Origin of the sequence: Streptomyces sp. NPDC002018 (assembly GCF_042890865.1) — a bacterium.
Classification (GTDB): Bacteria; Actinomycetota; Actinomycetes; order Streptomycetales; family Streptomycetaceae; genus Streptomyces.
This window is the reverse complement of record NZ_JBIASO010000015.1, coordinates 115,344-172,637: the sequence shown is the minus strand read 5'-3', so window position 1 is coordinate 172,637 and position 57,294 is coordinate 115,344. Positions and strand designations below refer to the sequence as shown.

Below are 57,294 nucleotides of genomic sequence, written 5' to 3'. Positions count from 1 at the left end.
CGGATCACCCCGTCGTCGATCAGCCGGTTGATCCGGGCGTACGCGTTGGCGCGCGAGACATGGACCCGCTCGGCCACGGACCGTATCGAGGCGCGGCCGTCCGTCTGGAGGATGCGCAGAATGTCCTGGTCGATGGCGTCGAGCGGACGCGGCGGAGGAGGGGGCTGCTTCGTAGCGCCGCCCCGGCCGCCGTCGGCCGGCCCGCGCCCGGCCGTGTCGGCGCCCTGGTCCGCTCCGTCGGCCATTTGTTCAGCTCCCATGTCCCCCCGCCTCTCCGCCATGGACGACCTGTGACCATCCCAGGCTGTGGAGAACCGTTTGTCCACAGGCTGAGGCCGCCTGTAGCCAAAATGCCTCAACGACCGAACAATCGGTAGGTGAGGCGTGCCACTCCAGGCGCCCCGTCGTCCGCCCGCTCGCACGAGGAGGTGCACGCGTGAAGAAGAGCAGTACGTCGGTCCAGGAACTGCCCGGTGCCGCGGCCCAGCGGCCCACCCCGCCCCCGGCGTGGCAGCCGCGTACCGATCCCGCACCGCTGCTCCCCGACGCCGAGCCGTACCGCGCGCTGGGCACGGACGCCGTGGCCGGCGCCGATCCCGGACTGCTGCTGCGGCTCTACGCGGAGCTGGTCCGCGGCCGCAGGTTCAACACGCAGGCCACGGCCCTCACCAAGCAGGGCAGGCTCGCGGTCTATCCGTCGAGCACCGGCCAGGAGGCCTGCGAGGTCGCCGCCGCGCTCGTCCTGCGCGAGCAGGACTGGCTCTTCCCCAGCTACCGCGACACCCTCGCGGCCGTGGCGCGCGGGCTCGACCCCGTCGAGGTGCTGACGCTGCTGCGGGGCGACTGGCACACCGGCTACGACCCGCGCGAGCACCGGGTGGCCCCGCTGTCCACCCCGCTCGCCACCCAGCTTCCGCATGCCGTCGGGCTCGCCCACGCCGCCCGGCTCAAGGGGGACGATCTGGTCGCGCTCGCCCTGGTGGGCGACGGCGGCACCAGCGAGGGCGACTTCCACGAGGCGCTGAACTTCGCCGCCGTATGGCGGGCCCCGGTCGTCTTCCTCGTCCAGAACAACGGCTTCGCGATCTCCGTGCCGCTCGCGAAGCAGAGCGCGGCGCCGTCCCTCGCCCACAAGGCCGTGGGATACGGAATGCCGGGCCGGCTGGTGGACGGGAACGACGCGCTGGCGGTGCACACGGTGCTCACCGAGGCCATGGCCCGTGCGAGACGGGGTGAGGGACCGACGCTCGTCGAGGCCGTCACCTACCGGGTCGAGGCCCATACGAACGCGGACGACGCGACCCGCTACCGCCACGACGACGAGGTCGAGACCTGGCGCGCGCACGACCCGGTCCGTCTGCTGGAGCGCGAGCTCACCGAGCGCGGGATCCTCGGCGAGGAGGGTGTCCGGCAGGCCGCCGAGGACGCGGAGGCGATGGCGGCGCGGCTGCGCGAGCGGATGAACGCCGATGCGGTGCTCGACCCCATGGATCTCTTCGCGCATGTCTACGCGGACCAGACCTCCCAGCTCCGTGAGCAGGCGGACCAGCTCCGCGCCGAACTGGCGGCGTCGGCCGGGGAAGGATCCGGTGAGGCGCGATGACCACGGTCGCGGTGAAGCCCGCCACCATGGCGCAGGCACTGCGGCGCGCGCTGCGCGACGCGATGGCCGAGGACCCGTCCGTCCATGTGCTCGGGGAGGACGTCGGCACGCTCGGCGGGGTCTTCCGGATCACCGACGGACTCGCCGCGGAGTTCGGGGACGACCGCTGTACGGACACTCCGCTGGCCGAGGCGGGCATCCTGGGGACGGCCGTCGGGATGGCGATGTACGGACTGCGGCCGGTCGTGGAGATGCAGTTCGACGCCTTCGCGTATCCGTCGTTCGAGCAACTGCTCAGCCATGTGGCGAAGATGCGCAACCGCACGCGCGGCGCCATGCCGCTGCCGATCACCGTGCGGGTGCCGTACGGCGGCGGGATCGGCGGGGTGGAGCACCACAGCGACTCCTCCGAGGCGTATTACATGGCGACCCCCGGTCTCCATGTCGTCACCCCCGCGACGGTCGACGACGCGTACGGGCTGCTGCGCGCCGCGATCGCCTCCGACGATCCGGTGGTCTTCCTGGAGCCGAAGCGGCTCTACTGGTCGAAGGCCGCGTGGTCGCCCGACGCGCCGGCCACGGTCGAGCCGGTGGGCCGTGCCGTCGTCAGGCGCCGGGGCAGCAGCGCCACCCTGATCACCTACGGCCCGTCCCTGCCGGTCTGTCTGGAGGCGGCCGAGGCGGCCCGCGCCGAGGGCTGGGACCTGGAGGTGGTCGATCTGCGCTCCCTGGTGCCGTTCGACGACGAGACGGTGGCCGAATCCGTGCGGCGTACGGGCCGGGCGGTGGTCGTCCACGAGTCCACCGGATTCGGCGGCCCCGGCGGGGAGATCGCCGCCCGGGTCACCGAGCGTTGTTTCCACCACCTCGAAGCGCCGGTGCTGCGGGTGGCGGGATTCGATATTCCGTATCCGCCGCCGATGCTGGAGAGGCACCATCTTCCGGGAGTGGACCGGGTGCTGGACGCGGTCGCGCGGCTCCAGTGGGAGACGGAGAGCTGATGGCCCAGGTGCTGGAATTCAAACTGCCTGACCTCGGTGAAGGGCTGACCGAGGCGGAGATCGTCCGCTGGCTGGTGTCGGTGGGGGACGTCGTCGCCGTCGACCAGCCGGTGGTGGAGGTCGAGACGGCCAAGGCGATGGTCGAGGTGCCCTGTCCCTACGGCGGTGTGGTGACGGCGCGCTACGGCGAGGAGGGCACGGAGCTGCCGGTCGGGGCTCCGCTGCTGACGGTGGCGGTAGGGGCGTCGGAGCCGGGCGAGGTGCCCCCGGCCGCCGGGGACCGGCCGGGCGCTCCGCCCGCCCCGGAACCGCCCGCGCGGCCGGCCGCGCCCGAGGCGCCGGGCCCGGCGGGCTCCGCGTCCGGCGAGGCGTCGGGCAATGTGCTGGTCGGGTACGGCACGGGTGCGCCGGTGGCGCGCAGGCGCCGGGTCCGGCCGGTGCGGAGCACGGCTCCCGCCGCTCCCCGTATCCCGTCCGCCCCCGCCGCGGGGCCGGTCAACGGCGCCTCGGGACCGGTCCCGGTCGTCTCCCCGCTGGTGCGGCGGCTGGCCCGCGAGCACGGTCTCGATCTGCGGGCGCTGTCGGGCTCGGGACGGGACGGACTGATCCTGCGGTCCGATGTCGAGCGGGCGATCCGGCACGGTGCCGTCGAGCCCGGCGCACAGCACCTGCCTCGGCCCGAGGCACAGGCCCAGCTCCTGGCCCAGCCCACCGCCCGTACGCGGTGGGGGGCGCAGCCGCAGACGGTGCCCGCCGGATCCGCCACGGGGGCCGTGTCCAGGACGTTGCCCGGCTCCGCCCAGGACGGAGCGGTCCGGGTGCCGCTGCGCGGCGTACGGGGCGCGGTCGCGGACAAGCTCAGCCGCAGCCGGCAGGAGATTCCGGACGCGACCTGCTGGGTCGACGCGGACGCCACGGAGCTGATGTCGGCCCGTACGGCGATGAACGCGGCGGGCGGTCCGAAGATCTCGCTGCTGGCGCTGCTGGCCCGGATCTGCACGGCGGGCCTCGCCCGTCATCCGGAGCTGAACTCGACCGTGGACCTGGCCGCCCGGGAGATCGTGCGGCTGCCCGCGGTCCATCTCGGCTTCGCCGCGCAGACCGACCGGGGGCTGGTCGTCCCCGTCGTACGGGACGCGCACACGCGCTCGGCCGAGTCGCTCAGCGCCGAGTTCGCGCGGCTGACGGAGGCCGGCAGGTCGGGCACGCTGACGCCGGGCGAGCTGACCGGGGGGACCTTCACCCTCAACAACTACGGGGTGTTCGGCGTCGACGGTTCCACGCCGATCATCAACCACCCCGAGGCCGCCATGCTCGGGATCGGCCGGATCGTGCCCAAACCCTGGGTCCACCAGGGCGAGTTGGCCGTACGCCAGGTGGTGCAGCTCTCGCTCACCTTCGACCACCGGGTCTGCGACGGCGGTACGGCGGGCGGCTTCCTGCGCTATGTCGCGGACTGCGTCGAACAGCCGGCGATGCTGCTGCGCACGCTGTAGCGGGACATTCCGGGCGGCCGGCGCTCCTGTGCGCCGAAATCCCGGAGAAGTTCGGCCGACGTGCAAACGTCGTGAGCTTCGAACGGGTGATCGCGGCTCATACTTCAGCCATGACCGCCTATGACGCCATCGTGCTCGCCGGAGGGGCCGCCAAGCGGCTCGGCGGGGCCGACAAGCCAGGGGTACGGGTCGGGGGCCGGGCGCTCCTGGACCGTGTGCTGGCCGCGTGTGACGAGGCCGCCCGCACCGTGGTGGTGGGCGGCAGACGGCCCACCGCGCGGCCGGTGCGCTGGGCGCGCGAGGAGCCGCCCGGCGGCGGCCCCCTGGCCGCGCTCGACGCGGGGGTGCGGTGCGTCGAGGCCGACACCGTGCTCGTACTCTCCGCGGACCTGCCGTTCCTGGGAAAGCCGACAGTGCGCCGGCTGGTCGAGGCGCTGGACGCCAGCGGCCGGGAGGCGGCCCTCCTCACCGATGCCGACGGCCGCGACCAGCCGCTGGTCGCCGTCTACCGCGCGGAGCCGCTCCGTCGCGAACTCGCCCTTCTCGCTACCGAGTACGGCAACCTCGGCGGGCTTCCGCTGCGTCTGTTGCCGGACGAACTCGAACTCGCCCGGGTCGATGACGATCCCCTCGCCTCCTTCGACTGCGACACCTGGGAAGACATCTCCACGGCCCGGGCCCGAATCAGGGAGCATGGAACCGTGCTGGACGAATGGATCACCGCAGTCAAGGACGAACTCGGCATCGAGCTGGAGGTGGACATCCGTCTCCTGCTCGATCTGGCCCGGGACGCCGCGCACGGCGTCGCCCGGCCCGCCGCCCCGCTGACGACCTTCCTGGTCGGCTACGCGGCGGCCAAGGCCGGTGGGGACGGTCCCGAGGCCGTCGCGGAGGCGGCCCGCAAGGCCGCGGCGCTCGCCCTGCGCTGGGCGGAGGAGGCGGAGGGCACCGACGGACCGGGGGCCGAGGGGGCCGACGCCGGATGACCGCCGGGGACCGCGAGGCCGACGGGATCGAGGAAGCCCTGGCCCTGGTCGGCGGAGAGCCGGCCGCGAGGCATGACCCGGCCGGGCCATCCGGCCCGGCGCGCGGCGCGGACCGGGGCGACGGTACGGACCGGGGCGACGGCTCGGGCCGTGACGAGCGTACGGGCCGGGAGCGCGCGGCCCAGGGGCTGGAGAGGCGGGACGCCGGACCGGAGGCCGACACGCCGGCGTCGGCGGCCTCGTCGGCCACCCCGGCCGGCCCCGGCGGCGCCACCCCGGCCGGCCGGGGCGCGTCGGCCCGGCACCGCGCCGAGCCCTGGGACGCGGCCCGCGCGATCGCCGTACGGGCGGGAGGCTCCGTGCGCCCGGAGCCGGCCGCCCGAGCCCGTTCCGTCCCGCTCGACCAGGCCCTGGGCCGGGCGCTGGCCGCACCTCTGGCCGCCCTCACCGATCTGCCGTCCTTCGACACCTCCGCCATGGACGGCTGGGCGGTCTCGGGGCCCGGCCCCTGGACCGTGCGGAGCGCCGGCGGCACCGCCGCGCGGAGTACGACGGACGGCCGGACGGACGGCCCCGCGCAGGACCACGGCATCCTCGCCGGGCAGGGAGAGACGGCGCCGCTTCCCGACGGGGCCGCGGTACGGATCGCCACCGGCGCCAGGATCCCGCCCGACGCGACCGCGGTGGTCCGCAGCGAACACGCCCGAATCGACGGTGGCGGCCATCTCCACGCCGAGCGCGAGGTGGTCCCCGGCCAGGACATCAGGCCACGCGGCCAGGAATGCCGCTCCGGCGACCGGCTGCTGCCCGCCGGTACCCTGGTCACCCCCGCCGTACTGGGCCTCGCGGCGGCGGCGGGCTATGACGAGCTGCTCACCGTGCCGCTGCCACGGGTCGAGATACTGGTCCTCGGCGACGAGCTGCTGATCGAGGGACCGCCCCACGACGGACTGATCCGTGACGCCCTGGGCCCGATGCTCGCGCCCTGGCTGCGCGGGCTCGGCGCCGAGGTTCTCGCCACCCGCCGGATCGGTGATGACGCGGAGGCGCTCTGCCGTGCGGTCACCGGCTCCGAGGCCGATCTGGTGATCACCACCGGCGGCACGGCCGCGGGGCCGGTCGACCATGTCCACCCGGTGCTCCGCAAGGTGGGAGCCGAACTGCTGGTGGACGGTGTCGCCGTACGGCCCGGACATCCCATGCTGCTGGCCCGGCTGGCGTCGGGACACCATCTCGTGGGGCTGCCCGGCAATCCCCTCGCCGCGGTCTCCGGGCTGCTGACGCTCGCCGAACCCCTGCTGCGCGCGCTGGCGGGCCGGCCACCCCGGATCCCGTACCGGGCGCCGCTGCGGGACGCGGTGCACGGCCATCCCTTCGACACCCGGCTGGTGCCCGTCGTCCACCGTGACGAGGGGCTCGTGCCTCTGCGGTTCAACGGACCGGCCATGCTGCGGGGAATCGCCGCCGCCGATGGGCTCGCGGTCGTACCGCCGGGCGGCGCACCGTCCGGTGAGGAGCTGGAAGTGATTGATCTGCCCTGGACGGGCGTGGCCGACGGAGGGTGTTTCACGTGAAACTTCCCGGCCATGACGCGATGGCCCGGAACGCGGACGAGTATCTGGTCACCGCCCGGGTGAGGCTTCCCCGTCACCGGGTCGCCCGGCCGCTGCGGCAGGTCACCCGACGGCTGCTGATGGCGCTGTTCGTGCTGGCCCTGACCGTCTTCATCGTCTATATCGACCGACAGGGCTACCACGACAATTCCGATGACTCGGTCGATTTCCTGGATGCCGTCTACTACGCCACCGTGACCCTCTCCACGACGGGTTACGGCGATATCGTCCCGTACAGCGACAGCGCGCGGCTGGTGAATGTGCTGCTGGTGACCCCGCTGCGCGTCGTCTTTCTCATCATCCTGGTCGGCACCACTCTTGAGGTCCTCACCGAGCGCACCCGGGAAGAGTGGCGGCTGAACCGCTGGAGGGCCAACTTGCGCGACCACACCATCATCGTCGGCTACGGCACCAAGGGGCGGTCGGCGATTCAGACCCTCTGCGCCACCGGCCTCAAGAAGGACCAGATCGTCATTGTCGACCCGTCGAACAAGGTGATCGAGGCGGCCAACGCGGAGGGGTTCGTCGGGATCCTCGGCGACGCGACCCGCAGCGATGTGCTGCTGCGTGCGGAACTCCAGCGCGCCCGCCAGATAGTCATCGCCACTCAGCGCGATGACACAGCGGTGCTGGTCGCGCTGACGGCACGCCAGCTCAACCGCGGGGCGAAGATCGTGGCCGCCGTGCGGGAGGAGGAGAACGCACCGCTGCTGCGCCAGTCCGGGGCCGACGCCGTCATCACCAGCGCCAGCGCCGCCGGCCGGCTGCTCGGGCTCTCCGTGCTCAGCCCCAGCGCCGGCACGGTGATGGAGGATCTGATCCAGCAGGGCAGCGGTCTCGATCTCATCGAACGCCCCGTCATAAAGGCCGAAGTGGGCCTGAGCGTACGGGAGACGGACGATCTGGTGGTGAGCGTGCTGCGGGGACACCGGCTGCTCGGTTACGACGATCCGACCGCGAGCCCGCTCCAGCTCACCGACCGGCTGATCACCATCGTCCGGGCCCACAGCCCCACGGGACAGGACAACTCCAACTCGTCGCAGCCCCGGCCGTCGGACCGGGGGCGGGAGTAGCCTCGCGCTCATGTATGCGATCACGATTCCGGAACCCGGCGGACCCGAGGCGCTCGTGTGGGCCGAGGTGCCCGATCCCGTACCCGGCGAGGGAGAGGTGCTCGTCGAGGTCGTGGCGAGCGCCGTCAACCGAGCCGATCTTCTCCAGCGGCAGGGCTTCTACGATCCCCCGCCCGGCTCCTCCCCCTACCCGGGTCTGGAGTGCTCGGGGCGGATCGTCGCGCTCGGCCCCGGGGTCGCGGGCTGGGCCGTCGGCGACGAGGTGTGTGCGCTGCTGGCGGGCGGGGGGTACGCGGAGAAGGTCGCCGTACCCGTCGGCCAGCTCCTTCCCGTACCGGAGGGCGTGGATCTGGCGACGGCCGCGGCGCTCCCCGAGGTCACCTGCACGGTCTGGTCGAACGTCTTCATGATCGCGCACCTCCGCCCCGGTGAGACCCTGCTGGTGCACGGCGGCGCGAGCGGTATCGGCACGATGGCCGTCCAGCTCGCCAAGGCGGTGGGCGCGCGGGTCGCGGTCACGGCGGGCGGTCCGGAGAAGCTGGCGCGCTGCGCCGAACTGGGCGCGGACATTCTCATCGACTACCGAGAGCAGGACTTCGTCAAGGAGATCCGCACGGCCACGGACGGCGCCGGGGCGGATGTCATCCTCGATATCGTCGGCGCCAAGTATCTGGAACGGAATGTGAAGACCCTGGCCGTGAACGGCCGGCTCGCGGTCATCGGTTTCCAGGGCGGGGTGAAGGCCGAACTCAACCTCGGCGCCCTGCTGAGCAAGCGCGGCGCGATCACGGCGACCTCACTGCGCGCCCGTCCCCCGTCCGAGAAGGCGGCGATCGTCGCGGCCGTACGGGAGCATGTCTGGCCGCTCATCGCCAACGGTGACATCCGCCCGGTGGTGGACCGGACGCTGGCGATGCCGGAGGCGGCGGAGGCCCACCGGGTGCTGGATTCCAGCACCCATGTCGGCAAGGTGCTGCTGCTCGCGCCGAAGGCCGGCTGAGCGGAAACCTCCAGGCCACCCGGGGCGGCCGCCGGGGGCGTGGGCGTGGCGGCTGTGCGCGCGCCCCGCCCACGACCGGTGGCGACGGATGACCGGACCCGCCGGTGGCCCGCCCGCTGCGGACGAGGCCGCATGGACGGCCCAGAAGCCGGGCCACAGGGACGGACCGGACCACAAGGACGGGCCGGACGACAGGGACGGACCGGGCCGTCTGGACGGCCCGGAGTCATCGGTCCACCGATCAGGAGCCGTCGGTCTACAGATAGGGACCGGAGCGGAGCGCGCCGTGTCCCTGGTCGCCCTCGTCGTCCTGGATCGATCCCGGCGGCAGCGCGCGGCGCATCTGTTCGAGCTGGGCCCTGGCGGCCATCTGCTGGGCGAACAGCGCCGTCTGGATGCCGTGGAAGAGGCCCTCCAGCCAGCCCACCAACTGGGCCTGCGCGATCCGCAGCTCCGCCTCGGAGGGAATCGCCTCGTCCGTGAAGGGGAGCGAGAGCCGCTCCAGCTCCTCGACCAGCTCGGGGGCGAGCCCGTCCTCCAGCTCCTTCACGGAGCCGGCGTGGATCTCCTTGAGCCGCACCCGGCTCGCCTCGTCCAGAGGAGCCGCCCGCACCTCCTCCAGGAGCTGCTTGATCATGCTGCCGATGCGCATGACCTTGGCCGGCTGTTCGACCATCTCCGTCACGGGAACCTCGCGACCCTCGTCGGCACTGCCACCGCCACCGCCGCCGCCGAGTGCCATCCCGTCCTGTCCCACCACGAGTACATGGGGGCTCTCCTGCGACCGTTCGTTCCTCGGCATCTCCATACGGCCCATTGTCTCGCACATGTGCGTCACCCCACGGTGTGCCCCCGTACGAAGATGATCCACCGTCGTACGGGGGCACGATCCCACCGCGTATGCCACACGAGGCAGGCGGTCGGGGCCGGCGGTTATGTGGCGGCCCGGCGCCCCAGCGTCCGGTGCGAGCGGGTGACCAGCGCCGCCAGGATCGCGGCCCCCAGCGGTACGGCGATCAGCAGCGCCGCCAGCGTCCCCCAGGGGATGACGACGGGCACATACGGCGTCGGGAGGACGCCCAGGCCCTCGTCGAGCGCCTGCTGGTACCACTTCTGCTCGCCTCGGCGCTCGGTCAGCCGTAGTCCGATCGCGGGGAGCACCCCGGCCGCCGAGCCCAGCAGCACCCCCATCGCCGCCACCACCGCGCACTGGAATCCGCTGAGCGTTCTGCGGACCCGCGCCGGGGCGCCGACCGCGGCGAGTGTCTTGAGATCCGCCTCGGCGTCCGCCTGGGCGAGACCGGTGGCGATCCCGGCGGCACCGATGGTCACCAGTCCGGCGAAGACCGTCAGCGACAGCAGCACGATGCTGTTCTCGCTGGTGAACCCGGCCTCGATATGGAGATTCACATTGCTGCCGGTCTTCGCCAGCTCACCGTCGAGCTTCTGCTTCTGGGCGTCGTTCGGCAGGGTGCTGGACGAGTAGTACGCGCCGAGCGGGACGGTGCTGATCCCCGCGGCCTTCGCCGTGGCCGGGGTCAGGACCATCGAGACGCCATAGGTGTTCGGGTTCCCGGGTACCTGGTGCGCGGGAAGGGACGTGAGGGTGCCGGGTGACGGCAGACCCTTCTGGTTGGCCGCTTCCGCCTTCTCGATGTCCGTGATCAGCAGGATGCCGATCTTTCCGGCCGTGTCGACGTTCCGCTTGTCGAACGAGACGACCCGGCCGTCCGCGAGCGCCTGCTCCGCCGCCGGATCCTTGATACCGAGGACCTTCAGCACCGCGGCCTCACCGATCAGCACACCGCCCTCGACATTGCTGTAGACCGTCTCCTGCTCGCAGCGCCAGTCCTTGACGAGCTTGCGCCGCTCGGCCTTGCTGAACTTCTCCGAGGGATCGTCCATCCCCGTGGTGGACCAGAGCGGACACTGATGGGCCTTGGGGACGACCACCTCGTACCGTCCGCAGCCGTCCTCGCCGCCGTACATCGAGCAGCCCGGCTTCCCGACGGAGATACGGTCCACATCGGCCCGCACATCGACGGGCAGGTTCTTCTGGACCGCCGTGCGCACGGCCGGGACATCCCGGCCGCCGTCCTCGTCGATCATCACGGAGATCGCGCCATGGGGGAGCTGCGGCTCGTACGAGGCCCGGTTCTGGGCGTCGCTGCTCGCCGAGTACGTGGAGACCGCCACCGTGCCCGCGACCGCGGCCAGCACCGCCGCCACGGCGGGGGCCGTGCGTCCCCTGTTCCGTACGGCGTCCCGCAGCGCCAGCCGGGGCGAGAGCGGAAGCCAGCGGCCGACGCGGCCGAACAGCCCGACCAGGGCCGGTGTCAGCGCGACCACCCCCAGCTCGGCGATGGCGCTGCCGCCCGCGACGATCGCGAACTGATCGGTCATCGTCGAGCCGTACAGCGCGATCGCCGCGCCGAGCGCGACCGCGATCAGCCCGAGGACCGGCAGGACCTTGCTGCTTCCGCGCACCCCGCGACGTCCGGTGAGCGAGGCCAGTACGGTCTGCCGGGAGGCGGTGACGGCCGGGACGATCGCCGCGAGCAGACCGGTGACCACGGCGAGCAGCGCGATACCGAGAAGCTCCAGTGGCCGGATGTCGAAACCGCCGAAGCGCTGGCCGAGGTAGTCCTCGAGGACGGGACGCAGGGCATAGGTGAGCCCCAGGCCCAGCACCGTACCGATGACGGCCGAGGCGACCCCGATCACCAGACCGCCGCCGAGCACGATGGCCCGGATATGGCGCCGGTCACCGCCGTTGGCACCGACCAGCCCGAGCTGACGGCGTGAGCGCCGGGCGCCGACCGCGAAGGCCGGGCCCGCCAGCAGACAGATCTCCAGCATGGCGAGGCCGACGACGGTACCGACAGCGGCGAGTTCGGTGGCGTTGGCCGCGGCGCTCTGCTCGTACCTCTCCTGGTCCTTCCGCTGGTACAGCGGTACGTCCGCGTCGGCGGGCGGGTTCAGGGACACGGCACGGGAGGTCACCAGAATGCCGCGGGCATTGGCGTCCTTCACCATGTTCCACGTGAAACCGCCGGGACCGCCGGGACCACCGGGAATTCGGACGAGTTGGGTGGTACTCGGGTGGGTACCCGGCAGCCCGTCGGCCTGGAGCGCCTTGTCGAGCGGGGCCAGAAACGCCCCGGGGAGCGCGTTGACCTGCTCGGCGTCCAGCGAGTCGGGCAGTTCGTAGGCGCCGACGATCCGGTACTCGGTGTCGAGTCCACGGGCGGCGAGCCTGGAGCCCACCCGCAGTCCGCTGACCTCCAGGAAGCGGGTGGTCGCGGCGACTTCGCCGGCCCGCTCGGGGAAGTCGCCCTCACGGAGACGCATGATGCCCCGGGCGATCGGGTCCGTCGCCTTCAGCTCGCGGATCTCGGTCTGGAGCAGCCCGTGTGCGGTACGGAGCTTTCCTGATCCCACCGTGTCCTCAAGGACCGTGGCGCCCGCCGGAACGGCCCGGGAGATATCGCCGGGGCCCTCGGGCCAGGGCTTGTTCTCGAAATCGTCCACCGGCGTATAGCTGGTGGCGTCCGGGGACTGGTGGAGCGGCGTACCGCCGAACTCGGGATCGCTGAGCCGTGCGTCGGCCTGGCCGAGCGTGCGGTCGAGCTGTTCCCGGGTGGACAACTCGGCGCTGCGCAGGGTCAGATCGAAGGCGCTCACCCCGAGGATGGGCAGCGCGATCATGGAGAGGACGAGAAAGCTGCGTCCCTTGGAGCGCCAGGCGTCGCGACGGGCGATCCGCAGCGCCGCGCGCCAGGAGTGGTACCAGGTCTTCACAGTTCGGCCGCCTGGCCCGTGAGCAGCGAGTCCGCCTGGCTGCGGATGGTCTGGTCGACGACCGCGCCGTCCCGCAGGAAGACCACCCGGTCCGCCCAGGCCGCGAAGCGCGGCTCATGGGTGACCAGCACACCGGCGGCGCCCGCGTCGCAGCGGGTGCGCAGCAGGGCGAGCACGGACTCGCCCGTCTCGGAGTCCAGCGCGCCGGTGGGCTCGTCCGCGAGGACGAGCCGCCGGTCGCCGACGAGCGCGCGGGCTATCGCCACCCGCTGCTGCTGGCCGCCGGACATCTCGTCGGGGAACCGGTCGGCGAGCTGCTCCAGCCCCATCTCCGCCAGGGCGGCGAGCGCTTCGACGCGGGCCTTGCGCGCGGAGGTGCCGTCGAGTTCACGGGGCAGCGAGATGTTCTCGGCGGCGGTGAGGGCGGGGATCAGGTTGTAGTCCTGGAAGACATAGCCGATGCTGCGGCGGCGCAGGGCGGCGAGCGCCTTGCGGTCGACGGTGGTGATGTCGGTGCCTTCGACGACGACCCGGCCCGAGCTGGGGCTGTCGAGGCCGCCCGCGATGGTGAGGAGCGTGGACTTGCCGGAACCCGACGGTCCCATGACGGCGACCAGTTCGCCGGGGAACACATCGAGATTGATACCGCGCAGGGCGTGGACCTCGGTGGCGCCACTGCCGTGGACACGGGTCAGTTCCTGGAGTTGGAGCACGGGCTGCTGGGACGGTTGCGCGTTTTCGGGCATGAAGGATCCCCCTTGGGGCGGTACGTGCACATACGCGGGTCAGGTATGTGTGTGGAGTGAGGAAGCGTGAGAGGCGGCGGGCCCGCCGGGCGGGGCGTCCGCGGGCCGGGGCTGGGGCCGGGGCCGGGGCCGGGGTCTACTGCCGGTCGGCGATCACCCGGCTGTCGGCGTCGGGCCGGTCGGCCGGAAGTCCGTCCGCGGGGCCGCTGGTGCCGCTGGTGCCGCCGGTGCCGCTGGGGATGCCAGGGCTGCCAGGGCTGTCAGGGCTGCCGGTATTGCCGGGGCCGCCGGCCGCGCCGGGTGCGTCGTCCGCGGGGCTGCCCGACGGCCTGTGGCCGGGTTCCGGCAGCAGCGAGAGCCGGATCAGCCGGGATTCACAGTGGTCGAGCCAGCGCGCCTCGGCCTCCGTCTGGAAGATGAGCTGCTCCAGGACGAGCAGCCAGGCCACTTCGTGCCGGTCGGTCGGAACGGCCTCCAGCGCCTGGGCCTTGAGCCGGGTGTAGTCCTGCATCGCCTGGATGGTGTGGCGGCGCTGTGCGTGGATCACCTCCCGGATGTCGACCCCGGGGGCGCCCACCGCCATGGCGAGTTTGATCGCCAGTTCGTCACGGGGCGGGCTGGTGCGGTCGACCGGTGTACGGAACCAGGACTTCAGCTCCGTACGGCCGGCGTCGGTGATCACATAGAGCGCGTGGCCCGCCCGGTCCTCGCCGTCCTGGACGACCATGCCGTCGCGCTCCAGCCGGCTGAGGGTCGTATAGACCTGGCCGACGTTGAGCGGCCAGGTGGCACCTGTACGGGACTCGAACTCCGTACGGAGCTGAGAGCCGTAGCGCGGGCCGCGTTCCAGGAGGGCCAGAAGCCCGTGGCGAATCGACATACTCAGTATGTATACCGAGTATGGCGTAGCCCGCAAGCGACCTGAGGCGGACCGGGTGAGTACGCCATAAGGAGGAGACGGGCACGGGACGGGGCGGGGGCGCGGCGTCGCGGGGCTCCGGAACGCGGCGTCGCGGGGCTCCGGAAGGGGCGTGGCGCGGTCGCGGAAGGAGGGGGGTGGCGGGGCTCCGGACGTGGGCGTTCAGCGGCGGCGGAGCCGTAGTCCGAGGAAGCCCAGACCCACGCCGACCAGCGTGATCCCCGCGCCCAGGGTCAGGACCGGAACCGGCCGCACGGTGGGGCCGGTGACCGCTCGCGCGGTGGACTCACGGGCGGCGGAGGGGGGCCGGCGCCGGGGCGCCTCGGAGTCCTGCGGATGCGCGAACTCCTCCAGCGACTCGTCCGCCGGTGTGTGTCCGTCCGTCCCCCGGTCGGTCTCCTCGTCCGTCCCGTCCGTCCCGTCCGTGCCTCTGGTCGCCTGCGCGTCCCCGTCCTCGCTCTCGTCGCTCTCCTCGCGCCCGTCGTTCTCGTGGCGCCCGTCGTGTCCGTCGCCACTCTCGCTCTCGCCCCTGCGGGAGGGCGTCGCGGCCTCGGAGGGCGGCGTACGGGGATGGTCGGCGGAGGGCGGGACGGGAGGCTCTGTTGACCCGCCGGGCCGCTCGGGCGGAGCGGTATCGGCGTCCGCGTCCGTCTCCGGATCGCCGTCCGCGTCCCGGGTCGCCTCCCAGCCCGTGTCCCACTCCGCCTCGGGATCCGCGTCCGGATCGCCGTCCGCGGCCGTGCTTCCGTCGTCCGGTGACAGGGCCCCGGCCTCCTGCGGCCTCCCGGGGCGCGGCCGTCCCTCCCCGGCCGGACGGCCGGCCAGTGAAACGGCCGACTCGGCGGACGCCGAAGGGCCCGCGACCGGTGGGGAGGACTCCTCGGCGTACGCGCCGGGCGTGGCCATCAGCAGCGACGCGACCGCGATCGCGCAGGGAGTGCGGAGCGTAGGAGTCACCGACTCAGCGTCACATGTAATGACAAATCCGGCATCTCGAAAGGCTCATACCGCCGCTACCAGCCGCCACGGTCACCATCGGCGGCTGTCGCCACGCTCGGCGCCCGCGGCTGCCGTCGCCACAGCCCGTTCCGCAGGGCTCCGTCAGCGCTCCCTCGGCGCTCCTGCGGCCCGCCCGTCCGGCTACTGCTCCGCGCGGCCCGTCGAGATCGTCAGTTCGAACTCCTGGCCCTCGGGCGGCACGGCGGCCCCCGGCCGCGGGTACTGGTCGATCACGGTGTCCGCGGCCCAGGACCCGTCGTTCCTGGCCTTCACCGGAGCCCATGACCAGCCGGCCTCGCGGAGGCAGTCCTTCACGGAGAGGATGTCCTTGTAGCGCAGGTCGGGGGCGGTCACCTTCGACGGGTCCAGCCCGTCCTCCGCGGCGTCCGTGCACTCCGAGGCGTCGATCGTGCGGTTGCGCTCCGGATCGCGGTAGCCCTCGGCGGTGCCACTGGTGCCCGGGTCCGCCGTACCGCCGTCGCCCCCGTTACCGCCGTTGAGGGTGATCGCCGTTATCAGACCGCCGACGGCCAGCAGCGCGACCACGACCGCTCCCGCGATGACGGGTATGTTCCGTCTGCCGCCGGGACGGCCACCGCTGTGCCCGCTCCCATGGCCGCCGTGCGCACCGTGGCCGCCCCGTCCGCCGGGGGCGGTCTGGGGCTGCGGCGACATCGTGTACGGCGGCGGGGTCGGCGCCATCGGCTGCTGGGAACCCTGGTACGACGGGGCCGGCTGCGGATAGCCGTAACCGGGGCCGGGCGGCGGCGGGGTGGGGGCCGGCGGACCGTAGGAACCCGGGCTGTACGGCGTCCGCACACCCTGCGGCGGCGGGGCCTGCCCCGACTGGTCCACCGGCGGGAAGACCGCCGAGCCCACGCCCGAACCGCTGTTGCCCCGAGCACCCGGCACGATCGCCGGAGCGCCCGTCTGTCCGGCGGTCAGGACGCGCGCGCACTCGTCCGCCATCGCGGCCGCGCTGGGGAAGCGCTCGTTCGGGTTCTTCTTGAGGGCCCGCGCGACCAGCGCGTCCATGGCGGGCGTGACCGAGCGGTTGATGGTCGACGGGGCGACCGGCTCCTCCTGCACATGCGCGTACGCGATCGCCAGCGGCGAATCCGCGTCGAACGGCAGCCGGCCGGTCAGAAGCTGGAAGAGCATGATGCCGACCGAGTACAGATCGGAGCGGGCGTCCACGGGGCGCCCCAGCGCCTGTTCGGGCGAGAGGTACTGCGGCGTGCCGACGACCATGCCGGTCTGGGTCATCGAGGTGACGCCCGACTGCATGGCGCGCGCGATGCCGAAGTCCATCACCTTGACGACGCCGCGCTTGGTCATCATGACGTTGCCCGGCTTGATGTCCCGGTGGACCAGGCCCATCTCATGGCTGGTCTCCAGCGCGGCCAGCACATCGCCCGTCACCTTGAGCGCCTTGTCGGCCGGCATCGCGCCGTGCTGGGCGATGTCCCGCTGGAGCACGGAGCCGAGCGGGTGCCCCTCGACGTACTCCATGACGATGTACGGCATCAGCGCGCCGGACCCCGTCGTGGAGCCGCTCTCCCGGATGGTGTCCTCGCCCGTGTCGAAGACCGAGACGATATTGGGGTGCGACAGCTTGGCGACGGCCTGGGCCTCGCGGCGGAAGCGCTCACGGAAGGACTGCTCGCGGCCCAGCTCCGAGTGGAGCGTCTTGATGGCGACCTGCCGGTCCAGCGCGGTGTCGTACGCCAGATATACGGACGCCATCCCGCCTTCGCCGAGCAGGTCGCGAAGCTGGTACCGGCCGCCCGCGACCGAACCGCCCGCATAGCGGCCCTGTGCGCCGTGCTGGCTCATGACTGTGCTTCCCCCTCGGCGCGCAGACGCGGTCCGCAGTTCTGGACGCGATGGTGCTCACGTGGTGATTCCGTTATTACGCGCCAAGTCTGCCCGAGGGCAGTGACACGTCAAGCCGGGTGCCCGTTCCGTGACCGTACGCACAGCAAGCGTCTCGGAAGCGTTACAGGAAAAGCATGGAACAAGCATGGAATTTGCGTGGGTATCGGGTGTCCGGGTTTCATGGCCCGTCCACCGTGGACCGGCGTGTCATACGGAGGCTGTAGCGTGATGTGGCATAGCCAATCCCGAAGACGAACACCCCACACCCACCCCTGAGAAACACAGGCATACCGCGGACCGCGCGCGCGGTCGTGAAGCGGACAGAAACGACGGCGAGGACTGATGGCACCCGAACCCGAAGCAGGCGGCGGAGTGTCGGACGCCGCGGACTCCTGGGGCGATGGCAGCCTGGTCGGAGGGCTGGTCGGCGACGGCCGCTACCGGATGACCCACCGTCTCGGCCGTGGCGGCATGGCCGAGGTGTTCGCGGCGGAGGACGTACGGCTCGGGCGCACCGTGGCCGTCAAGCTGCTCCGCGCCGATCTCGCGGAGGACCCGGTCTCCAAGGCCCGGTTCACCCGGGAGGCACAGTCGGTCGCCGGGCTGAACCACCACGCGGTGGTGGCGGTGTACGACTCCGGCGAGGACACGGTCAACGGGCAGACCGTGCCGTACATCGTGATGGAGCTGGTCGAGGGCCGCACCATCCGTGATCTGCTGGTCAACGCCGAGGCCCCGCCGCCCGAGCAGGCGCTGATCATCGTCTCCGGTGTGCTGGAGGCGCTCGCCTACTCGCATCAGCACGGCATCGTGCACCGCGACATCAAGCCCGCCAATGTGATCATCACCGACGCCGGCGCGGTGAAGGTGATGGACTTCGGCATCGCGCGCGCCCTGCACGGCGCGCAGTCGACGATGACCCAGACCGGCATGGTCATGGGCACGCCGCAGTACCTCTCCCCCGAGCAGGCACTCGGCAAGGCCGTCGACCACCGCAGCGACCTGTACGCCACGGGGTGTCTGCTCTACGAACTCCTCGCGCTGCGGCCCCCGTTCACCGGCGAGACTCCGCTCTCCGTGGTGTACCAGCATGTCCAGGACATCCCGGTGCCGCCCTCCGAGGTCTCGGACGTGGCGCCGCCGGAGCTGGACGGCCTGGTGATGCGCTCGCTCGCGAAGGAGCCCGACGACCGGTTCCAGAGCGCGGAGGAGATGCGCGGACTGGTCCAGTACGGCCTCCAGATGCTCCAGCAGCAGGGCAGCCACACCGGCACCTGGAACACGGGCACGTTCGACGCGCACCTCGGCGGCAACACCCCGGCGATGGGCCTGGCGGCCACGACGGCGATGGGGCACCCGCCGCACGGCGACACCTCGCAGAGCCCGATCCTGCCGCCGATGAATCCGCACGACGGCGGGTACGACGGCGGCCATCAGGGCGGGGGCGGCCGGGGCAAGATGTGGCTCTTCGTCGCGCTCGCGGTGGTCGCGGTCGTGGCGGGCGTGGCGTATGCGATCAACGGCATCAGCGACAAGTCCAACGGCGACACGTCCAACAAGCCGACGGTCAGCCCGACCCAGGAGACGCCGAGCGACGAGGGCCCGACGCCGTCGGACGAGCCGAGCGAGACCGAGGAGACGGACGACTCCTCGGGCGGCGGCGGTGGGTCCGACTGGCCGCCGAGCGAGGAGCCGACCGAGAGCGCGAGCCGGTCCGAGGAGCCGACGGAGACCCCGTCCAGCAGCGATACGGGTACGACGGACGGCGGCGGCGGTACGACCGACGGCGGGACCACCGGCGAACCGTCGACCGACCCGACCCCGACGCCGCCGGAGGGCGACGACGAGGGGCCGACCGGCGGGACGCCGGGCGGCGGCGGGCCCGGCGGTACCGACAGCGGTGCCGAGAGCGGCGGTTCGCTCGGCGTCACCACCGGCGGCTGATCACTTCTCCGCCGATCGCTCTTCAGGGGGCCCTGGTCCATGACCCGGGCCCCCTTCGCACGGGCCCTCCCCGAGGATTCCGCGAGGATCACGCCGGGGGGATCACTCGGTGAGGATCACCCCGAGGGGACCACCCGGCGGGGATCACTCCGAAGGAATCACTTTGACGGATCACCCGGCGGGGATCACTCCGCGAAGGCCTCGCTGACCGCCTCGTACTCCCGGGTCCACCACACCGCGAGGGCCGACACCGCCGCGAACAGCGGGTCGGCCCTCCGGTCGTCCAACTGGTAGCGCCAGCGCAGCACCCAGAAGTCGTTGAGCCGCTCCCACCACACCCGGTGGACGGCCGCGGCCAGTTCGGAGGCGGCGGCTCCGGCGGCGCGGCGGTAGGCGCGCGCGTACGCCCGCACCTTCGTCAGCTCCAGCTCACCCGTCGGCCGTACGAAGAAGATCGCCGCGGCCCGTACGGCCTCCTCGGCCCGGGGCTGCACGGCGAGCCGGTCCCAGTCGACGATCGCGGCCGGCTCCCCTCCCCGGTAGAGCAGATTCAGCGGATGGAAGTCGCCGTGCACCCAGCCCGTGGCCGGCTCCGCGCCCGGCGGCGGGCGCCGGTGGGCATGGCGTTCCAGCAGGTCACGGCGTTCCAGCAGCCGGTGTTCGGCGAGGGCGTCGAAGGTGTCCCGGGCGCTGCGGCCACGGGCCAGCGTCAGCAGCTCGTCGATCAGCGCGAAGGTGTCGGAGGGGTCCGGGCTGTCGTGGAGGCCGGTGTACGTGAGGCTGTCGTACGCGGGCGGCGCGGGATCCGGCTCCATCACCCGCTCCAGACAGGTGTGCACCCGGCCGAGGAGCCCGCCGAGGTGCCGTGACTGGACGGCCGTGAGCTGGGCTCCGTCGCGATGGCGCCCGTCGATCCAGGGGTGCAGCGCGTAACAGCGGCCCTTGATGACCGAGACGGTGTCGCCGTCCTCGTTCTCGACGGGCGGTGCGACGGGTACGCCGAGGGTCTGGAGCCGCTGGGTGGCGCGGTGCTGACGGGCGATGGCCTGGTGGTCGCCGTCGAGATGGTGCTTGAGGAAGTAGGAGCCGCGCGTGGTGAAGACCCGGTAGCCGTGGTTGAGCAACCCTTGGGCGACGGGTTCGCAGGACAGCGGCTCGCCCGCGTCCCGGTAGTGGCGGAGCAGCGTACGGACGGGGGGAGCGGTGGCGCCGGGGGGAGCGGCACGGCCCGCGCGGGCGGCGGGGATCACGGGGCTGGGCGGGAGGACAGGGCTTCTGGGCGGGAGGACAGGGCTTACCTGGCTGGCACGAGCGGCAACGGGCTGAGGGATGACAACGGTCGCAGCAGGCGCAGCGATTTCATATGAGCGCGGCACTTGTCAGATGTTAGATCACGCAGCGTGTTGGCTCTGTCGCTCTCGGGAGTAGTCGAGCGTATGTACAGTGACAAACTGCGGTACAAGCCGCATATACACCGGCTCGAACGGTTCTCCGTCCACCCGGTGCGGCCCTCGGCCGAACAGTTCCAGCTCAGGAGCGGTCGGCTGGATGATCTCGGCCGTACCGGTGAACTGCACGGACCACAGGTCGGTCTCCTCGCTGCCGAAGTTGTCCGCGCCGTACGCCACTACCCCGCCGCCGCAGGCCCGGTGGTAGCCGTGACCGGCGTGCATACGCAGCAGCACCGAGCCGTCCGCCACCACATGGCGTGCGGGTGCCACGAACGGCATGGCCCGCATGCTCGTCGCGACGCGTCCGTACGACACGCGGGTGAGCAATTCCATGGCACGGATTTCCTCGGTGGACATAGGTCCACTCTCCGTCACGGAACTACCTCGTCAACAGAGGACGCGGCCCCTCAACCGAGGGACGTTGGTCCCGATTGAGCGGGGGACCGACGCGGTAGGGGATGGGCCCGGGTGGCCCTCGCTATCGAGCGGACCCCGGGCGGACCTGGAGGAGACCCCGAGCGGACCCCGAGGGGACCCGTAGGGGACCAGGGGACCCGGAGGGGATCCCGGGAGGATCAGTCCTTCCCGGTCTGGAGGCCCTTGCCGGCCTGGAGGCGCGCCACATACGCCGCCGCCTGGGAACGCCGCTCCATCCCCAGCTTGGAGAGCAGGCTGGAGACATAGTTCTTTATCGTCTTCTCCGCGAGATGGAGCCGCTCACCGATCGCGCGGTTGGTCATCCCCTCGCCGATCAGATCCAGGATCCTGCGCTCCTGGTCGGTGAGCGAGGCCAGCTTGTCGTCGCCCTTGGGGCCCGTGCCGCTGCGCAGCCGCTCCAGCACCCGGGCCGTGGCCACCGGGTCGAGCAGCGAGCGCCCCGCCGCCACGTCCCGTACCGCGGCCAGCAGCTCATTGCCGCGGATCGCCTTGAGCACATAGCCCGAGGCGCCCGCCATGATCGCGTCGAAGAGCGCCTCGTCGTCGGCGAAGGAGGTCAGCATCAGACATTTGATGCTCTCGTCGCGTGAGCGGATCTCGCGGCAGACCTCCACACCGCTGCCGTCCGGCAGCCGCACGTCCAGCACGGCCACATCGGGGCGGGTCGCCGGGATCCTGGCGGTCGCGTCCGCGGCGGTACCGGCTTCCCCCACGACCTCGATGTCGTCCTCGACGGACAGAAGTTCGTGGACCCCCCGACGAACGACTTCATGGTCATCAACCAGGAATACTGTAATTTTTCCATCTTGATGCACAGAATTCAGTCTCACACACTCACCCCTTCCCTGCCGCAGATCAGCGGGATAACGTGCCGTTGTTCCGGCGGCCTGCAAGGCTGTGACCAGTGGTTGTTCCAGACTTTGTCGATTTACTTGGAAATCCAAGCAAAATTGCAGGTCAGATGGGGTTTCGCAGTAATGCGGCCCACTGGGTAACGTGCCTGTGACAGAGCGCTCGCCGGGGCACCTGTCACGCCTGTCCCGACCGCGTCGCACCCACCCCGTGCGCGCGGCGGGTCCAGGCGAGCCGCACTGGTTCCCGGCGGATCCCGGGGGCCGGACAGACGGAGGAGCACGCACGTGACCGTGGAGAGCACTGCCGCGCGCAAACCGCGACGCAGTAGCGGTACCAGCACCGGTACCAAGCGCGCCAGCGCGAAGAGGACACCGCAGCCACAGAGTTCCGAGCCCCCGCTCGTACAGCTGCTCACCCCCGAGGGCGAGCGCGTCGAGCACCCGGACTACCGGATCGACATCACCCCGGAGGAGCTGCGCGGGCTGTACCGGGACATGGTCCTGACCCGCCGCTTCGACGCCGAGGCCACGGCGCTCCAGCGCCAGGGCGAGCTGGGACTGTGGGCGTCGCTGCTGGGCCAGGAGGCCGCGCAGATCGGTTCGGGCCGCGCGCTGCGCGACGACGACTATGTCTTCCCGACCTACCGTGAGCACGGTGTCGCCTGGTGCCGGGGGGTCGACCCCACCAATCTGCTGGGCATGTTCCGCGGTGTGAACCACGGCGGCTGGGACCCCAACAGCAACAACTTCCATCTCTACACGATCGTGATCGGCTCGCAGACGCTGCACGCCACGGGCTACGCCATGGGCGTCGCCAAGGACGGCGCGGACTCCGCCGTGATCGCGTACTTCGGGGACGGCGCCTCCAGCCAGGGCGATGTCGCCGAGTCGTTCACCTTCTCCGCGGTCTACAACGCGCCGGTCGTGTTCTTCTGCCAGAACAACCAGTGGGCGATCTCCGAGCCGACCGAGAAGCAGACCCGGGTGCCGCTCTACCAGCGCGCGCAGGGCTACGGCTTCCCGGGCGTCCGGGTCGACGGCAATGACGTACTGGCCTGTCTGGCCGTGACCCGCTCCGCGCTGGAGCGGGCCCGCCGGGGCGAGGGCCCCACGCTGGTCGAGGCGTTCACGTACCGGATGGGCGCGCACACCACCTCCGACGACCCGACCAAGTACCGGGCGGACGAGGAGCGCGAGGCGTGGGAGGCGAAGGACCCGATCCTGCGGCTGCGCCGCTGCCTGGAGCGGGAGGGCCTGGCGGACGAGGCGTTCTTCACGGCCCTGGACGAGGAGAGCGAAACGCTCGGAAAGCGGGTACGGGAAGTGGTACGGGCGATGCCCGACCCGGACCCCATGGCGATCTTCGACCATGTCTACGCGGACGGGCACGCGCTCGTCGACGAGGAGCGCGCCCAGTTCGCCGCCTACCAGGCGTCGTTCGTGGACGCGGACCCCGCCGCCGATGCCGCCGTCGCCGCCGCGGGTGCCGCGGGCACGGGCGCGGGTGCCCACGAGGGGGATCGCTGATCATGACCGTACAGAAGCTCCCGATCGCCAAGGCGATCAACGAGTCGCTCCGCAAGGCCCTCGACACGGACCCCAAGGTCCTGATCATGGGCGAGGACGTCGGCAAGCTCGGCGGTGTCTTCCGGGTCACGGACGGGCTCCAGAAGGACTTCGGCGAGGGCCGGGTCATCGACACCCCGCTCGCCGAGTCGGGCATCGTCGGCACGGCCATCGGTCTGGCGCTGCGCGGTTACCGCCCGGTGGTGGAGATCCAGTTCGACGGCTTCGTCTTCCCGGCCTACGACCAGATCGTCACCCAGCTCGCGAAGATGCACGCCCGCGCGCTCGGCAAGATCAAGCTGCCCGTGGTGATCCGTATCCCGTACGGGGGCGGCATCGGCGCGGTCGAGCACCACAGCGAGTCCCCCGAGGCGCTGTTCGCGCATGTGGCGGGTCTGAAGATCGTCTCGCCGTCCACGGCGTCGGACGCGTACTGGATGATGCAGCAGGCCATCCAGAGCGACGATCCGGTGATCTTCTTCGAGCCGAAGCGGCGCTACTGGGACAAGAGCGAGGTCAACACCGAGGCCATCCCGGGCCCGCTGCACAAGGCGCGGGTGGCGCGGGAGGGCTCGGATCTCACCCTTGTCGCGTACGGGCCGATGGTGAAGGTCTGCCTCGAAGCCGCCGCGGCGGCCGAGGAGGAGGGCAAGTCGCTGGAAATCCTCGATCTCCGCTCGATGTCCCCCGTCGACTTCGACACGATCCAGACGTCGGTGGAGAAGACGCGCCGGCTGGTCGTGGTGCACGAGGCACCGGTCTTCTACGGCTCGGGCGCGGAGATCGCCGCCCGGGTCACGGAGCGGTGCTTCTACCATCTTGAGGCACCGGTGCTGCGGGTCGGCGGCTACCACTCGCCGTATCCGCCGGCCCGGCTGGAGGACGAGTACCTCCCGGGCCTTGACCGGGTGCTCGACGCCGTCGACCGCTCGCTCGCGTACTGAGGAGTGCCGTGACCATGACTGCTGATACTTCCACCGGCTCCTCCACTCGCTACCGCGAGTTCAGGATGCCCGATGTGGGCGAGGGCCTGACCGAGGCCGAGATCCTCAAGTGGTACGTACAGCCGGGCGACGCGGTGACCGACGGACAGGTGGTCTGCGAGGTCGAGACGGCGAAGGCGGCCGTCGAACTGCCCATCCCCTACGACGGGGTGGTGCACGAGCTGCGCTTCGAGGAGGGCACGACGGTCGATGTCGGCGTGTCCATCATCACGGTGGACGTGGCGCCGGGGAGCGGCGAACCCGCGCCGGCGGCGCCCGCCGCGGCGCCCTCTGCGGCACCCGCGCCCGCCGTGCCCGCCGGACCGGCCGCCGGGAAACCGGCCGCCGACGCGCCGACGGGCCGTCAGCCGGTGCTGGTGGGCTACGGAGTGGCCGAGGCGTCCACGAAGCGCCGCCCGCGCCGGGGTGCCTCCGTACCCGGGCAGGCGACGGCGGCGAGCACGGGCGGTGCGGCGGCCGGTGCGTTGTCCGCCGCCGCCGCGATCCAGGCCGAGCTGAACGGGCGGGCCGCGCCGGTCGCGGGCGCGCCCGCCGGCACCCGGCCGCTGGCCAAGCCGCCCGTGCGCAAGCTCGCCAGGGACCTCGGGGTGGATCTGGCGGCGGTCACCCCGTCGGGCCAGGGCGGGATCATCACCCGCGAGGACGTGTACGCGGCGATCGCGCCCGTGGCGGCCCCGGCCGCCGACGCCGTGGCGGCGCCCGCCGCGGCGCCGGAGCAGACGCGTGAGCAGGTGCGCGTGCCGCTTCCGGCGGCGTCGGCGGCGCAGGCCGGCCCCGGCCGGGAGACCCGTATCCCCATCAAGGGTGTACGGAAGGCCACGGCGGCGGCCATGGTGGGCAGCGCGTTCACCGCGCCGCATGTCACGGAGTTCGTCACCGTCGACGTGACCCGCACGATGAAGCTGGTCGAGGAGCTGAAGTCCGACAAGGACATGGCGGGCCTGCGGGTCAATCCGCTGCTCCTGATCGCCAAGGCGCTGCTGGTCGCCATCAAGCGCAACCCCGAGGTCAACGCCGCGTGGGACGAGGCCGCCCAGGAGATCGTGGTCAAGCACTATGTGAACCTGGGGATCGCGGCCGCCACCCCGCGCGGGCTGATCGTGCCGAACATCAAGGACGCGCACGACAAGACGCTGCCCCAACTGGCCGCCGCGCTGGGCGAACTGGTCTCCACGGCCCGTGAGGGCAGGACGACCCCGACGGCCATGCAGGGCGGCACGGTGACCATCACCAATGTCGGCGTCTTCGGCGTCGACACGGGCACGCCCATCCTCAACCCGGGCGAGTCCGCGATCCTCGCGGTCGGCGCGATCAAGCTCCAGCCCTGGGTCCACAAGGGGAAGGTCAAGCCCCGTCAGGTCACCACCCTGGCGCTCTCCTTCGACCACCGTCTGGTCGACGGCGAACTGGGCTCCAAGGTCCTCGCCGACACGGCGGCGGTCCTGGAACAGCCCAAGCGCCTGATCACCTGGTCCTGACCCCGGCCCCCCCTCCGCACCACCACCCCGGCCCCGGAACCCGCCCCACGGGTCCGGGGCCGGGGTGTCGTGGGGGCGCCGGGGCGTGGGGGCGGGCGGGGTGGTCAGGGTTTGCGGAGGGCGGCGGCCAGGGCGGGGGAGTGATAGGCCGTCGAGCGTCCGGACAGCCAGGATTCGAGGTCGGGCGGCTGGGGGCGGGCGCCGCCCAGGAGGTAGAGGACGACCAGGAGCAGCCCGCCGATCACGGTGATCGCGAGGGTGATCGCCACGGTGAGATGGAAGCCCTGGGCGAGACCGGTGGTCAGGGCGATGTGCAGCAGGACGGGCCCGACGAGGAACGCCGCCTCGGAACGGAGCAGTTCCACCAGGGCGAAGGTCGGGCCGATCTGGGCCGAGGGGACGGAGAAACCGGCCAGGAACAGTCCGGGGGTGACCCCCGCGCCCGCCCCGTACCCCAGGAAGAACGCGGCGACGGGGACGATCACCGACGCGTTCGCCGTGGACGCGGTCAGCAGGACGGCGGCGCCGACGGCGACGCTGACGGTGCCCGACAGCGCCAGATACTGGGTCCAGCGGGTCGCCAGCAGCCGGCGGAACAGCACGGCCGCGATGAACACGCCGACGATCTGGGGGGTGACGAGCACGCCGATGCGCAGCGGCGAATAGCGCGCCTCGCTGGTCAGATAGGTCTCGGTCAGCTCCAGCAGGGTGGTGAAGCACGCCCCCACGAGCATCGCGTTGACGGTTCCGACCACCGGCAGCGTGTTGCTGATGGGCCGTACGGGCATCAGCGGACGGGCCTTCTTGTACTGACCCCCCACCAGAAACACGCCGGAGAGCAGTCCGAGGACGACCGGCAGATAGAACGCGGGATCGCTGAACGAGCCGCGGGTCAGCCAGGAGACACCGAAGAACGGCAGCACGGTCGTGCCGAACGCCAGCGGAATGGCCAGCCAGTCGAAGCGCGCCCGGCGGTCCGGCGGGTCGTTGCTCTCGAACGCCAGGGCACCGACGGTCAGCCCGATCGCCGCCAGCGCGGCGATGCCCGCGAACAGGAGCCGCCAGCCCCCGAGGCTGCCGACCAGCCCGCCCACCAGCGGCCCGAAGGCCACCATCCCGAACAGCCCGAGGCTGACGACCGCGGCGGTCGTCGGCAGCCGTCCGAGGGGGTGTCCCGTGACCAGCGGGGGCAGCGCCGAGACCAGCAGCATCCCCGTGCACAGCCCCTGGAGGATCACCCCGGTCATGAACAGCCCGATCCCGGGCGCGCTGAGCGCGAGCACGGAACTCACCACGAAACCGGCTTCGCAGAGGAGGTAGAGATGACGGCGTGCCACCCGCTGGACGAGATCTGCGGCGGCCACCGCGCCGAACGCGTACGCCGCGTTGGACATACCGCTGGTGAGCTGGAGTTCGAACCGTGTCGCCCCCAGCTCCCGCATGAGCCGCGGCTCCAGCAGGAGCGTGGCCGTGGTGAGGATCAGATAGGGGCTGAGCGCGAGCAGCGAGAGGGCGACGGCGGCGGGATAGCGCCCGGCCAGCGGGACCCGGCCGAACAGAGGCGGCGAGGGCGGACCGGACCGCGAAGAACCGGACCGTGAAGAACCGGACCGCGAAGAACCGGATTTCGAAGGACCGGATTTCGAAGGACCGGACCGTGAGCGGCGGGACCGCGAGTGGCTGAACCGGCGTGGGCTGAACCGCAAGGACGCCTCCGGGGCCGAGGGGGTGAGGGCCGCGAATCCGGTCGGACCCGGGCACCGGCCGCTGTGCCGTCCCGTCGTCCTCGTGGTGCGCCGTGCCGTCCTCGTGGTGCGACGCCCGAGGCCGGCCGGGTCGCCGCCTCAGCGTACGGCCGTGTGCTCGGCCGCCCGGACTGACACGCCCGCGCCGCCCGGTCAGGCGACGGACGTGGACAGGGAGACGCCGGTGAGCCGTTCGGACTCGGCCCACAGCCGGGCGTTGGCCGCGGCGTCGAGCGCCCTGCGGGTCGTCCGCGCGGTGGCCGTGGGGCCGACCAGACCGAACCGCCCGCCCGGACCGTAGTAGCCGCCCGCGACGGCGTCGGGGCTGGTCGCGGCGTACAGCAGCGGCTCCGTCCCCTGTTCGGGCGCCTGCGACGGCAGGACGTCGAGGGAGGTCAGCAGCGACCACCGGCGCTTGCCCCCGCCGAGGCTCGCGCCCGCCGTCTGGAGGTTGGTCCGGGTGTAGCCGGGGTGCGCGCCGGTGCTCAGCAGCGGCCAGCCGTGCTCGGCAGCGATCACGGCGAGCCGCTGGGTCAGCATCAGATCGGCCAGCTTCGACTGGGCGTAGGAGAGGTTCGGGCTGTAGCGGCGGCGCTCCCACTGGAGGTCGTCGAAGTGGATCCGGCCGTAGTTGGCCGTACCGCTGCTCATGGTGGCCACGCGCGGCGCCGGGGCGGCGAGCAGCAGCGGCAGGAGCCGGACGGTCAGGGCGAAGGGACCGAGATAGTTGCTGCCCATCTGGAGTTCGAATCCGTCGGCCGTGGTCATCCGGGTGGGCGGTGCCATCACCCCGGCGTTGTTGACCAGCAGGTCGAGCGATGTGCCGTCGGCGAGGAGCCCGTCGGCGAACTCCCGCACCGAGGCCAGCTCGGCCAGATCGATCCGGCGTACGTCGAGCTGGGCGCGCGGGTGCTCGGCCAGGATCTCGGCGCGTGCCCGCTCGCCCTTGGCGACGGTACGCACGGCCATCACGACCCGCGCCCCGGCGGCCGCGAGACGGCGCGTGGCTTCTTTGCCGGTGCCGCTGTTGGCCCCGGTGACGACGGCCAGCTTTCCGGTCAGGTCGGGGACGGTGTACATGGGGGCTCCTCAGGTCGGCGTTCCTGGGCCCTGTCCGGCCGGACAGGGACTAGCAGACCGGCGGTCTGTTGTTGGCGAAGCTATCAGACCGATGGTCCGATAACAACAGACCGGGGGTCTGTAGAGTGAGGGCATGACCATGCCCTTCCAGCGCGCCCGCAGTGACGAGCAGCGCGCGGTGCGCAGACAGGCGATCCTGGACACCGCGGCCGCGATGCTGACCGAGATGCCCGTGGCACAGGTGAGCCTCAACGAACTGAGCCGACGCGTCGGTCTGGCCAAGTCCAATGTGCTGCGCTATTTCGAGTCCCGCGAGGCCGTGCTGCTCGAACTGCTCGACGCCGCGTGGCGGGAGTGGCTGGAGCGGCTCGGCGAGGTGCTTCCCGCCTCGGTCGACGCCGACGCCCCACGGGACGAGCGCGGCGACCGGATCGCCGCAGTGCTCGCGGCCTCACTGGCTGACCGTCCCGTCCTCTGCGACCTGCTCGGCGCGCAGGCCGCGGTGCTCGAACGCAATGTCTCCCCGAGGATCGCCGCGGAGCACAAGCGCGCGGCCATCGCGAACATCGGCGTCCTGGTCGGCCTGCTGCGCGCCCGGCTGCCCGAGCTGGGCGAGCCCGACGCGGTGCGGTTCGGGGGCGCCGTCATGCTGACGACCGCCGCGGTATGGATTCACGCGCAGCCCTCGGCCGCGATGGTGGCCGCGTACGAGGCGGATCCTTCGCTGGCGGTCCTGCGGCTCGACTTCACCGCGACGCTGCGCGAGATGTTCGAGGTGCTGCTCACGGGCCTGCTGGTACGGGCCGCACGCTGACGCGCCGGCGCGGGGCGGCGGCCCGGCGTATGTACGTCGTACGGCCGTGAGTACGTCGTACGGACGAGCCGGGCGCGCTGCCCAGCCCCTCAGGAGGCCAGGTCGCGGGCCCGGCGGGCGGCCTCTTCGACGGAGCCGCGGTGGAGCGGGCCGTGGCCGGGGAGCAGCGTGTCGCCGGAGGTCTTCTCCAGGATGTCGAGCGTGGCGAGCGCACGGCGGCGGTCCGTGTCGAACATGGCGGGGAGCAGTTGTGCTCCCTTGACGCGTGAGGTCGGATGGCCGCTGACGAGGGCGTCTCCGGAGATCACGATCCCGGTCCCCGGCAGGGCGTAGGCGCAGTGTCCCGCGGTGTGGCCGGGGGTGTGGACGGGCACCGGTCGCCCCGGGAGGTCGAGCGGACCGTCCGTGACCGGGAACGGCCGGGGGTCCGTGACGCGCGAGTCCGCGGTGCCGCCGGAGCGGATGGCGTGCACGGCCCACGGCAGGACACCGGGGCGCCAGCCGTTGCGCAGTACGGTGCCGACGCCGACCTGGTGCAGGAACTCGCGGCGGGCGTGGGGGACTTCGGCCTCGTGCAGATAGACGGGCGTGCCGTAGGAGCGGTTGAGGTGTTCGGCCGACCCGATGTGGTCGTTGTGCGCGTGCGTGACGAGAATCGCGGTGATCGCCTCGGGAGCGTGACCGAGCTCCGCCAGCGACTCCAGCAGGAGCGCGCGGTCGCCCGGGTACCCGCAGTCGACGAGCGTGACCGCGTCCCCTTCGCTGAGCACGATCCAGTTCGTGTTGCTGCCGTGGACCAGATGGACGCCGTCCGTCACCTGAACGAGCGTGTTCTCTCGCATGGCACGCCCCATCTCCCGAGCATCCAGGACCGGCCCGTACGGGACCGGCTGCCGCGGCCGTCTCCGTGGGACCCCGGCGGGGAGCAATCTAACCGAGCGACGCGGCGCCCCGGCTCGCCGGGGGGGTGTGACCCCCGCTCCGTGGGGCTCCGTCCGCGGGGGCGGGCCGACGGCGGTCCCGGTGCCGGCCGCGTGCCCATGCTTCGCGCGGGAACTGGACTCTCCCCCTACCGGAGGGCCCACGATCGACCGGGACCGACCGGGACCGACCGGGTTCGACCGGGAACCGATGAGGCCGGACCGGGATCGACCGGGACCGGCAGAGCCGGCTCTTTCGGCGGGACTCCCCGTCTCTTGGATCAAGGACAGAGGCAGAGGCTATGAAAACGTGGTTCATCACCGGAGGCACCCCCGGCGGGTTCGGCATGGCCTACGCCGATGCCGCGCTGGAGGACGGCGATCGCGTCGTGCTCACCGCGCGCAGGCCCGAAGAGCTGCGGGAGTGGGCCGCGCCGCACGGCGACAGGGTGCTGATTCTTCCCCTGGACGTCACCGACGCCGGCCAGATCCAGGAGGCCGTGTCCGCCGCCGAGGCCCGGTTCGGCGGCATCGACGTCCTGGTCAACAACGCCGGACGCGGCTGGTACGGATCGGTCGAGGGCATGGACGACGACGCCGTCAGGAGGCTCTTCGAGCTGAACTTCTTCGCCGTCCTGGCGGTCACCCGTGCTGTGCTGCCGGGTATGCGTGCCCGGCGCGACGGCTGGATCATCAACATGTCCTCGGTCGCCGGGCTGGTCGGAGTGACCGGGTTCGGCTACTACAGCGCGGCCAAGTACGCGATCGAGGGAATGACGGAGGTCCTGCGCCAGGAGGTGGCGCCGCTGGGCATCAGGGTGCTGGCGGTGGAGCCGGGGGCGTTCCGTACCCGCGCCTACGCCGGCTTCGCCGACGAGCCCGTCCGGGAGACGATCGAGGACTACCGTCCGATGCTGGAGGCCGTTCGCGCGGCGATGGTCGCGCGGGACGGCGAACAGCCGGGTGACCCCGTCCGTGGCGTACGGGCCGTGCTCACGGCCATGGACCAGGATCCGCCGCCCCACCGGCTCGTGCTCGGAAGCGCCGGGTACGACGCGGTCACCGGCCATCTGGAGACCGTCCTCGCGGGCCTTCGCGCACAGGAGGACCTCGTCCGTGGCACCGACTTCCCGCCGGCCGCGAGGACCGCGGCGCGATGACCGGCGGTGACCACGCCGCGAGGGGTGACCACGCCGCGAGGAGGCCGGCCGACGCAGGGGCCGCCATGCAAGGGCCGCCATGCAAGGGCCGCCACGCGAGGGCCGCCACGAGGCCGCGAGAAGGGCGGCCGCCGCGTGTGCGCGGCAGCCGCCCTCGGCCCTTGCCCCGGCCCTCGGCCGTAGGAGATCAGTCGCGCTGCGCGTCCGCCGGGAGCGTGCGCAGCTTCATCGTCTTCGCCGTCGACGAGCCGAAGCCGTAGTCGAGCAGCTTCGCCGCGTCCTTGTAGCGGTCCGCGCCGTTCAGCACGACCCCGACGAGGGTCTTGCTGCCGCGGGTGGCGGCGAAGACCAGGCAGGGCCCCGCGGCGGTGCCGGTACCGGTCTTGATGCCGATGGCGCCCTTGTAGGAGCCGAGCAGCTTGTTCGTGTTGTACCAGGTGTAGGTGCGCTTGCCGCCCTTGCTGGTCGGCGCCGTGCTCTTGTACGAGGTGGCCTTGACGACCGCGCGGAAGTTCGCGTTCTTCATCGCGTACTGGGCGATCTTCGCCAGGTCGCGCGGGGTGGTGTAGTTCTTCCCGCTGGGCGAGATGCCGTCGAAGGAGTCGAACTTGGTGTTCTTCAGCTTGAGTTCGGTGGCCTTCGCGTTCATCTTCGCGATGAAGGACTTGGTGCGGGCGGCGGCGGTCGAGCCGCTGCCGAAGGTGTCGGCGAGCGCGTACGCGGCGTCGCAGCCGGAGGGCAGCATCGTGCCGTACAGGAGCTGACGGACCGTCAGCTTGTCGCCCGTACGCAGATCCGCCGTGCTGGCGCCCTGCTTGGCGACGTAGTCGCGGTAGCCCTGCTTGACGGTCACCTTGCGGTTGAGGTCCACACCCTTGGTGCTGAGCACCACCGCGGCCGTCATGATCTTCGTCGTACTCGCCATCTGGCGCCGGGTGTCGGCGGCCTTGCCGTAGACCGTGGCGCCGGTCGCGTTGTTGAGCACGAACCCGCCCTTGCCGCCGATGGCCGGGGCGGCGGCCGCCTGCGCGGGCGTGGCCAGGAAGGAGACGGACAGCAGCGCGCCGGCGGTGAGGCTGACCACAGCGGCTCTGCGCGCGCCCGGGAGACTGGACATCAAAGAAACGCTCCGATTCCGCGAATGCGTTGAAATGCGGCAAAACGGGACTTGGTTGGAGGAGAGTCCCGTGATGAGACTCACGACCGTCCCGAATGGATGCACGTGGTGGTGATGATTTCGCCAGGAGGCGCCGTGCGGCGGGCCTGTTCCTTGTGCGATGCGTGGGGTGATGACGACCTCAGGTGTAGGACGCGAGCAGCCCGTCCAGTGTCCAGATGGTCGCGGTCACCCCGGAGGTCCGCGCCAGATAGCGGTCACGTTCGACCAGGATGTTCAGATCGCCGCAGCCGAGCCTGTTACAGGCGTGCTCGACCAGAGTGGTGCCGGTGCTGCCGCCGTCCACCAGCGCACGCAGATGGGCCGCGTTCCATTCGACCTCGTTGAGGGCCCAGGGGGCGGTCCCCTCGATCACGGTGACCAGCACCCCGGCGAGACGTTCCGCGCACAGCCGTCGGAAGTGGCCGTCCGAGAGCTGGGCGACGTGGTTTCCCGTTTCGATGATCGCGGTGACCGGCAGCAGCAGATCGGCTTCCTGGAGCTCCCGCTTGCGCTTCAGCTCCGTGATCACCTTTGCGCGGTCCTGGGACTTCCCCGGGATCTCCAGCAGGTTGCACAGGATCGATGTGTCGACGAACTCCACCCCACGAGCCACTGCCTCACCCGATTCCGAGCAGACGGTCGAACTCCGAGTAGTCCCGCCTTTTCGGACGTCCCTCCATCAGACGGTTGTTGGCGACCACATCGCCCAGGGGTCCGGCGCTCATGGCCGTGGCGTAGCCGTCCAGCTCGGTGAGACGGATCAGTCTGCTCGCACCGGTCCCGCGGTCGCGCGAGCAGACGATCACACCCTCGTGGTCGTCGCCGCTCAGCGCGGAGAGCAGGGCCGGGCTGTGCGTGGTGACCAGGACTTGGGTGCTGTTCTCGGCGGCTGCCTCGCGGACGAGCTTGAGGACCTGCGACGCCTGTGAGGGATGAAGGCCGTTCTCCAGCTCCTCGATGACCAGCATCAGCGAGTGCTCCGGCAGGCGGACGTTCGCGCGGCCCAGGTCAAGGCCTTTGTCTCCCGTGAGCAGTGCTGTGGCAACGGCGAGGAAGCGGAGCATCCCGTCGCTCATCTCGCGGGCGGGTGTCAGTCCCAGCCGACCCTCGTCGAGGGCGAGCATCACGTCGCCGAGCTCCGATTTGGTGACCGCGAGCCGGTCGATGTCGTGGTCGGCCAGGCCGCGCAGCAGCTCGACAAGATGATCGAAGAGCCGTGGGTCGTTCCGCTGGATGCCGCCGATGGCGGCCGAGAGATTCTCCGCCGTGCGCCGGAGGTGTATGTCGCGTGCCGGTACGTACTGGCGCATCAGATGCGGGACAGGATCAAGGTGGAACGAGCCGGTGAGGGCGGTGAGTACGGCGTCCGCCGCGAACAGGGTGTCGATCTCGCCCTCGGTGTCCCCCACGATCCGCAGGGGCGCCTGTGAGGTGAGCAGTCGGGTGTTGCGGAAGAGCGCCCGTGGATTGCGCCCCGGGCGGCCGTTGTACCAGGAGACGTTGATCTCTCCGAGGCCGGGACTGGGCTCGCCGCTCACCAGCAGGGGCTTTTGGCCCCTGCTGCCCGTCGGGCCGGTCAGACGTTCCTCGACGATTCCTACGTCAGGTTCCACCTGAATGGTCACATCGAGTTTCACGGGACCGTATTCGGTGCTGACCGTGCAACCGAGCGAGAACCGCTCCGAGCCGTGCGGCACGCACCCGGTCAGCCCGCCCCGTACCGGGCCCGAGGCGCTGCGGCGGCTCTCGACCGCCTCACTGATGTCGTCTCCGCGAGCGAGCCGGGAGAGGACTTCCAGACCGTCCAAGGCGTTGGACTTGCCACTGCTGTTGCGCCCGATCAGCGCCGTCAGCGGGGCCAGGGGGAGAACCGCGTGGTCGAAGCTCTTGAACGCGGTGAGACGTACCTCTTCGATTGCGTGGCCGGTCACGCTCCACAACGTAGCGCAGGGCGGAGGGCGGGTCGTCGTTCCCGCTTCCTTCCTGTCCGTATCCCGGACGCGGATACCCGTGCATTCTTGTTGTATCTAAGCTGTGCGCATGCCTTCCGCCGCTGCCGCTCCCGTGAAGCAACCGCCTGCCGCAGACCGCGTCTACAGCCATATCAAGGAAGCCGTGCTCGACCGCCGTTACGAAGGCGGCACCCTGCTCACGGAAGGGGAGCTGGCCGAGGCCGTCGGGGTGTCCCGGACGCCCGTGCGGGAAGCGCTCCTCAAGCTGGAGGTCGAGGGGCTGATCAAGCTCTATCCCAAGAAGGGCGCCCTCGTGCTCGCGGTCTCCGCGCAGGAGATCGCCGATGTCGTCGAGACCCGGCTGCTGGTCGAGGAGTTCGCCGTACGGAAGGCCGTGCCGGCCTCGCCGCGGCTGATCGAGCGGCTGGAGGAACTGCTCGACGAGCAGCGCCGGCGCGCCGTGGAGGGGGATCTCGCCGCCGTCGCCGCGACCGACCGCTGCTTCCACGCCGAGATCGTGCGCCACGCGGGGAACCAGATCCTGTCCCGGCTCTACGACCAGCTCAGGGACCGGCAGTTGCGGATGGGCGTCGCCGTCATGGAGGCGCACCCCGACCGTATCGCCAAGAACATCACCGAACACGCGGACATGCTCGACGCCATCAGGACCGGGGACGCCGACGGCGCCGCCGCCTGTCTGCGCCGTCACATCAACCGGGTCAAGGTGCTGGTCAGGGGTGAGGCACGGTGAGCGCTCCCGCCGGCTCCCCCGGCGTCACGCTCCCGGGCGACCCGCCCGGCGGCCGCCGCGCCGCCTGGGTCTGGGGCATCGGTGTCGCCGTCTACTTCGTCGCCGTCATCTTCCGTACCAGCCTGGGCGTGGCCGGCCTCGACGCCGCCGACCGCTTCCATGTCAACGCCTCCGCGCTGTCGACGTTCTCCATACTCCAGCTCCTGGTGTACGCGGGCATGCAGATACCCGTCGGCCTGATGGTCGACCGGCTCGGCACCAAGAAGGTGCTGACCATCGGCGTGGTGCTGTTCACCGTCGGACAGCTCGGCTTCGCGCTCGCCCCCTCCTACGGCACGGCCCTCGCCGCCCGCGCGCTGCTCGGCTGCGGTGACGCGATGACGTTCATCAGCGTGCTGCGCCTCGGCACCCGCTGGTTCCCGGCCCGTCGCGGGCCGATGATCGGACAGGTCGCCGCGCTCTTCGGGATGGCGGGCAATCTCGTCTCCACCCTGCTCATCTCCCGCACCCTGCACGGCCTCGGCTGGACCACCACGTTCGCGGGCAGCGCGCTCGCCGGTGTGCTCGTCCTCGTCCTGCTACTGCTCTTCCTCAAGGACCACCCGGACGGCCATGAGCCGCCGCCCGCCGAACACGCCGGCACCGCCTACGTACGGAAGCAGATCGCCGAGTCCTGGCGCGAGCCCGGCACCCGGCTGGGGCTGTGGGTGCACTTCACCACGCAGTTCCCGGCCATGATGTTCCTGCTGCTGTGGGGCATGCCGTTCCTGGTCGAGGCACAGGGCCTGTCCCGGGCCGCCGCGGGCGAACTGCTCACCCTCGTCGTCCTCTCCAACATGGCCGTGGGCCTGGTGTACGGGCAGGTCATCGCCCGCCACCACCGGGCCAGGGCCCCGCTGGCCCTGGGGACGGTCGGGGCGACGGCGCTGCTCTGGGCCCTGACGATCGCGTATCCGGGCGACCACGCCCCGACCGCCCTGCTGATCACGCTCTGCGCGGTCCTCGGAGCCTGCGGGCCCGCGTCGATGATCGGCTTCGACTTCGCCCGGCCCGCGAACCCGCCGGAGCGTCAGGGCACGGCCTCCGGAATCGTCAACATGGGCGGTTTCGTTGCCTCGATGACGACGCTCTTCGCGGTCGGCGTCCTGCTGGACGCGACCGGCGGGAACTACCGGATCGCGTTCTCGTCCGTCTTCGTCCTCGAAACGCTCGGCGTCGTACAGATCCTGCGGCTGCGGGCGCGTACGGCCCGGCGGGAGCGGGAGCGACTGGTGGCGAGCCGGGTGGAGGCCGTGCACGTACCGGCGTGAGCGCCGGCCGGTGGTGGTGACACCGTCACCGTGTCACCGTGTCACCGCGAACTCGCGCAGGATCGCCGACGCCAGCTCGTCATCGCCGTCGATCTTGATCCGGTCCGCGACCGCCGCGGGCCGGACCCGGCCGCACGCCAGCCGGAAGTACGTCTCCCAGTCCATCGCCAGCGTCACCAGCGGGCCGAGCGAGGGCGAGCCGTCGATCGAGCCCCGGCCGTCCGCGTTCACCCGGACCGTACGCAGGAACTCCACCGGACCGCTCACATCGATGACGACCGCCGAGTTCGGGGGCGCGCCCGCGTCCTTGGCGACGACCTTCGGCAGCGCGGCCAGCAGCGCGTCACGGGCGACCAGGGCGCCGGGCGAGTCGAGATTGCCGGGCTTGTTGAGCGTCGTGCGCAGGTCCTGCTCGTGCACCCAGACGTCGAACGCCCGCCCCCGCATGGCCGTTTCGAGCGTCTGTTCCTTGCCGAGGGGCGCCCGGACCATGGTGTCGGGGGACCGGGTCTCGTTCCTGAGCTGCCGGTTGCGGCGGATGATCGTGTACTCCAGCTCGGAGGTCATCTCCGGCGCGGTGTGGTGCCGCCGCACATCGACCTGCATCTCCATGTAGCGGGCGAACTCGCTCTGCACATGGAAGAGATCGCGCGGCAGCGAGTGGATCGGCCGTGGGTCCCCGAGCATCTCGCACTCCATGCCGATGACATGCGAGACGATGTCTCGTACGGACCAGCCGGGACACGGCGTGCGCCAACTCCATTCGCCCTCGACGAGCGGCTGCACCAGCTCGACTATGGCCTCGATGGAGTGGGTCCAGGCATCGGCGTAGTTTTGAAGGCTGGGATGGACGGTCACGGGACCCCTCGGCGGTTCTGCGGTACGCGGGCTGGCTTGCTGGGCTGGCTGCGGGCTGCGGTGGGAGGTTCGGCAGCTAAGTTACGCTGCCCGATGGCACCCCGGCAGTGCTTTCGTGTGACGATCGTAGGCCCGTGTTGACGGCTCGAATGCCAGGACGGTGGTACTGTGCGCGCCTCACTCATCCAGATCGCGGTAGATCCGTACGAATCGGCCGACTCGCGCAGACAGCGCGCCGCCGCGCTGGTGCGGGGTCAGCGGGGCTCCGACCTCGTGGTCCTTCCCGAACTCTGGCCCGTCGGGGCCTTCGCGTACGAGTCCTTCGCGCAGGAGGCGGAGGCGGTGGACGGACCCACCTTCGAGGTGATGTCGAAGGCGGCGAGTGACGCGGGGGTCTGGCTGCACGCCGGATCCGTCGTGGAGCGCGACTCCGACGGCACGCTCTACAACACCTCGCTGGTGCTCTCCCCCGCCGGTGAACTGGTCGGTACGTACCGCAAGATCCACCGCTTCGGCTTCGACAAGGGCGAGGCGACGATGATGGGCGCGGGCGAGGAACTGGTCACGGTCCCGCTGTCGCTCTCCGGCGGCGCGGACGGCGACGGGGGCGGCGGCGCCGACGAGGGCGGCGGCGCCGACGGGGGCGGGACCACCACGATCGGCCTGGCCACCTGCTACGACCTGCGCTTTCCCGAACTGTTCCGGGGACTGGTCGACGCGGGCGCGAGCCTGCTCGTCATCCCGGCCGGCTGGCCGGCGCGACGGCGCGCGCACTGGACGCTGCTGGCCCAGGCACGCGCGGTGGAGAACCAGTCGTACGTCCTGGCCTGCGCCACCGCCGGCACCCACGCCGGGGTGGAACAGTCGGGGCACAGCATCGTCGTGGACCCCTGGGGCGAGGTGCTGGCGGAGGCGGGCGCGGACGAGGAGGTCCTGACGGTCGACCTCGATCCGGCGCGGGTCGCGACCACACGGGAACAGTTCCCCGCGCTGAAGGACCGCCGCCTGGGCCTGACGACGCCGCCCCGCCGCTGAAGAACCCGCCCCGCACCGGGGCGTCGGCTCCCCCGCTCCCGTACCCCGGCCGTGCCCGGGTGCGGGAGCCGGGAGGCACCCGCGCCGAGGCGTCCGCCGGGCGGGCGGCGCGTGCTCCGGCGTACGGCCCGTACAAGCCGGGCGGTACAGCCGGGCCGTACGAGCCGGGCCGGCCGCCCGGTGGCCGACAGCGCCCCCGCCGGGGCGCGGACCACCGCCTCGGACCCGCGCCGCGCCCCGCCCGGTCGGGCCCCGCCCGTCGGACCGCGCCGCGCCCGGTCAGCCGTCGCGTTCCTTGTCCGCCATGTGGATCACGCACACCGCCACCGCGATCAGCAGCGCGTGGTCCGAGTCCTCCCGTACGACGTCCACGCCGTAGGTCTCCCGGATCCGCAGCCAGCGGCGCGAGATGTGGGCCAGCAGTTCGCCGTCGTACTCCACCGCGAACTCACGGTCCAGGATCCGGCCGCTCACATCCAGTTCGCTGCCGTCGGCCAGCGCGACCCGGTAGTGGTTGCGCAGCAGCGAGAGCCGCTTCTTGCGGACGGTCGCCAGCGTCTCGTCGTCCCGCTCGACGGTCATCGTGTCCCGCAGGCTCACCAGCTTCTGGCGCAGCGTGATCAGCACCCGCCCGGACGGATCCTTCAGCTCCAGCGTGTCGCGCAGCCGCAGCGCCTTGCCGTCGACGAGAAAGGCCTTCCGGCCGCTCTCGTCCTCGATCCAGTAGTCGTCGCCGATCGCGAAGATCTTGTCGCGCACGAGATATCTCATGGGGAACGCGTACCCCGCACTCCGCCGGGGATGGCCGCCGGGCCCGAGGTGCACGCGTACGGGCGCCCCGCGCGGGCACGTACGGGCGGCCCCCTCCGCGCAGGCACGTACAGGCCCCCGCACAGGTACGTACAGGTCCCCGCGCAGGTACGGCGGCCCTGCCGGAGGGGCCGATCCGCGCGGTGGCACCCTTGTCCTCATGAACGACGCGACTCCTGCTCCGACCCCGGCCCCCTCCCGCCGCGCCCGCGTACGGGCCCCCGAGCTGATCGGCAAGGGCGGCTGGCTCAATACGGGTGACACCTCGTACACCCTCGCCGACCTGCGGGGACGCATCGTCATTCTCGATTTCTGGACCTTCTGCTGCATCAACTGTCTGCATGTTCTCGACGAGCTGCGGGAGCTGGAGGAGAAGCACCGCGACACCGTCGTGATCATCGGCGTGCACTCGCCGAAGTTCGTGCACGAGGCCGAGCACCAGGCCGTGGTCGACGCCGTCGAGCGGTACGAGGTGCACCACCCCGTGCTGGACGATCCGGAGCTGGCCACCTGGAAGCAGTACGCCGTACGGGCCTGGCCCACGCTCGTGGTGATCGACCCCGAGGGGTATGTCGTCGCCCAGCACGCGGGCGAGGGGCACGCGCACGCCATCGAGAGGCTCGTGGCGGAGCTGGAGGCCGAGCACGCCGCGAAGGGGACGCTGCGGCGCGGGGACGGCCCGTACGTCCCTCCGGAGCCCGTCGCGACCGATCTGCGGTTCCCCGGGAAGGCGCTGGTGCTGCCCGGCGGGAACTTCCTCGTCTCCGACTCCACCCGCCATCAGCTCGTCGAGCTGGAGCCGGACGGCGAGACGGTCGTACGGCGGATCGGCAACGGCGAGCGCGGCTTCGGACCGGACGCGTTCAGCGAACCGCAGGGGCTCGCCCTGCTGCCCGACGGCCGGGTGGTCGTCGCGGACACCGTGAACCACGCGCTGCGCGTCTACGACCCGGCCGGCGGCACGGTCGAGACCGTCGCCGGGACGGGCAGGCAGTGGTGGCAGGGCTCACCGACCGCCGGGCCCGCCCTGGAGGTGGATCTCTCCTCGCCGTGGGACGTCGCGTGGTGGGCCGGACGGGTGTGGATCGCCATGGCGGGGGTGCACCAGCTCTGGACGTACGACCCGGCCACCGGGACCGTCGAGGTCGCGGCCGGCACCACCAACGAGGGACTGGTGGACGGACCGGCCGCCGAGGCGTGGTTCGCGCAGCCGTCGGGGCTGGCGGCGACCGAGGAGCGGCTGTGGGTCGCGGACTCGGAGACCAGCGCGCTGCGCTACGTCGAGCGTGACGGCGGTGCCGACGGCGGGTTCGCCGTCCGTACGGCCGTGGGCACCGGGCTCTTCGACTTCGGGCACCGCGACGGCGGTGCGGGACAGGCGCTGCTCCAGCACCCGCTGGGCGTCACCGCGCTGCCCGACGGCTCCGTCGCCGTCTCGGACACCTACAACCACGCCCTGCGCCGCTACGACCCGTCGACCGGCGAGGTGACCACGCTGGCGACGGATCTGCGGGAGCCCAGTGACGCGGTGCTCGTCGGGGAGGACATCGTCGTCGTCGAGTCCGCCCGGCACCGGCTGACCCGGCTGCGGCTGCCCGACGAGGCGGTGCGGGTGGAGGCCGCGGCGCACCGCACCCGGCGCGCCGCCACCGAGGTGGCCCCGGGCACGCTCCGGCTGGAGGTGGTCTTCACGGCGCCGAGCGGCCAGAAGCTCGACACGCGCTACGGTCCCTCGACCCGGCTGCTGGTCTCCGCCACCCCGCCGGAACTGCTGGCGGACGGCGGCGGTACCGGTACGGATCTCGGCCGTGAGCTGGTACTGGCCGAGGGGGTCACGGAGGGCGTGCTGCATGTCTCCGCGATGGCGGCCTCCTGTGACGACGATCCGGCCAACGAGTACCCGGCCTGCCATGTCCACCAGCAGGACTGGGGTGTTCCCGTCCGTGTCACGGACTCGGGGACGTCCCGGCTGGCGCTCGTCCTCGCCGGGCTCGACGCGTAGGCCGCGCCGACGCCCCGGGCCGGCCCCGGGGGCCCCGGGCCAGCCCCGGGGGCCACGCCCCGGGGCCCGTGACGTAGGGCCGTGCCCTGGGGCCCGTGACGTGGGACCCGTGACGTGGGGAAGGGCGGCTTCCGGGCCGCCACGGCCACGGCCACGGTCTCGGTCGGTGCCGGGCCGTCGGGCCCTGCCGGGCCGCGCAGGCCCCGGCCCCGGTCGGTCAGAAACCGGTGCGGCGGTCGTCCCGCTCCACGACGGTCGGGGCGACCGGCGAGACGATGGCCCGCCGGCGACGGGCGATGCTGGTGAAGGTCGCGATGCCGATCATGCCGACCGCCATCATGATCAGACCGACCAGGTCGAGATTGACGCTGTCGACTTCCCAGTCGGTCGCGAAGGTGAGGATCGCCCCCACCGCGAGCAGAACGATGCATCCGCCTATGCCCATGGATCCCGCCTCCTGTGTGAGTGGTGGCCGTTCCGGGCCATGAGGCGGGTACCCCGGTCCTCGACAGCCATGCGGGAGTTGGGCGTTCACGCCACATCATGGTCACTTCGCGTCAATGAGGCGTGCTTCGGGGGGATTTGGGGGAAGGGCGGGGGGATACGGGTCGGCCGGGTGCGGGTCAGCCCTCCAGGAACGCCACCAGCGCGTTCGCCAGCAGATACGGGTCGTCGGCGCCGCACAGCTCACGCGCGCTGTGCATGGACAGGATCGCCACACCGATGTCGACGGTCCGGATTCCGTGCCGGGCCGCGGTGATCGGGCCGATCGTCGTACCGCAGGGCATCGCGTTGTTGGAGACGAACGACTGCCAGGGCACGCCCGCCTTCTCACAGGCCGCGGCGAACACGCTCCGGCCGCTGCCGTCCGTCGCGTACCGCATATTGACGTTGACCTTGAGGATCGGGCCGCCGTTCACGCACGGCTGGTGCGTCGGGTCGTGGCGCTCCGCGTAGTTGGGGTGCACGGCGTGGCCGGTGTCCGACGACAGACAGATGGTGCCGGCGAAGGCCCGCGCCCTGTCCTCGTACGTGCCGCCGCGGGAGAGCACCGAGCGCTCCAGGACCGTGCCGAGCAGTGGTCCGTCGGCGCCGGTGTCCGACTGCGAGCCGTTCTCCTCGTGGTCGAAGGCGGCGAGGACGGGGATGTACGGGAGCGGCGTCCCGGAGCCGTCGGCCGGCGCGGCGCCGTCCGGGCCGTCGGGCGGGTGCGCGCCCTCGGCACCGCCCGTGCCTCCGGAGCCGGTGGCGACGGCCACCAGCGCCGCCGTGGCCGCGTGCACCGACAGCAGATTGTCCATCCGGGGCCCGGCCACCAGCTCGCGGTCGCGCCCGAGATAGGCGGGCGGCTCGATGGCGTGCGGCATCAGGTCCCAGCCCGTGACGTCCTCGGCGGGCACCCCCGCCTCCTCGGCCACGAAGCGGATCAGATCGCCCTCCTCGGGCTCCCCCAGGCCCCAGATCGGCTGCATGTGGCGCTGCCGGTCCAGCTTGAGCCCGTCGGTGTTCACAGACCGGTCGAGGTGCACGGCGAGCTGGGGCACGCGCAGCAGCGCGCGGTCGACATTGACCAGCCGGTGCGAGCCGTCCCGCAGGGTGATCCGGCCCGCCAGTCCCAGGTCGCGGTCGAGCCAGGTGTTGAGCAGGGTCCCGCCGTAGATCTCGACGGCGATCTGCCGCCAGCCCAGGGCGCCGGTGTCCGGCAGCGGCTTCACCCGCAGGTTGGGGGAGTCCGTGTGGGCGCCGACGATCCGGAACGGGGTGTGCGGGGAGGCGCCTTCCGGTACGAACCAGGCGACGATCGCCCCGCCCCGGAGCACGAACCGCCCGCCCGCGGACCCGTCCCAGGCATCCGTCTCCAGCACCTGCCGGAAGCCGGCCTTCTCCAGGCGCTCCGCGGCATTGGCCACCGCGTGGTACGGCGACGGGCTGGCCGCGAGGAAGGACATGAGGTCGTCGGTGTGGCCGCGGTCGAAGCGGGCGGAAGTGCTCATGGGGTTCACCATAACGACGGCCCAGGACACCGGACCCGTCACCGGTTCCAACGGCATGTGCCAGGGCGGGACAAGCTCCGCACATGGGGAGAACAGGCACGGACGAAGACCCCGCGAAGGGTCGAAGGACGATCGAAGGACGATCGAAGGACGGTTGAGAAACGGTCGAAGGAGACGGCGGAAGGAGGAGAGATGGTGAAGGAGACGCGGGGGAAGGGGACGCGGAGAAGGCGGCGCGGTGAAGGAGACCCGGTCAAGGAGACGTGGCCAAGGAGACGTGGCCAAGGACCCCGGAGGGGCCGGCCGACGGACGAGCCGACGGACGAGTCGGCAGACGAAGGGGGGCACCTCCCGGAAGAGATGCCCCCTCACTGCCACCGCCACCGCCACCGGCGCCGGAACCGGTCGCGGGCGCCGGAGGTGTCAGAACGCCGCTTCGTCCAGCTCCATCAGCGAGTTGTCGACGGTCTCGGCCAGCGCGCGCTGCGTCGAGACGTCCGGCAGTATGTTCGCCGCGAAGAACTTCGCCGCCGCGATCTTGCCCTGGTAGAACGCCACGTCCTTCGTGGCGGCCGTCTCCAGCTTCTCGGCGGCCACGGCCGCGCCGCGCAGCAGCAGATAGCCGACGACCACATCGCCCGAAGCCATCAGCAGCCGCGTGGTGTTGAGGCCGACCTTGTAGATGTTCCTGACGTCCTCGCCGGTGGAGGTGAGGTCGGTCAGCATCCGGCCGACGATCGCCTCCAGATTGGCCGCGGCCTTCGCGAGCGTCTCGCGGGCCGGGGCCAGCTCCGTACCGCCGGTGCCGACGGCGAGGAACTTCTTGATCTCCTCGGCCAGCGAGTTCAGCGCCTGGCCCTGGTCGCGGACGATCTTCCGGAAGAAGAAGTCCTGGCCCTGGATCGCCGTGGTGCCCTCGTAGAGGGTGTCGATCTTGGCGTCCCGGATGTACTGCTCGACGGGGTACTCCTGGAGGTACCCCGAGCCGCCGAAGGTCTGGAGGGACTGCGCGAGCTGTTCGTACGAGCGCTCCGAGCCGTACCCCTTGACGATCGGCAGCAGCAGGTCGTTGAGCCCGTGCAGCGCCTTGGCGTTCTCGCCCTCGGCCTCCTTGACGGCGATCTCGTCCTGGACGGAGGCGGTGTACATGACCAGGGCGCGCATGCCCTCGGCGTACGCCTTCTGCGTCATCAGCGAGCGGCGCACATCGGGGTGGTGCGTGATGGTGACCTTGGGCGCGGCCTTGTCCATGAACTGGGCCAGATCGGGGCCCTGGACGCGCTCCTTGGCGTACTCCAGCGCGTTGAGATAGCCGGTGGAGAGGGTGGCTATGGCCTTCGTGCCGACCATCATCCGGGCGAACTCGATGATGCGGAACATCTGGCGGATGCCCTCGTGCTTGTCACCGATCAGCCAGCCCTTGGCGGGGTGGCGGTCGCCGAAGGTCATCTCGCAGGTGTTGGAGGCCTTGAGGCCCATCTTGTGCTCGACGTTCGTGGCGTAGACACCGTTGCGCGCGCCCAGTTCGCCGGTCTCCCAGTCGAACTCGTACTTCGGCACGAGGAAGAGCGACAGGCCCTTGGTGCCGGGGCCCGCGCCCTCGGGGCGGGCGAGCACGTAGTGGAGGATGTTCTCCGACATGTCGTGCTCACCGGAGGTGATGAAGCGCTTCACGCCCTCGATGTGCCAGGTCCCGTCCTCCTGCTGGACGGCCTTCGTGCGGCCCGCGCCGACGTCCGATCCCGCGTCCGGCTCGGTGAGGACCATGGTGGAGCCCCACTGCTTCTCCACGGCGATGGCGGCGGCCTTCTTCTGCGCCTCGTTGCCCTCCTCGAAGAGGATGCCGGCGAAGGCCGGGCCCGAGGCGTACATCCACACGGCCGGGTTGGCGCCGAGGAGCAGCTCCGCGTAGGCCCAGATCAGGGAGCGCGGGGAGGGGGTGCCGCCGATCTCCTCGGGCAGGCCCAGCCGCCAGTACTCCGAGTCCATGTAGGCCTGGTAGCTCTTCCTGAAGGCCGCGGGCACCGGTGCGGTGCTGGTCTCCGGGTCGAAGACCGGGGGGTTGCGGTCGGCTTCGGCGAACGACTCCGCGAGATCGTTCTCCGCGAGGCGCACGACCTCTTCGAGGATGCTCCTGGCGGTCTCCACGTCCATGTCCGCGAACGGTCCCGTGCCGTACAGCTTGTCGCGCCCGAGCACCTCGAAGAGGTTGAACTCGATGTCGCGGAGATTCGACTTGTAGTGCCCCATGGCGACGACTCCGTAGGTGAGGGTCGGTAAGGAACGAGGAGGCGGATGCCTGCGGATTCCTCATACACGCGTACCGGTAAGTAGCTCCGATGATGCTACCCATCGGTAATAAGATGCAACCCCGATCCGGATTCTGTGACGAGGCCGACGGGGCTTCCCGGGGCGCCATTCCTCAGTACTCTTGCGCTCATGTACGGCTACGACCAGACTCCGGGCGCTCAGCAGCAGTACGCGCACCCGCCGCAGCAGCCGCCACCGCAGCAGCACCAGCCGATGGGCGGCGCCGGGGCGGGCATCGGCGGGTACGGCGAGCAGCCGCTGTATCCGGAACCGTCGCCTCCGTCGCTCGGTGACGCGGTGCGCGCGTTCACCACGGGGTCGTTGTCGGCCGAGGACTTCCAGCAGATCTTCGCGACGTCGAAGGTGTACTGCCCGCGGGGGGACAACCCGGGGTTCCTGGCGCTGCACAACACGCAGCAGCCGGTGATTCCCATGTTCAGCACGCTCAAGGAGCTGCGGCGGTACGCGGGCAAGGAGTCGAAGTACTTCGTGATCACGGGCGCGGAGGTGATCGATCTGCTGCCGACGGGGTACGGATTCGTGCTCGACATGGAGGGCGACCACCGGATGGTGTTCGACGCGAAGGCGGTCGAGCAGATGGTGGACTTCGCGATGCGCCGCATGTACGGCTGAGCGCGGCTGATCGCAGGCGGCTGATCACACGTGGCGGGCCGCCGCGTCTCCGGGTGCCGTCGAGGCCCGTACCGATCCGGTACGGGCCTCAGTCGTGCGCCGGGACGGTCGTGTGCGGGGGCGGTCGTGCGCCGGGACGGTCGCATGCGGGGGCGGTTGTGTGCGGGGGCGGTCGCGTGCGCGGGCAGTCGTGTGCGGGGACGAGGCGGGAATGAAGGGAGCCTTGCCAGATGTTCACCGTTCAACTAAATTGGGACAGGACAAACCGAGGAGGCTCCCATGCCCGCAGTGACCGTCGACAACCCGCTGACCCTGCCCCGGGTCGCGGCCCCGGCCGGCGCCGTGGCCCGTCCCGTGCTCGCCGTCACGACCGCTCCCAGCGGGTTCGAGGGCGAGGGTTTCCCGGTGCGGCGCGCGTTCGCGGGGATCGACTACCAGCACCTCGACCCGTTCATCATGATGGACCAGATGGGTGAGGTGGAGTACGCGCCGGGCGAGCCCAAGGGCACGCCGTGGCATCCCCACCGCGGTTTCGAGACGGTCACGTACCTGATCGACGGGACCTTCATCCACCAGGACAGCAACGGTGGCGGCGGGACCATCCAGAACGGCGACACGCAGTGGATGACGGCGGGCTCCGGGCTGCTGCACATCGAGGCTCCGCCGGAGTCGCTGGTCATGTCCGGCGGGCTCTTCCACGGGCTCCAGCTCTGGGTGAACCTCCCGGCGTCCGACAAGATGATGGACCCCCGGTACCAGGACATCCGCGGCGGTCAGGTCCAGCTCCTGACCTCGCCCGACGGCGGCGCGCTGCTGCGGGTGATCGCGGGTGAGCTGGACGGCCACCAGGGGCCCGGCATCACGCACACCCCGATCACGATGATCCACGCGACGCTGCGGCCCGGCGCGGAGGTGACGCTGCCGTGGCGCGAGGAGTTCAACGGTCTCGCGTACGTGCTGGCGGGACGCGGTTCGGTCGGCACCGACCGGCGGCCGGTCCACATGGGGCAGACGGCGGTCTTCGGCGCGGGCGGCACGCTGACGGTACGGGCCGACGAGACGCAGGACGCGCACACGCCCGACCTGGAGGTGGTGCTGCTGGGCGGACGGCCGATCCGTGAGCCGATGGCGCACTACGGCCCGTTCGTGATGAACAGCCACGCGGAGCTCCAGCAGGCCTTCGAGGACTTCCAGGCCGGCCGCCTGGGCACGGTCCCGGCGGCCCACGCCTGACCTCAGCCCCCCCGCCCCACCCCGGGGGCAGCACCGTCTCCCCCACCCCCACCGCGCGCCACCCCCGGCCGCGCGGTGGGGGTGGGGCCGTTGAGGGGGCGTCGGGGGTGGGGTGGGCCGAACAGAGCATTTGGGGAGGACGGGGGGCGGGGGGCGTGGTCGGGTGGGGGCGTGGAGATGCCCTCGCCGTCCGTCCTCCCCGAGAGTGCCCGCCGTCTCGCGGCGTGGTGCGCGGTGGCGCTGGTCGTCTCCGGGGTCGGGGCCGTGGGCATCTGGCTGACCATCACCTTCAAGACCGCCGTCACCCCCGTCCTGCTCGCCATCCTCGGCACCGCGCTGCTCGGGCCGTTCTACCGGCGGCTGCTCGCGATGCGGATCGGCCGGTCGCTCGCCGCCGGGCTGACCTGTGTCGCCGTCGTCGCCGTGGTCGGCGGGGCGGGATACATCGTGGTCAGCGCGCTGGTCGACAGCGGTGACCAGATCGTCTCCTCGCTCAAACAGGCCGGGAAGGATCTCAGCAGGCACTTCGGCGCGGCCGGGACCTCGCTCGACGATGTGGCCGGCAACGCCAGGTCCCTGCTCGGGAAGTTCGGCGCGACCGCCGCCTCCGGGGTGATCACCGGTCTCAGCGTCGTCGGCGAGCTGATCGCCACCGCCGTGCTCGCGCTGCTGCTGATGTTCTTCTTCCTGCGCGACTCGGACAAGGTGGCCGACTCCCTGCGCTCCCTCGCCCCGAGCGACACCGGCGAGACCGTCGAGGCCATGGCGCGCCGCGCGTTCGAGGCCGTCGAGGGCTTTATGCGCGGCACCACCGTCATCGCCCTCATCGACGCGGTCTGCATCACCGTCGGACTGCTGTTCCTGGGGGTGCCGGGCGCGGTCGGGCTCGGGGCGCTGGTCTTCGTCGGCGCGTACATCCCGTATCTCGGCGCCTTCCTCTCCGGCGCCGTCGCCGTGCTGGTCGCCCTCGCGGACCGAGGCTGGGTGACCGGGCTCTGGGCGCTCGGGGTCGTCCTCGCCGTGCAGGTGCTGGAGGGGCATGTGCTCCAGCCGATGATCCAGAGCCGTACGGTCCAGATGCACCCGGCCGTGGTGATACTGGCGATCACGGCGGGCGCGAGTGTCGCCGGGATTCTGGGCATGCTGCTCGCCGTACCGCTGACGGCCGCCGTGTTCGGGGTCTTCTCCGAGCTGCGGGCCCGCTACGGCCACGCCTCGTAGCGCGTCCGCCGGCCCGCCATCGGTCACGAGGGTCAGGAGGGTCAGGAGGCGTCGGGCCCCTCCGGCGCGCCCAGCACGTCCGGCCCGCCCAGCCCGTCCGGGCCGCCCGCCTCGGACCCTCCCGTTCCTCGGGGCCCGGTGTCCGTGTGCCCGTCGGCGGCGTCGGCGTCGGCGTCGTTGACGTCGGTGGCGGTGGCGCCCGCGTCGCCCGCGTCGCCCGTGTTCCCGGTTCCGTACTCGTACAGCTCGAACCAGATCGACTTGCCCTCGCCGCGCGGATCCACGCCCCACGCGTCCGCCAGCATCTGCATCAGCACCAGTCCCCGCCCGCTGGACGCCAGCTCCCCCGGCCGCCTGCGGTGCGGCAGCTCGTCGCTGGTGTCCGCGACCTCGATCCGCAGCCGCCGGTTCCCGGGCTCGCCGATCGCCTCGGCGATCAGCAGCGCGTCGTCGTCCGTGTGCACCAGCACATTGGTGAGCATCTCGGAGACCATCAGCTCCGCGGAGTCGATCTGTTCCGCGTCCCCCCAGTCGTGCAGCAGCTCGCGCACCTGCCGGCGCGCGCCCGCGACCCGCTCCGGTTCCGCCTGGGCGATCGTCAGCGCGGCCCGCCGCGTCGTGCGGTGGGGGCCGTGGCCCGCCGGGTGGTCCCGGGCGAGCAGCAGCAGCGCGATGTCGTCCTCGCGGCGGTCCGCGAGCGGCCCGGTCGTGTAGTGCGACGTGGGGCCGTGCACGGCCTGGACGAGCGCGTCGGCGAGCTTCTCCAGGGATTCGCCCCCGGCCTCCTCCAGGACGGGCCGCAGCCGCTCCCAGCCGGTCGCGAGATCGTGCCCGCCGGTCTCGATCAGCCCGTCCGTACAGAGCATCAGCGTCTCGCCGGGCTCCAGGTTCAGCCGGGTCGTCGGATAGTCCGAGTCCGCCTCGATCCCGAGCGGCAGCCCGCCCTCGGTCCGCCGGATCATCGCCGTCCCGTCGGCCGTACGGATCACCGGGTCGGGATGGCCGGCGCGGGCGATCTCGATGGTGCCCGACTCCGGGTCCACCTCCAGATAGAGACAGGTCGCGAAGCGCGGACCGGTCAGCGCGTACTCCTCCTCGTTCGGCTCCGCCGGCGCCCCGGTGGCGCCCCCGCCCGGCCCCGGGTAGTGCTGGAGCCCGGCCAGGAAGCGGGAGGCCCGGGAGAGCACCGCGTCGGGCCTGTGGCCCTCGGAGGCGTACGCGCGCAGGGCGACCCGGAGCTGGCCCATCAGCCCGGCCGCCCGTACGTCATGCCCCTGGACGTCCCCGATGACCAGCGCGAACCGGCCGCCCCTCCATCCGTCGCGGCCCCATCCACCGCCCTCGGAGTGCGCCGTACCGCCCGGCAGCGGGATCATGTCGTACCAGTCCCCGCCGATCTGGAGCCCGCCGCCGGTCGGCACGTACCGCGCCGCCATCGACATCCCCGGGATCTCGGGACCCAGCGTCGGCATCATCGTGCGCTGGAGGCCCAGCGACAGCTCGCGCTCGGTCTCGGCGAGGCTGGCGCGCGCCAGCGCCTGCGCCAGCATCCGCGCCACCGTCGTCAGCACGGACCGCTCGTCGGGCGAGAACGCGACCCGGTGCTTGAACGCGGCCATCCAGGTGCCCAGCGTGCGCCCCGCCACGACCAGCGGGAGATAGGCCCAGGAGCGCCGCTCGAAGCGCCGTACATAGGTCCAGGTCCCGGGGTAGCGGCTCTCGTACGCCTCCGGGCTCGGCAGATAGATGGCCCGCCCGGTCCGTACGACCTCGGCCGCCGGATAGTCCGTGTCCACCCGCATGTCCTCGAACGGGATGGTGTCCCCGGGCCCGTGCCCGTGGTGGCCGATGACCGTGAGCCGGTCGCCGGAGACGCCGAAGACGGCGAGCCCGTCCGGCGAGAAGCCCGGCATGGACAGGGACGCGGCGACCCGCAGCACCTCGGAGGTCGAGCGGGCCTCGGCCAGCGCGCGGCCCGCGTCGAGGAGGAAGGCCTCGCGGGAGCGGCGCCAGTCGCCGGTGACCGAGGTGCCCTTGACGGTGGTTCCCGGCCGTACCTCCGCGACCTCCTGGAGCGTCCCGTACAGCTCGACGTACGGGGGCCCTTCGGGCTTCCGCCGGACGACCGTCTTGGCGCGCGACCGTACGGTACGGAGCACCTGGCCGTTCTCGTCCGTGATCCGCATCCGGGCCTCGGCGAGGGTCCCCTCGGCGATCGCGAGATTCACGATGCCGTCGATCTCGTTCCAGTCGACGGGGTGGAACCGGGCGCGCGTCGCGGCCAGCGTGAGGACCACCGGCTCCGCGGGCAGCCCGATCAGCCGGGCGGCCTCGGCGTCGAGGGTCACCGTGCCGGATGCGTTGTCCCATCGCCACAGACCGGTGGCGATGGCGGACAGGACATCCTCGGTGCGCATTGTCCCACTTTAGGAATATCCGAGGAGTGAACGCCACCGAGGGGGGCGCGACGGCCGGGCGGTAACCTGTTGTGCGGTACTGCCGCACGCTGGTGTGCTGTACCGCACCCACACCGGCCAGAGTCCGACGAGGCCAACCCCGACTTGCTAAGACTGGATGAAACGACGATGCATCGGTACAGGTCCCACACCTGCGGCGAGCTCCGCGCCTCTGACGTCGGCACCGACGTCCGGCTGAGCGGCTGGCTGCACAATCGCCGAGACCTGGGCGGCATCCTCTTCATCGATCTCCGTGACCACTACGGACTGGTCCAGCTCGTCGCCCGGCCCGGCACCCCCGCCAACGAGGCCCTGGCCAAGCTCACCAAGGAGACCGTCGTCCGGATCGACGGCACGGTCTCCGCGCGCGGTGCGGAGAACGTCAACCCGGAGCTGCCGACCGGCGAGATCGAGATCGAGGTCTCCGAGGTCGAGGTCCTCGGCGCGGCGGGCCCGCTGCCGTTCACGATCAACACCGAGGACGGCGTCAACGAGGAGCGGCGCCTGGAGTACCGCTTCCTCGACCTGCGCCGCGAGCGCATGCACCGCAACATCATGCTGCGCACGGCCGTGATCTCCGCCATCCGGCACAAGATGACCGCGCTCGGCTTCAACGAGATGGCCACCCCGATCCTCACCGCGACCTCCCCCGAGGGCGCCCGTGACTTCGTGGTGCCCTCCCGGCTCAACCCCGGCAGGTTCTACGCGCTGCCGCAGGCCCCGCAGCAGTTCAAGCAGCTCCTGATGATCTCGGGCTTCGACCGCTACTTCCAGATCGCGCCGTGCTTCCGCGACGAGGACGCCCGCGCCGACCGCTCGCCGGGCGAGTTCTACCAGCTCGACGTCGAGATGAGCTTCGTCGAGCAGGAGGATGTCTTCCGCCCGATCGAGAAGCTGATGACCGAGCTGTTCGAGGAGTTCGGCGGCGGCCGTCATGTCACCTCCCCGTTCCCCCGGATCCCGTTCCGCGAATCGATGCTGAAGTACGGCAACGACAAGCCCGACCTGCGGGCCACGCTGGAGCTGACGGACATCTCGGACGTCTTCGAGGGCTCCGAGTTCAAGGCCTTCGCGGGCAAGCACGTGCGCGCGCTGCCGGTCCCGGACACCGCCGCCCAGCCGCGCAAGTTCTTCGACGGCCTCGGTGAGTTCGCCGTCGAGCACGGCGCCAAGGGCCTGGCCTGGGTGCGGGTCGGCGAGGACGGCTCGCTGAGCGGCCCCATCGCCAAGTTCCTCACCGAGGAGAACGTCAAGGTCCTCACCGAGCGCCTCGGTCTCGCCCCCGGCCACGCCGTCTTCTTCGGCGCGGGCGAGTTCGACGAGGTCTCCAAGATCATGGGCGCGGTCCGGGTCGAGGCGGCCAGGCGTGCCGGGCACTTCGAGGACGGCGTCTTCCGGTTCTGCTGGATCGTCGACTTCCCGATGTACGAGAAGGACGAGGAGACCGGGAAGATCGACTTCTCGCACAACCCGTTCTCGATGCCCCAGGGCGGTCTGGCCGATCTGGAGACGAAGGACCCGCTGGACATCCTCGCCTGGCAGTACGACATCGTCTGCAACGGCATCGAGCTGTCCTCCGGCGCGATCCGGAACCATGAGCCCGATGTGATGCTCAAGGCGTTCGAGATCGCCGGCTACGACCGCGACACCGTCGAGCAGGAGTTCGCGGGGATGCTGCGCGCCTTCCGCCTCGGCGCCCCGCCGCACGGCGGTATCGCCCCGGGCGTGGACCGTATCGTCATGCTGCTGGCCGACGAGCCGAACATCCGCGAGACGATCGCGTTCCCGCTCAACGGGAACGCGCAGGACCTGATGATGGGCGCTCCGACGGAGCTGGAGGAGTCCCGCCTCCGCGAGCTGCACATCGCCGTGCGCAAGCCGGTCACCAGGTCCGCCGAGTAGTCCGGCGGGCGGTGGCCCGCGCTGGTCGGCCCACGACTGGTCGGCTCACGTCGGCCCACGACTGGTCGGCTCACGCTGGTCGGCCCGCGAATGGTCGGCGACACGACTGACGGAGGCCCGGGACCCGGAAGGTCCCGGGCCTCCTCCCGTTCCCGGCCCTCCCGCCGCGGAGCACTTCTCGCCCGGAGGCAACCCGATCGGTGGGCCGCCGCGTTCCACAGGCGTGGGAAACCGAACAGGATGGCGAGGGCGGCACGATGGATCCGGGCGAGGGCGACTTCGAGGCGTTCGTCGCCGCCCGGGGGCCGCGGCTGTTGCGGGTGGCGTGGCTGCTCACCGGAGACGCGCATCTGGCGGAGGATCTGTTGCAGACCACCCTGGCGAAGGTGTGGCCGAAGTGGCCGCGTATCGCCGGGGACCGTCCGGAGGCCTATGTGCGCAAGGCGCTGGTACATCTCCACGCGTCCTGGTGGCGGCGCCGGTGGCGCGGCGAGCTGCCGTACGGGGAACTCCCGGACACCGCCGGTGCCGTCGACGCGTACGCGGACGTGGATCTGGAGCAGTCGCTGGCGGCGGCCGTACGGGCGTTGCCGGTGCGCCAGCGCGCGGTGGTCGTGCTGCGGTACTTCGAGGACCTCAGCGTCGAGGACACCGCGGCGACCCTGGGCTGTTCCCCCGGCACCGTGAAGAGCCAGTCCGCGCGGGCGCTGCGCTCCCTGCGGGCCGCGCTGCCCGCGTCGGTGGCGGACGGTGAGCGCTGTGGATGAGCCGGGGGACGTGTCGCCGTCGAGGCCGGGGCGTGAGCCGAGTGCCGAGGACGAACGGGAGCTGCGGATCCTGCTGGAGCGGGCCGTGCCCCGGCTGCCCGCGCCCGAGGGGCGGCTCGGCCGGGTACGGGAGCGGGTCCGGCGGACCCGGCGACGGCGCGGGGCGGCGGGCGGCGCCGCGGTGACCGTGACCACGCTCGTGCTGGCCGGAACGTTCCTGCCCGGTGCGCTGCGCGGCGGGCAGGAAGCGGCGCCGCCCGCGGCCCCCGGGCCCTCGGTGACCGGAAGCTCCGGGGGGACCGGGAGCCAGGACCCGGCCGGGGGCCTGCGTCCGACCCCGGGTCAGGATCCGGCCCCGGGTCAGGATCCGGCCCCCGGCCAGGACTCGACCGCCGCCGGAGTCCGGTTCGAGCGTCTGGGCGGTCTGACCCTGCGGCTGCCCGAGCGCTGGCAGGCGCTGGAGATGCCGTACGACAAGACGTTCAAGGTGGCGGCCCGGGGCTTCGTCTCGTCCGGGCGGCTGACCCCGTACCGACAGCCCTGCCCGGTGAAGACGCCGGACGCGTGTCTGCCGGTGAAGGCCCTCGCGCGCGGCGGCGCCCTGCTCACCCTCACCCCCCTCGGCGGGACCGATATGTCGGGCAAGATCCAGCGGCCTCCGGTGCTGTACGCGTCGGGGGAACTGTCCAAGACCTGCGGCGGCATCCGCGGCACCCGGGAGTTCAGCGCCCTGATCGGCGGTGCCTCCGCCGCCTCAGCCGCCTCCTCCTCGGCCATCTCCGTCACCCTCTGTGTCTCCGGCGACGCGCCGGGAACCGTCGAGGACGTCCGGGCGATGCTCACCGGCGCAGACTTCGGCAAGGGAACCACGACCGCTCCCACGCCGACTCCGACCGACGAGCATCCCCTGAACGAGAAATGAGAGGCCCGTCCATGTCCGTCCGCTCTCTCCGTCCCGCTCTCAGAGGACCGCGGCAGGTCGCCGCACTGCTGGTCACCGGCCTGCTTCTCACCGGCTGCGCGGGCACGACGGACACCGCCGACAACGTCGGGTCCGCGCCGGGCGGGACGGCCTCGGCGGCGGGGGACAGCGACTCCTCGGAGGGGTCCGCCGAGGGGGCCGTGCCCGAGGAGCCGGCCGTCGAGCCGAAGGAGATCGAAGGCCTCGGCCCCGAGACCCGCTCCCGCATCCCCCAGACGGCAGGTCAGGCCGTGGTGGTACGGGGCGCCGACGCCGACTCCGACCGGTCCGTCGTCATGGTCTACGAGCGGGACCCCGTCACGGGCTGGCGGCGGACCTCCGGGGAGTGGCCGGCGCACAACGCCCGGGAGGGCTGGACCGACGACCATGTCGAGGGCGATCTGCGTTCGCCCATCGGAGTGTTCGACCTGACCGACGCGGGCGGGAAGCTGCCCGACCCGGGGTCGAAGCTCCCGTACGACCGGGGACGTGCCTTCGAGGCGGAGGGCACCGGGTTCGAGGGCGAGTCGCTCGAAGGCACGTTCGACTATGTGATCGCGATCAACTACAACCGGGTCCCCGGGACCACCCCGCTGGACTGGACCCGGCCCCTCGGCCAGGAGAAGGGCGGCGGCATCTGGCTCCATGTGGACCACGGCGGGCCCACCCAGGGCTGTGTCGCCCTGCCGCGCCCGCGCATGCGGGAACTGCTGCGCACGCTCGACCCGGCGAAGCGGCCGGTGGTGGTGATGGGGGACGCGGCCTCCCTGACCCTCTGACAGTCCCCGGCCCGACGCCCCGATGCGCCGACACCCCGATGCGCCGACGCGGCCCGTCCCCCCGCGCGCGGGGGAGCGGACCGCGTCAGGCCGCGTGCGTCAGGCCGCGTGCGCCGCCTGCTCCTCGCCGCCGAAGCGCTCCTTGTACGCCGCCAGGTCATCGTCCGTGATCTTGGCGAAGAGCACCGGCGGAACGGTGAACGCCGTACCGGCCGGGACCGCCGCGAGGGACTTCGCCTCGTCGGCCGTGACCCAGGCCGCCGTGTCGTCGGTCAGCGCGAACGCCTCGCGCATGGCCCGCGCGGAGGCCGGGATGAACGGCTCGGAGATCACGGCGTAGAGGTGGATGAGGTTCATCGCCGTGCGCAGCGTCAGCGCCGCGCCGTCCTCGTCCGTCTTGATCTCCAGCCAGGGGGCCTTCTCCTCCAGATACGAGTTGCCCGCGGACCACAGCGCGCGCAGGGCCGCCGCCGCCTTGCGGAACTGGAGCGACTCCATGTGGCCCTCGTACTCCGCGAGCAGCCGCGCGATCTCCTCGCCGAGCTTCGCCTCCGCCTCGCCGGCCGCCCTGCCCTCCGGCACGGCGTCGCCGAAGCGCTTGCGCGAGAAGGACAGCACGCGGTTGACGAAGTTGCCGAGGGTGTCGGCGAGGTCCTTGTTGACCGTCGACGTGAAGTGCTCCCAGGAGAAGGACGTGTCGTCCGACTCGGGCGCGTTGGCGATCAGGAAGTAGCGCCAGTAGTCGGCGGGCAGCGTCTCCAGCGCGGCATCGGTGAAGACGCCCCGCTTCTGCGAGGTGGAGAACTTGCCGCCGTAGTAGTTCAGCCAGTTGAAGGCCTTGACGTAGTCGACCTTCTTCCAGGGCTCACGGGTGCCGAGCTGGGTGGCCGGGAACATCACCGTGTGGAACGGGACATTGTCCTTGGCCATGAACTCGGTGTAGCGGACGGTGTCCTCGGCCTCGTACCACCACGACCTCCAGTCGCGCGTCTCGCCGTCCGGGGCGGCGTCCGCCCACTCCTTGGTGGCGCCGATGTACTCGATCGGGGCGTCGAACCAGACGTAGAAGACCTTGCCCTCGGCGGCCAGCTCCGGCCAGGTGTCCGCCGGGACCGGCACGCCCCAGTCCAGGTCACGGGTGATCGCGCGGTCGTGCAGCCCCTCGGTCAGCCACTTGCGGGCGATGGAGGACGCGAGCTGCGGCCACTCCGTGCCGGCCTCGTCGATCCAGGCCTCGACCTCGCCCGCCAGCTTCGACTGGAGCAGGAAGAGATGCTTGGTCTCGCGGATCTCCAGCTCGCTGCTGCCGCTGATCACCGAGCGCGGCTCGATCAGATCGGTCGGGTCCAGCACCCGGGTGCAGTTCTCGCACTGGTCGCCGCGCGCCTTGTCGTAGCCGCAGTGCGGACAGGTGCCGACGATGTAGCGGTCCGGGAGGAAGCGGTCGTCGGCGACCGAGAAGACCTGGCGGATCGCCCGCTCCTCGATGAAGCCGTTCTCCTTCAGCCTGCGCGCGAAGTGCTGCGTGATCTCGCGGTTCTCCGCGGACGAGCTGCGGCCGAAGTAGTCGAAGCGCAGCTCGAAGCCGTCGT

Annotated in this window: 46 protein-coding genes and 1 pseudogene (2 of these 47 running past the window's edge); 24 read left to right on the top strand and 23 right to left on the bottom strand. The window is 71.6% G+C overall.

Annotated features, from left to right (window positions below; translation table 11 throughout):
* Positions 1-260 carry the 5' end (the start) of an Lrp/AsnC family transcriptional regulator gene (locus tag ACFYYH_RS24560; RefSeq protein WP_388554827.1) on the bottom strand. The gene continues 313 nt to the left of window position 1, outside the view, so the window shows 260 of its 573 coding nt (coding positions 1-260); its start codon is at positions 258-260; the stop codon falls past the left edge of the window.
* Positions 261-436: 176 nt separating this feature from the next.
* Between ACFYYH_RS24560 and pdhA (ACFYYH_RS24555) the strand changes: the two genes are divergently transcribed.
* From pdhA (ACFYYH_RS24555) to ACFYYH_RS24525, 7 genes are all read left to right on the top strand, one after another.
* Complete coding sequence (pdhA, locus tag ACFYYH_RS24555; RefSeq protein ID WP_388554824.1) at positions 437-1,603, top strand: pyruvate dehydrogenase (acetyl-transferring) E1 component subunit alpha; 1,167 nt, start codon at positions 437-439, stop codon at positions 1,601-1,603.
* Complete coding sequence (locus ACFYYH_RS24550) at positions 1,600-2,604, top strand: alpha-ketoacid dehydrogenase subunit beta (RefSeq protein ID WP_388554822.1); 1,005 nt, start codon at positions 1,600-1,602, stop codon at positions 2,602-2,604. The genes pdhA (ACFYYH_RS24555) and ACFYYH_RS24550 overlap by 4 nt, the downstream gene beginning before the upstream one ends.
* Complete coding sequence (locus ACFYYH_RS24545) at positions 2,604-4,100, top strand: dihydrolipoamide acetyltransferase family protein (protein ID WP_388554819.1); 1,497 nt, start codon at positions 2,604-2,606, stop codon at positions 4,098-4,100. Before ACFYYH_RS24550 ends, ACFYYH_RS24545 begins: the two co-directional genes overlap by 1 nt.
* 110 nt (positions 4,101-4,210) lie before the next feature.
* A complete protein-coding gene (locus tag ACFYYH_RS24540; protein ID WP_388554816.1) occupies positions 4,211-5,086 on the top strand; it encodes an NTP transferase domain-containing protein in 876 nt (291 codons plus the stop codon).
* Complete coding sequence (locus ACFYYH_RS24535) at positions 5,083-6,660, top strand: molybdopterin-binding protein (protein WP_388554813.1); 1,578 nt, start codon at positions 5,083-5,085, stop codon at positions 6,658-6,660. The genes ACFYYH_RS24540 and ACFYYH_RS24535 overlap by 4 nt, the downstream gene beginning before the upstream one ends.
* A 20-nt stretch (positions 6,661-6,680) precedes the next feature.
* Entirely contained in the window at positions 6,681-7,772 is a 1,092-nt protein-coding gene (locus tag ACFYYH_RS24530) for a potassium channel family protein (RefSeq protein WP_388554893.1), read from the top strand.
* A gap of 10 nt (positions 7,773-7,782) precedes the next feature.
* The gene (locus tag ACFYYH_RS24525) at positions 7,783-8,772 is read left to right on the top strand and encodes an NAD(P)H-quinone oxidoreductase (protein ID WP_388554810.1); all 990 of its coding nucleotides are present in this window, start codon (positions 7,783-7,785) and stop codon (positions 8,770-8,772) included.
* A 256-nt stretch (positions 8,773-9,028) separates the two neighbouring features.
* Here the strand turns inward: ACFYYH_RS24525 and ACFYYH_RS24520 are convergent, their stop codons facing one another.
* The 6 genes from ACFYYH_RS24520 to ACFYYH_RS24495 all read right to left on the bottom strand — a co-directional run bounded on the left by ACFYYH_RS24520 (position 9,029) and on the right by ACFYYH_RS24495 (position 17,073).
* Positions 9,029-9,580: a bacterial proteasome activator family protein gene (locus tag ACFYYH_RS24520; protein ID WP_388554808.1), complete on the bottom strand. Its 552-nt coding sequence runs from the start codon at positions 9,578-9,580 to the stop codon at positions 9,029-9,031.
* A gap of 125 nt (positions 9,581-9,705) precedes the next feature.
* The gene (locus tag ACFYYH_RS24515) at positions 9,706-12,573 is read right to left on the bottom strand and encodes an FtsX-like permease family protein (protein WP_388554806.1); all 2,868 of its coding nucleotides are present in this window, start codon (positions 12,571-12,573) and stop codon (positions 9,706-9,708) included.
* Positions 12,570-13,319 (bottom strand): ABC transporter ATP-binding protein, encoded by a 750-nt coding sequence (locus ACFYYH_RS24510; RefSeq protein WP_388554804.1) that lies wholly within the window; start codon positions 13,317-13,319, stop codon positions 12,570-12,572. Before ACFYYH_RS24510 ends, ACFYYH_RS24515 begins: the two co-directional genes overlap by 4 nt.
* A 136-nt stretch (positions 13,320-13,455) precedes the next feature.
* Positions 13,456-14,199, bottom strand: coding sequence for a PadR family transcriptional regulator (locus ACFYYH_RS24505; protein ID WP_388554802.1), 744 nt, complete (start codon positions 14,197-14,199; stop codon positions 13,456-13,458).
* Between the two features lie 201 nt (positions 14,200-14,400).
* A complete protein-coding gene (locus ACFYYH_RS24500; RefSeq protein ID WP_388554800.1) occupies positions 14,401-15,195 on the bottom strand; it encodes a hypothetical protein in 795 nt (264 codons plus the stop codon).
* Between the two features lie 183 nt (positions 15,196-15,378).
* Positions 15,379-17,073, bottom strand: coding sequence for a protein kinase (locus ACFYYH_RS24495; protein ID WP_388554798.1), 1,695 nt, complete (start codon positions 17,071-17,073; stop codon positions 15,379-15,381).
* A 384-nt stretch (positions 17,074-17,457) separates the two neighbouring features.
* Here ACFYYH_RS24495 and ACFYYH_RS24490 point away from each other — a divergent pair, with 384 nt between their 5' ends.
* A complete protein-coding gene (locus ACFYYH_RS24490; protein ID WP_388554796.1) occupies positions 17,458-19,059 on the top strand; it encodes a protein kinase in 1,602 nt (533 codons plus the stop codon).
* Positions 19,060-19,244: 185 nt separating this feature from the next.
* On the opposite strand, the gene ACFYYH_RS24485 is transcribed toward ACFYYH_RS24490, so the two are convergent.
* The 3 genes from ACFYYH_RS24485 to ACFYYH_RS24475 form a co-directional block, all read right to left on the bottom strand.
* Positions 19,245-20,309 carry a phosphotransferase gene (locus ACFYYH_RS24485; protein WP_388554794.1) on the bottom strand — a complete coding sequence of 355 codons (1,065 nt, stop codon included), beginning with the start codon at positions 20,307-20,309 and terminating at the stop codon, positions 19,245-19,247.
* Positions 20,310-20,450: 141 nt separating this feature from the next.
* Entirely contained in the window at positions 20,451-20,867 is a 417-nt protein-coding gene (locus tag ACFYYH_RS24480) for a pyridoxamine 5'-phosphate oxidase family protein (RefSeq protein WP_388554791.1), read from the bottom strand.
* 218 nt (positions 20,868-21,085) lie between these two features.
* Positions 21,086-21,763 carry a response regulator gene (locus ACFYYH_RS24475; protein WP_388554788.1) on the bottom strand — a complete coding sequence of 226 codons (678 nt, stop codon included), beginning with the start codon at positions 21,761-21,763 and terminating at the stop codon, positions 21,086-21,088.
* 324 nt (positions 21,764-22,087) lie between these two features.
* On the opposite strand from ACFYYH_RS24475, the gene pdhA (ACFYYH_RS24470) reads away from it, so the two are divergent.
* From pdhA (ACFYYH_RS24470) to ACFYYH_RS24460, 3 genes are read left to right on the top strand one after another with little or no spacing between them, the layout of a single operon-like run.
* Positions 22,088-23,329 carry a pyruvate dehydrogenase (acetyl-transferring) E1 component subunit alpha gene (gene pdhA, locus ACFYYH_RS24470; RefSeq protein ID WP_388554786.1) on the top strand — a complete coding sequence of 414 codons (1,242 nt, stop codon included), beginning with the start codon at positions 22,088-22,090 and terminating at the stop codon, positions 23,327-23,329.
* Between the two features lie 2 nt (positions 23,330-23,331).
* Positions 23,332-24,312, top strand: a complete 981-nt coding sequence (locus tag ACFYYH_RS24465; RefSeq protein WP_388554784.1) for an alpha-ketoacid dehydrogenase subunit beta — start codon at positions 23,332-23,334, stop codon at positions 24,310-24,312.
* Between the two features lie 14 nt (positions 24,313-24,326).
* Entirely contained in the window at positions 24,327-25,850 is a 1,524-nt protein-coding gene (locus tag ACFYYH_RS24460; protein ID WP_388554783.1) for a dihydrolipoamide acetyltransferase family protein, read from the top strand.
* A 104-nt stretch (positions 25,851-25,954) separates the two neighbouring features.
* Here ACFYYH_RS24460 and ACFYYH_RS24455 read toward each other — a convergent pair whose 3' ends face one another.
* Positions 25,955-27,391, bottom strand: coding sequence for an MFS transporter (locus ACFYYH_RS24455; protein ID WP_388554891.1), 1,437 nt, complete (start codon positions 27,389-27,391; stop codon positions 25,955-25,957).
* A gap of 357 nt (positions 27,392-27,748) precedes the next feature.
* Positions 27,749-28,675, bottom strand: a complete 927-nt coding sequence (locus tag ACFYYH_RS24450) for an SDR family oxidoreductase (RefSeq protein ID WP_388554781.1) — start codon at positions 28,673-28,675, stop codon at positions 27,749-27,751.
* 139 nt (positions 28,676-28,814) lie between these two features.
* Here ACFYYH_RS24450 and ACFYYH_RS24445 point away from each other — a divergent pair, with 139 nt between their 5' ends.
* Entirely contained in the window at positions 28,815-29,489 is a 675-nt protein-coding gene (locus tag ACFYYH_RS24445) for a TetR family transcriptional regulator (protein ID WP_388554889.1), read from the top strand.
* Between the two features lie 89 nt (positions 29,490-29,578).
* On the opposite strand, the gene ACFYYH_RS24440 is transcribed toward ACFYYH_RS24445, so the two are convergent.
* Positions 29,579-30,331: an MBL fold metallo-hydrolase gene (locus ACFYYH_RS24440; protein WP_388554779.1), complete on the bottom strand. Its 753-nt coding sequence runs from the start codon at positions 30,329-30,331 to the stop codon at positions 29,579-29,581.
* Positions 30,332-30,711: 380 nt separating this feature from the next.
* Here ACFYYH_RS24440 and ACFYYH_RS24435 point away from each other — a divergent pair, with 380 nt between their 5' ends.
* Entirely contained in the window at positions 30,712-31,569 is an 858-nt protein-coding gene (locus tag ACFYYH_RS24435) for an oxidoreductase (protein WP_388554777.1), read from the top strand.
* Between the two features lie 187 nt (positions 31,570-31,756).
* On the opposite strand, the gene ACFYYH_RS24430 is transcribed toward ACFYYH_RS24435, so the two are convergent.
* From ACFYYH_RS24430 to ACFYYH_RS24420, 3 genes are all read right to left on the bottom strand, one after another.
* The gene (locus tag ACFYYH_RS24430; protein WP_388554775.1) at positions 31,757-32,686 is read right to left on the bottom strand and encodes a D-alanyl-D-alanine carboxypeptidase family protein; all 930 of its coding nucleotides are present in this window, start codon (positions 32,684-32,686) and stop codon (positions 31,757-31,759) included.
* Positions 32,687-32,867: 181 nt separating this feature from the next.
* Positions 32,868-33,341 (bottom strand): hypothetical protein, encoded by a 474-nt coding sequence (locus ACFYYH_RS24425; protein WP_388554773.1) that lies wholly within the window; start codon positions 33,339-33,341, stop codon positions 32,868-32,870.
* A gap of 4 nt (positions 33,342-33,345) precedes the next feature.
* Positions 33,346-34,659: an AAA family ATPase gene (locus ACFYYH_RS24420; protein ID WP_388554771.1), complete on the bottom strand. Its 1,314-nt coding sequence runs from the start codon at positions 34,657-34,659 to the stop codon at positions 33,346-33,348.
* Between the two features lie 109 nt (positions 34,660-34,768).
* Here ACFYYH_RS24420 and ACFYYH_RS24415 point away from each other — a divergent pair, with 109 nt between their 5' ends.
* Both ACFYYH_RS24415 and ACFYYH_RS24410 read left to right on the top strand, forming a co-directional pair.
* Positions 34,769-35,431, top strand: coding sequence for a GntR family transcriptional regulator (locus ACFYYH_RS24415; protein WP_388554769.1), 663 nt, complete (start codon positions 34,769-34,771; stop codon positions 35,429-35,431).
* On the top strand, positions 35,428-36,741 hold the full coding sequence (locus ACFYYH_RS24410) for a nitrate/nitrite transporter (protein WP_388554766.1): 1,314 nt from the start codon (positions 35,428-35,430) through the stop codon (positions 36,739-36,741). Before ACFYYH_RS24415 ends, ACFYYH_RS24410 begins: the two co-directional genes overlap by 4 nt.
* Before the next feature lie 33 nt (positions 36,742-36,774).
* Here ACFYYH_RS24410 and ACFYYH_RS24405 read toward each other — a convergent pair whose 3' ends face one another.
* Complete coding sequence (locus ACFYYH_RS24405) at positions 36,775-37,599, bottom strand: maleylpyruvate isomerase family mycothiol-dependent enzyme (RefSeq protein WP_388554763.1); 825 nt, start codon at positions 37,597-37,599, stop codon at positions 36,775-36,777.
* Between the two features lie 168 nt (positions 37,600-37,767).
* On the opposite strand from ACFYYH_RS24405, the gene ACFYYH_RS24400 reads away from it, so the two are divergent.
* Positions 37,768-38,634, top strand: a complete 867-nt coding sequence (locus ACFYYH_RS24400; protein ID WP_388554760.1) for a carbon-nitrogen family hydrolase — start codon at positions 37,768-37,770, stop codon at positions 38,632-38,634.
* A 279-nt stretch (positions 38,635-38,913) separates the two neighbouring features.
* Here ACFYYH_RS24400 and ACFYYH_RS24395 read toward each other — a convergent pair whose 3' ends face one another.
* Complete coding sequence (locus ACFYYH_RS24395; RefSeq protein ID WP_388554757.1) at positions 38,914-39,405, bottom strand: LURP-one-related/scramblase family protein; 492 nt, start codon at positions 39,403-39,405, stop codon at positions 38,914-38,916.
* 199 nt (positions 39,406-39,604) lie between these two features.
* On the opposite strand from ACFYYH_RS24395, the gene ACFYYH_RS24390 reads away from it, so the two are divergent.
* Positions 39,605-41,446, top strand: a complete 1,842-nt coding sequence (locus tag ACFYYH_RS24390; RefSeq protein ID WP_388554755.1) for an NHL domain-containing thioredoxin family protein — start codon at positions 39,605-39,607, stop codon at positions 41,444-41,446.
* A 217-nt stretch (positions 41,447-41,663) separates the two neighbouring features.
* On the opposite strand, the gene ACFYYH_RS24385 is transcribed toward ACFYYH_RS24390, so the two are convergent.
* The 3 genes from ACFYYH_RS24385 to ACFYYH_RS24375 all read right to left on the bottom strand — a co-directional run bounded on the left by ACFYYH_RS24385 (position 41,664) and on the right by ACFYYH_RS24375 (position 45,690).
* Complete coding sequence (locus ACFYYH_RS24385; protein WP_388554752.1) at positions 41,664-41,891, bottom strand: DUF6458 family protein; 228 nt, start codon at positions 41,889-41,891, stop codon at positions 41,664-41,666.
* A gap of 178 nt (positions 41,892-42,069) precedes the next feature.
* Positions 42,070-43,440, bottom strand: a complete 1,371-nt coding sequence (locus ACFYYH_RS24380) for a M18 family aminopeptidase (protein ID WP_388554750.1) — start codon at positions 43,438-43,440, stop codon at positions 42,070-42,072.
* Positions 43,441-43,863: 423 nt separating this feature from the next.
* The gene (locus ACFYYH_RS24375; protein ID WP_388554747.1) at positions 43,864-45,690 is read right to left on the bottom strand and encodes an acyl-CoA dehydrogenase; all 1,827 of its coding nucleotides are present in this window, start codon (positions 45,688-45,690) and stop codon (positions 43,864-43,866) included.
* A 189-nt stretch (positions 45,691-45,879) separates the two neighbouring features.
* On the opposite strand from ACFYYH_RS24375, the gene ACFYYH_RS24370 reads away from it, so the two are divergent.
* The 3 genes from ACFYYH_RS24370 (at position 45,880) to ACFYYH_RS24360 (ending at position 48,837) form a co-directional block, all read left to right on the top strand.
* On the top strand, positions 45,880-46,383 hold the full coding sequence (locus ACFYYH_RS24370; RefSeq protein WP_388554745.1) for an SseB family protein: 504 nt from the start codon (positions 45,880-45,882) through the stop codon (positions 46,381-46,383).
* Between the two features lie 279 nt (positions 46,384-46,662).
* Entirely contained in the window at positions 46,663-47,616 is a 954-nt protein-coding gene (locus tag ACFYYH_RS24365) for a pirin family protein (RefSeq protein WP_388554742.1), read from the top strand.
* A 177-nt stretch (positions 47,617-47,793) separates the two neighbouring features.
* Positions 47,794-48,837, top strand: a complete 1,044-nt coding sequence (locus ACFYYH_RS24360) for an AI-2E family transporter (RefSeq protein WP_388554886.1) — start codon at positions 47,794-47,796, stop codon at positions 48,835-48,837.
* 230 nt (positions 48,838-49,067) lie between these two features.
* Here ACFYYH_RS24360 and ACFYYH_RS24355 read toward each other — a convergent pair.
* Positions 49,068-51,254 (bottom strand): annotated as a pseudogene (locus tag ACFYYH_RS24355) (SpoIIE family protein phosphatase); the annotation flags it as partial.
* Between the two features lie 168 nt (positions 51,255-51,422).
* Between ACFYYH_RS24355 and aspS the strand changes: the two are divergent.
* The 4 genes from aspS (at position 51,423) to ACFYYH_RS24335 (ending at position 55,702) form a co-directional block, all read left to right on the top strand.
* A complete protein-coding gene (gene aspS / locus ACFYYH_RS24350; RefSeq protein WP_388554740.1) occupies positions 51,423-53,195 on the top strand; it encodes an aspartate--tRNA ligase in 1,773 nt (590 codons plus the stop codon).
* Between the two features lie 257 nt (positions 53,196-53,452).
* Positions 53,453-53,962 (top strand): SigE family RNA polymerase sigma factor, encoded by a 510-nt coding sequence (locus ACFYYH_RS24345; protein WP_388554737.1) that lies wholly within the window; start codon positions 53,453-53,455, stop codon positions 53,960-53,962.
* Positions 53,955-54,884 (top strand): hypothetical protein, encoded by a 930-nt coding sequence (locus ACFYYH_RS24340; RefSeq protein WP_388554734.1) that lies wholly within the window; start codon positions 53,955-53,957, stop codon positions 54,882-54,884. The genes ACFYYH_RS24345 and ACFYYH_RS24340 overlap by 8 nt, the downstream gene beginning before the upstream one ends.
* An 11-nt stretch (positions 54,885-54,895) precedes the next feature.
* Positions 54,896-55,702, top strand: coding sequence for a L,D-transpeptidase family protein (locus ACFYYH_RS24335; protein ID WP_388554731.1), 807 nt, complete (start codon positions 54,896-54,898; stop codon positions 55,700-55,702).
* A 99-nt stretch (positions 55,703-55,801) separates the two neighbouring features.
* On the opposite strand, the gene metG is transcribed toward ACFYYH_RS24335, so the two are convergent.
* On the bottom strand, positions 55,802-57,294 hold the 3' portion of the coding sequence (gene metG, locus ACFYYH_RS24330; protein WP_388554728.1) for a methionine--tRNA ligase. The gene runs 244 nt beyond the window's last position; only the last 1,493 of its 1,737 coding nucleotides appear in the window; its start codon lies beyond the right edge, outside the window; its stop codon occupies positions 55,802-55,804.

Excerpts from the sequence above, each read along its gene's own strand:
- ACFYYH_RS24375 (WP_388554747.1), bottom strand. The coding sequence starts at position 45,690 with ATGGGGCACTACAAGTCGAATCTCCGCGACATCGAGTTCAACCTCTTC.
- ACFYYH_RS24370 (WP_388554745.1), top strand. The coding sequence starts at position 45,880 with ATGTACGGCTACGACCAGACTCCGGGCGCTCAGCAGCAGTACGCGCAC.
- ACFYYH_RS24495 (WP_388554798.1), bottom strand. The coding sequence starts at position 17,073 with ATGAGCCAGCACGGCGCACAGGGCCGCTATGCGGGCGGTTCGGTCGCG.
- aspS (WP_388554740.1), top strand. The coding sequence starts at position 51,423 with ATGCATCGGTACAGGTCCCACACCTGCGGCGAGCTCCGCGCCTCTGAC.
- ACFYYH_RS24360 (WP_388554886.1), top strand. The coding sequence starts at position 47,794 with ATGCCCTCGCCGTCCGTCCTCCCCGAGAGTGCCCGCCGTCTCGCGGCG.
- ACFYYH_RS24365 (WP_388554742.1), top strand. The coding sequence starts at position 46,663 with ATGCCCGCAGTGACCGTCGACAACCCGCTGACCCTGCCCCGGGTCGCG.
- ACFYYH_RS24530 (WP_388554893.1), top strand. The coding sequence starts at position 6,681 with ATGGCCCGGAACGCGGACGAGTATCTGGTCACCGCCCGGGTGAGGCTT.
- ACFYYH_RS24545 (WP_388554819.1), top strand. The coding sequence starts at position 2,604 with ATGGCCCAGGTGCTGGAATTCAAACTGCCTGACCTCGGTGAAGGGCTG.
- ACFYYH_RS24480 (WP_388554791.1), bottom strand. The coding sequence starts at position 20,867 with ATGTCCACCGAGGAAATCCGTGCCATGGAATTGCTCACCCGCGTGTCG.
- ACFYYH_RS24390 (WP_388554755.1), top strand. The coding sequence starts at position 39,605 with ATGAACGACGCGACTCCTGCTCCGACCCCGGCCCCCTCCCGCCGCGCC.
- ACFYYH_RS24510 (WP_388554804.1), bottom strand. The coding sequence starts at position 13,319 with ATGCCCGAAAACGCGCAACCGTCCCAGCAGCCCGTGCTCCAACTCCAG.
- ACFYYH_RS24450 (WP_388554781.1), bottom strand. The coding sequence starts at position 28,675 with ATGTACACCGTCCCCGACCTGACCGGAAAGCTGGCCGTCGTCACCGGG.
- ACFYYH_RS24385 (WP_388554752.1), bottom strand. The coding sequence starts at position 41,891 with ATGGGCATAGGCGGATGCATCGTTCTGCTCGCGGTGGGGGCGATCCTC.
- ACFYYH_RS24415 (WP_388554769.1), top strand. The coding sequence starts at position 34,769 with ATGCCTTCCGCCGCTGCCGCTCCCGTGAAGCAACCGCCTGCCGCAGAC.
- ACFYYH_RS24335 (WP_388554731.1), top strand. The coding sequence starts at position 54,896 with ATGTCCGTCCGCTCTCTCCGTCCCGCTCTCAGAGGACCGCGGCAGGTC.
- ACFYYH_RS24395 (WP_388554757.1), bottom strand. The coding sequence starts at position 39,405 with ATGAGATATCTCGTGCGCGACAAGATCTTCGCGATCGGCGACGACTAC.
- ACFYYH_RS24445 (WP_388554889.1), top strand. The coding sequence starts at position 28,815 with ATGCCCTTCCAGCGCGCCCGCAGTGACGAGCAGCGCGCGGTGCGCAGA.
- ACFYYH_RS24440 (WP_388554779.1), bottom strand. The coding sequence starts at position 30,331 with ATGCGAGAGAACACGCTCGTTCAGGTGACGGACGGCGTCCATCTGGTC.
- ACFYYH_RS24520 (WP_388554808.1), bottom strand. The coding sequence starts at position 9,580 with ATGGAGATGCCGAGGAACGAACGGTCGCAGGAGAGCCCCCATGTACTC.
- ACFYYH_RS24435 (WP_388554777.1), top strand. The coding sequence starts at position 30,712 with ATGAAAACGTGGTTCATCACCGGAGGCACCCCCGGCGGGTTCGGCATG.
- ACFYYH_RS24550 (WP_388554822.1), top strand. The coding sequence starts at position 1,600 with ATGACCACGGTCGCGGTGAAGCCCGCCACCATGGCGCAGGCACTGCGG.
- ACFYYH_RS24430 (WP_388554775.1), bottom strand. The coding sequence starts at position 32,686 with ATGTCCAGTCTCCCGGGCGCGCGCAGAGCCGCTGTGGTCAGCCTCACC.
- ACFYYH_RS24525 (WP_388554810.1), top strand. The coding sequence starts at position 7,783 with ATGTATGCGATCACGATTCCGGAACCCGGCGGACCCGAGGCGCTCGTG.
- ACFYYH_RS24465 (WP_388554784.1), top strand. The coding sequence starts at position 23,332 with ATGACCGTACAGAAGCTCCCGATCGCCAAGGCGATCAACGAGTCGCTC.
- ACFYYH_RS24380 (WP_388554750.1), bottom strand. The coding sequence starts at position 43,440 with ATGAGCACTTCCGCCCGCTTCGACCGCGGCCACACCGACGACCTCATG.
- ACFYYH_RS24345 (WP_388554737.1), top strand. The coding sequence starts at position 53,453 with ATGGATCCGGGCGAGGGCGACTTCGAGGCGTTCGTCGCCGCCCGGGGG.
- ACFYYH_RS24460 (WP_388554783.1), top strand. The coding sequence starts at position 24,327 with ATGACTGCTGATACTTCCACCGGCTCCTCCACTCGCTACCGCGAGTTC.
- ACFYYH_RS24540 (WP_388554816.1), top strand. The coding sequence starts at position 4,211 with ATGACCGCCTATGACGCCATCGTGCTCGCCGGAGGGGCCGCCAAGCGG.
- ACFYYH_RS24535 (WP_388554813.1), top strand. The coding sequence starts at position 5,083 with ATGACCGCCGGGGACCGCGAGGCCGACGGGATCGAGGAAGCCCTGGCC.
- ACFYYH_RS24505 (WP_388554802.1), bottom strand. The coding sequence starts at position 14,199 with ATGTCGATTCGCCACGGGCTTCTGGCCCTCCTGGAACGCGGCCCGCGC.
- ACFYYH_RS24490 (WP_388554796.1), top strand. The coding sequence starts at position 17,458 with ATGGCACCCGAACCCGAAGCAGGCGGCGGAGTGTCGGACGCCGCGGAC.